This is a genomic window from Pseudomonas sp. LAP_36 (assembly GCF_019456785.1).
Taxonomy (GTDB): domain Bacteria; phylum Pseudomonadota; class Gammaproteobacteria; order Pseudomonadales; family Pseudomonadaceae; genus Aquipseudomonas; species Aquipseudomonas tritici.
In genome coordinates this window covers 56,545-102,253 of sequence record NZ_JAHZMS010000012.1, presented here as the reverse complement: position 1 = coordinate 102,253, position 45,709 = coordinate 56,545, and the positions used below count along the sequence as shown (strand labels likewise).

Below are 45,709 nucleotides of genomic sequence, written 5' to 3'. Positions count from 1 at the left end.
CCGTGGGAGCGTTGCCGCCTCTGGAAAAAATGGCTTGATGAAAACCATCAAGACAGTTGCTCCCACAATGATTGAGCCGTGATTCGAGATTTAACCCGAACCCCCCACACCTTGCGTCTGACCTTGTGAACGGATCATTCATTCACGAGGTTCAGCCCATGTCCCGTCCTCTGCTCTTCCTGCGTCCTGCTGCCCAGGGCTTTGCCGTTACCTTGCTGGTGGCGCTCGCCGGTTGTGGGCTGTCTACATCCAGTGATGTGTCGACGCCTGTCGAGCCCGCACCCGTCGCTGAGCTGCAAAACGCGCCGGCCCAGGGCGCGATGGTCAAGCGCATGGCGATGCCTGCACCCATGCGTATGCAGGAGTCGGCTGTGATGGAGTACCGCAGCGAGCCCCGCGAACAGTACGAAAACCTGCCGGACAACCCGGTGCATCGCGTGGCTGAAACGCCCGTGTCCACCTTCAGCGCTGACGTCGACACCGGCAGCTACGCCAACGTAAGGCGTTTCCTAAACCAAGGCAGCCTGCCGCCCGAAGGCGCTGTGCGACTGGAGGAAATGGTCAATTACTTCCCCTACAGTTATGCGCTGCCCACCGATGGCTCGCCCTTTGGCGTGACCACCGAAGTGGCCGCCACCCCCTGGAACCCGCGCACTCAATTGCTGCGTATCGGCATCAAGGCCTCCGACCGTGCGGTAGCGCAACTGGCGCCGGCTAACCTGGTGTTCCTGGTGGACGTGTCCGGCTCCATGGACCGCCGCGAAGGCTTGCCGCTGGTAAAAAGCACCCTGAAATTGCTGGTGGATCAGTTGCGTGAACAGGACCGTGTTTCGCTGGTGGTCTATGCCGGTGAATCCCGCGTGGTGCTCAAGCCCACCTCGGGTCGCGACAAGGTGAAGATCCGCAATGCAATCGACCAACTGACTGCGGGTGGCTCCACAGCCGGCGCATCCGGCATCGAACTGGCCTACCAGATGGCCCGCGAAGGCTTTATCGACAAGGGCATCAACCGCATCCTGCTGGCCACCGACGGTGACTTCAACGTGGGCATCAGTGACTTCGACAGCCTTAAGCAAATGGCCGTCGAGCAGCGCAAAACTGGCGTGTCCCTGACCACCCTGGGTTTTGGCGTGGATAACTACAACGAACACCTGATGGAGCAACTGGCCGACGCGGGCGACGGTAACTACGCCTACATCGACAACCTGCGCGAAGCCCGCAAGGTGTTGGTCGACCAACTCAGCTCGACCCTGGCCGTGGTCGCGCGGGATGTGAAATTGCAGGTGGAGTTCAACCCCGCGCGTGTCAGCGAATATCGCCTGCTTGGCTATGAAAACCGTGCCCTGAAGCGTGAGGATTTCAACAACGACAAGGTCGACGCCGGTGAAATCGGTGCAGGGCACACGGTAACCGCGTTGTACGAGATTGTGCCGAAGGGCGAGAAGGGTTGGTTGGAGCCGTTACGCTACGCCGCTGCGCCTGCAGGCGAGGGTAAGTCCGGTGAGCTGGCGATGTTGCGTGTGCGCTACAAGCCCGCTGCGGGCGGTGAAAGCCAGTTGATCGAACGTCCTGTCAGCAACGAATCCACCAAGGCCAGCGACGACCTGCGCTTCGCGGCGGCCGTGGCCGCGTTCGCCCAACAGCTCAAGGGCGATGGCCGCTACACTGGCAGCATGAGCCTGCAAGACACCGCCGCGCTGGCCCGCTCGGCCCGAGGCGATGACCCGTTCGGGCTGCGCAGCGAGTTTGTGCAGCTGGTAGAGCTGGCGCAGGGCCTCAAACACTGATCGCGCATGCAACGACGACCCAATGTGGGAGCTGGCTTGCCTGCGATGCAAGCGACTCGGTCCATCAGTTACACCGAGTTGATGCCATCGCAGGCAAGCCAGCTCCCACACTTAGATCGGCTTTGACTTTCAGAAAGGAGTTCGCCACTTACATGGCCGTATCAGATGCTTCACCCAGCGACGAATCGCTGCTGGCCCGCTACCGAACCGGTGACGCTGCCGCGTTCGAAGCGCTGTATGCGCGGCATCGCCAGGGCCTGTACCGCTTCCTCGTGTCCCTGAGCAACAAGACCGAACTGGCCGAGGAAATCTACCAGGAGACCTGGCTCAGCCTGATCCGCAGCGCCACCCAGCCACAAGGCCGGGCGAGTTTTCGCACATGGCTGTTCCAGATAGCCCGCAACCGGCTCATCGACCATTGGCGCAAGCACGGCATCCACAACCCGCTGCACGACAGCTACGACGAGCAACTGCACGCGCAGCCCGACGACAGCGCCGGCCCCGAACAGCAATTGAGCCTGAGCCGCGACCAGGCGCGGCTCGACGCCGCGCTGCAAGCCCTGCCCGAAGACCAGCGCGAAGTCTTCCTGCTGCGCCTGCACGGCGACCTCGAAGTGCCGCAAATCGCCGCCCTCACCGGCGCCCCGCTGGAAACCGTAAAAAGCCGCCTGCGTTACGCCCAGCAGAAACTGCGCCGCCTGCTGGCCGAGGAGATACCCGCATGACCGACTCCCGACACACCCCGGATCCTGACGACGTGCTCATCCAGCACCTGCGTCAACACAGCACCGGCGAACCGCCAGCGTCCCTCGACGCCTTCATCCTCACCACCGCCCGCCACGAAGCCCCGGCGCCGCAGCCGAGCCTGTGGCAGCGTTGGCTGCAAGCCTGCCAACGTCCGCGCTGGCAGATGGCGTTTGCCACCGTGGCCGGTTTAGCGCTCATGATCGGCGTAGTGACGCGCTCCCCCGTGCCGCAACCTGAAATGTCCACGGCAACCTTCTCCGCCCTTCATGAGGAAGCTCCACGCCCGGCCCCGCCCGCGATGTCCGCGCCCGCACCGATGGCCCGAATGGCCGTCGCGCCTCAGGCAGAGCGTGCGCAAGTCATAGGCTCGATGGCGGATGAGTCGAGCGCCAAGCTCAGCAAGCGCGCACCGGTGGCGTTGCCTTCGTTGGAGGAGGGGTTGCGGGAGATTGTGAGGTTGCGTGAGGCTGGGGAAAGTAGAGCGGCGGATGAGAAGTTGCTGGATTTGTACAAGCGATTTCCACAGGAGGATTTGCCTGCACGATTGGAGGCGTTGCAGGCGCCTAAATAGAATATCGCCCGTGAGCCTCCGGATGTCGCGTCAGTGCGAACCGGAGGCCTCACGCAACGCATTGTGAGCGCGATCAGCTATGCAGTCATGGTCGTACAAATACAATTGGCTGGGCTCCCACCTCAAGGCATGCATGCATATAGCCACTTAGCAGCCAAAAAGCTTGCAGAACATGTTGGGATGCTTTTCCGATCAATATCTTTTTCATTTCGTCTTCTAAATAGCGCAATGAGTAGTTTGGGATGACAATTCCAACTTCATACAAGGCGGTTGGGTTAGACGCGGCATCATCAAATATATCGTCCAGCTTATCGGCGTTTAAATTGACGGGGCGGCGTAGCCGGTTTATCTCTCCCTTCGTAGGTAGTACGCAATATTGGGTTAACCATTTATCCCTACGAGGCGCGAATTCATGGTCTTGCTTTGTCACTCGGAGCCTGGATAGGTTTTTGAGTGCTTGGCCGACGACTTCTTGAAGTTTTGAAGCGCTGGAGGTGTCATTGGAACTCATCGGTAATAGTTTTTTAGGGAGGAGTGAAGGCGCCCCTGAATGTGGGCTGCTTTTTGTTGCACTTATTCGTGCTGTTTTATCCTTTTCTAGCTGCTGCACCTTCGCATGCAGCCAACGAATTCGAGTGGGGTTTTCAGAAATCTCAATGTAATCGCACCACTCTCGTGTATCGTCATCACATATTAAAATTGAATCTTTATCAGTTATATCGTGGTCTGTTTCAATTATGTGGAAAGAACTTGTTGTCTCGAAGTGTGTCGCCGTAGGTAGCACTTCGCCTTTCTCAGAAGTGATCGATTCAAGTGCTTTAATAGGTTTGAATATGTGGATTAATTGCGCGACGGCTAGCGTCGTATTCGCGCTGGCATAGGCGCCCTCTGAGCAATAAAGTGCCTGTCCTTTGTCAAAGACTACTCTGAAAGATTTATGTTTGTTGAGCAGGTCCATAACAGATTTTGGTTGCTCGCCTGCTTCGCCTAAGTGTAGAAAGCCAGTGAAAGTTGGTAGCTTTATTTTACATGTTTTGCTTGTTACTCTGAGCTCCAATAGTGCATCTGAGAAGGGGAATACCGGTGTGACAGATTTGAATATCACAATTTCTTCATTGCTACCGCTAGGGATTTTATCCCCGTTTGTTTTGTAAGCCTGGGGGCTCAGTTCAATGGGTTCGCTGAAGTACTCTAATAGTTCCTCAATGTCGGGAATGATATGTCTAGGTTTTGTGGATTTTGGCTGTGACCACGTTGTCCCGTTTAAGTTGTTGTAGTTTTTAATTAGTTCGGCAAGATCGTTTTTTTCAATCCAAACGCTTGAGGGCGTTTTTTTATGAAGGTCCAAGAGGGGTTGAGCCATTTGGGAAAGAAAATCAGATGGTATGATCACTGTGTTTCGAGTTCGCGCGAAACCGGCACTTCGTTCACATGCCCACTGCATTACATCTGAAAATGCCATACGTGATGAGCCTGATCTGACGCTTTGCCTATGCGGCGAAACGGATACTGTCCGGCTTCCGCTTGAAGGGGGAGCGGCAAGAATCATCGGCCCCGCTATCGTTCGGTGGAGGCCTAGGCTTGAAGTTGTTGTGCCTACATTATAAGCATCAATTCTTTTCCTACGAATTTCCCCGCGCGACGAAGCCATCATTTGCATTGTTAATTGCTCAATGCGTGGGGTTTCATTATTTTGAGTCTCTAAGAATTGAGCTAAAAATGCCGGCGTGTCTATGGGGTCAGCGGTAATCCCACATTCAAGAGGGTCTTCAGTTAACTCGCGTTGTATGTATAGATATATGCTTTCTTCCCCTGTGTTTTTATTCGCTACCTTCAGTTGACTAATTAGTAGTACCGCCACTCTGATTTCGGATAGGTCTGGATATGCAAGACTTCTTCTCATTAGTGTTTTGATGAGTATGTTTGTCTTTGCGCTGACGTCAAATTCTTTAATCGTATGGGTGAATACACCCGACCATTCTTCTTCTGAGGATTTGAAGTCGCTTTTTGGAGGGGTTTGTGCTTCAAGGCTTATTTTTATTTTCGCTACACACTGATTAATCTTATTTTGAGCGATGAGTTTGGATAGCCGATAAAATTTTCCAGATTTACTTAGCTTAATGGGGGGTGGTTTGGGGGTTGACGAAGGCTGGCCGACAGAAGGATTTATAGGCATGAGGGATCTTCCGTGATGGTGTTTTGATATCAGGGTTAGCGAGATTGTAGTCAAGTTCTCGCTGTCATGGGAATGCGATATCTGGTTGAGTGTCGGTTTGTTTCCATTCGTGGGGTTCGATGGTTTTTCTATTCAGTTACCCACAAAAAAGCCCCAGGTCTCTCGACCTGAGGCTTTTTCATTTCATATCTGGTGCCCGGCGGGATTCGAACCCACGACCCCTGCCTTCGGAGTCCTAAAAGTCGACATTTAGAATCAATACGTTAGCGCGGATTAGCTGGGAAATCAAAGGGTTGTGTTAGCTGGAGTTAGCGGGTTTTCGCCCCGGTTAGTGGGGTGAGTGTGGCAAATTTGTGGCATTTGGAGGTTGCTACTGTCATTCGGTAGCAGGAGTAGGTGTGAGACTTGAAGTCGACGATGATTATCACATACTGATATATTCGACTATAAACACATCTCGGGACTGAACATGAAGCGGTGCATCGTTGGTATTCATCGACCAGATGGCGCGGATCCTCATCGATCGGGGAGCGAGACGCCGCAGATTTGGTTCAGTTCGTTGGCGTCGCTTGCTGCTGTGCTCTCAGACGACAACCGACGTTTGCTGCGCTTAATCCATGAGAAGCATCCGAAGTCATTAACAGAGCTGGCTGAGCTCAGCGGCCGCAAGGTCCCGAATCTGTCACGTACCTTGCGTCTGATGGCGGATTACGGTCTGGTCTCGTTGCAGCGCAATGTCCGGGATGTCCAACCGACCGTACTGGCGATCGAGTACTTGGTAGTGTTGGATTGATGGGCATGAACATGAAAGGGAGCACGATGGCTAGGATGTGGATGGTACGCGGCGAAGGAGGCAGCCTTTACGAGGCTTTTCGGGAGCGCGGCGTTGCAGCCGTGGGCTGGAATCAACTGGCCGCACATGCCAAGCCTGGAGTCGGACGTAAACAGTTGATCGCTCTGTACCAGTCCATCGAACCCCAGGCAAAACAAGGGACGGTTATCTCGGGCGCATCTCAAGTCTGGCGGTTCGTCAATGACATACAGGATGGCGATTGGGTCGTAACCTATTCGCCCGCTAATCGACTGTACTCAATCGGCAAGGTCACCGGCCCGGCCGAGCACCATCCCGAGTGGGGCGAGCAAGGCATGCCGCTGGTGCGCAAGGTGCAATGGCAAGAGCGGGACTTGCCGCGCGACAACTTGGGCACTAGCACCAAAAACAGCCTGGGTTCGACCCTGACCCTGTTCGAGGTGCCGTCCAACGCTGCAGCCGAAGTGCTGGCCGCGCTGAAGGGTAAATCGGCGCCAGCAGTGGAAGATGAGGCCGAGGAAGTCATCGCCGATCCACTCGCCGATATTGAATCGCAGGCGCTGGAACGTATCAAGGACCGGGTTAATGAACTGGACTGGGACGACATGCAGCAACTGGTCGCTGGCATCCTGCGCGCCATGGGCTACAAGACCCAAGTCTCTCCACCTGGTTCAGACCGTGGCAAGGACATCGTTGCCTCGCCCGACGGCTTTGGTTTCGAGCATCCGCGGATCGTGGTGGAGGTCAAGCACCGTAAGGGGCAGATGGGCAGCCAAGAAGTACGCAGCTTTCTTGGTGGCCGCCACAAGGATGATCGCGGGTTGTACGTCAGTACTGGCGGTTTCACCAAGGACGCTCAATACGAGGCCGACCGCGCCTCCATACCGCTGACGATGTGGACACTGGACCATGTGGTCCGCGCATTGATCGAACACTACGACGCCACCGACGCCGAGACCAAACGAGTCGTTCCGTTGAAGCGGCTGTATTGGCCTGCTTGACGCTATACACATAATTTCTTCTGGCGCGTACTCCAATCTGAGCCAGGCTCTTTGAACTAGGAAAACCGTATGACCAGTGCCCAACAACGTGCCGCCCTGCAACGTCAAATCTGGGCCATCGCCAACGACGTGCGTGGCGCAGTCGACGGCTGGGATTTTAAGCAATACGTGCTCGGCACCTTGTTCTATCGCTTCATCAGCGAGAACTTCGTTGACTACATCACCGGTGGTGATGGCTCGGTCGATTATGCTGCCATGGAAGATGACAACCCGCTGATTGCCGCCGCCAAGGACGACGCAATCAAGACCAAGGGCTATTTCATTGCGCCCGGCCAGTTGTTTAGTAACGTCGCCGCCAAGGCCAGCACCAACGATAGTCTGAACACCGATTTGGCACGCATTTTTGCCGCCATCGAGAGTTCCGCCAATGGTTACGCCTCCGAGCAGGACATCAAAGGCCTGTTCGCTGACTTCGACACTACTAGCAACCGCCTGGGCAATACCGTTGCCGACAAGAACAAGCGTTTGGCGGATGTACTCAAGGGTGTGAGCAAGCTCGAGTTCGGCAGCTTCGATGCCAGTCACATCGACTTGTTCGGCGACGCCTACGAGTTCCTCATCTCCAATTACGCGGCCAATGCTGGCAAATCCGGCGGCGAATTCTTTACCCCGCAGCATGTGTCCAAGCTGATTGCCCAGTTGGCGATGCACAAGCAGACCAGCGTCAACAAAATCTACGACCCGGCGTGCGGTTCCGGCTCGCTGTTGCTGCAGGCGAAAAAGCATTTCGACGCCCATTTCATCGAGGATGGGTTCTTTGGCCAGGAGGTGAATCACACCACCTACAACCTGGCGCGGATGAATATGTTTCTGCACAACATCAACTACGACAAGTTCAACATCCAGTTGGGCGACACGCTGCGTAATCCGCACTTTGCAGATGACAAGCCCTTTGATGCTATCGTGTCCAACCCGCCCTATTCGGTGAGATGGATCGGTAGTGATGACCCCACGCTGATCAACGACGACCGCTTTGCTCCCGCCGGTGTGCTCGCGCCAAAATCCAAGGCGGACTTCGCCTTTGTGTTGCACGCGCTGAGTTACCTCTCCGCCAAGGGCCGCGCCGCCATCGTCTGCTTCCCCGGCATCTTTTACCGCAGTGGAGCCGAACAGAAGATCCGCCAATACCTGGTGGACAACAATTATGTGGAGACGGTGATCTCGCTAGCGCCTAACCTGTTCTTCGGTACCACCATCGCCGTGAATATTCTGGTGCTGTCCAAGCACAAGCTGGACACCACTACCCAGTTCATCGACGCCAGCGCGCTGTTCAAGAAAGGTACCAACAACAACCTGCTGGAAGACACGCATATCGAGCGGATCATGCAGGTTTTCGATAGCAAAGAGAATGTCGATCACTTCGCGCAGTCAGTGCCGTTAGAAAAGGTGGCCGCCAACGGTTACAGCCTGTCGGTTAGTAGTTATGTGGAAGTCAGGGACACTCGCGAAGTGGTGAACATTGCCCAGCTCAATGTAGAGCTGAAAAAGACAGTGGCCCGTATTGCCCAGCTTCATACTGAGATTGATGCAATCGTCGCAGAGATCGAAGGTGAGGAGGTTGAGTCATGAGCAACATTAGTTTCATGGACAGCCTGTTGAATGGGGTGGCAGTGGAGTGGAAGGCGCTTAGTGAACTCGGTGAGTTAGTTCGGGGCAGCGGATTGCAAAAAAAGGATTTTACCGAAACAGGTGTGCCAGCTATTCACTATGGCCAGATCTACACTTATTACGGTTTGTCCACGTCAAAAACAAAATCGTTTGTATCACCTGATTTAGCTAGGCAACTAAGAAAGGTCAATCAGGGAGATGTGGTAATTACCAATACAAGCGAAAACCTTAAGGATGTGGGGAAGGCTCTTGTTTACCTTGGAGGGCAACAGGCTGTAACGGGCGGTCACGCAACCATCCTGAGGCCAGGCAGTTGCTTGCTGGGGAAGTACTTCGCCTATTTCACCCAGACGAGCGAGTTTGCTGGTGAAAAAAGAAAATACGCAAAGGGAGCAAAAGTAATCGACGTATCTGCCACTGACATGGCAAAAATACGGATTCCCATTCCCTGCCCAGACAATCCCAAAAAATCGCTAGAAATGCAGTCCGAAATTGTCCGCATACTGGACATCTTCACCGAGCTTACCGCCGAGCTTACTGCCGAGCTTGCTGCCCGCAAAAAACAATACAACTACTACCGCGACCATTTGTTGAGTTTTGAAGGCGAAAAGGTGGAATGGAAGGCGCTGGGAGATATTGGCGAGTTCATTCGCGGGAGGCGATTTACCAAGGCTGATTACGTCGAAGAAGGCATCCCCGTCATCCACTACGGTGAAATTTATACCCGATATGGTGTGTGGGCGGACCAAGCATTTTCAACGGTTCGAGATGACATGGCTGGTTCGCTACGCTATGCGGAGCCGGGTGATGTTGTCATGGCCGGTGTTGGCGAAACTGTGGAAGATGTAGGCAAGGCTGTTGCATGGCTAGGAACCCAGACTGTGGCCATTCACGACGATAGCTATGCTTTTCGCCACTCAATGAATCCAAAGTACATCTCCTACGCGATGCAAACAGCTTCATTCAATTCCCAGAAGACGAAGCATGTGTCTAGCGGGAAGGTTAAACGCATACTCATCGAGGGTATTAAAAAAGAAGTACGGATCCCTGTTCCATACCCCGAAGACTATGAAAGATCGCTTGCGGAACAGGCTCGCATCGTCGCTATTCTGGACAAGTTTGACACCCTCACCAACTCCATCAGTGGTGGCTTGCCCCGCGAGATCGAACTGCGCCAGAAACAATACGAGTACTATCGCGACCTGCTGCTGGGCTTCCCCAAACCGGAAGAGGTGGCGGCTTAATATGAGCAAGACGCTGACCGAGATCGCCCGGCAACTGAAAGACGCCAACAGGAAGGTGCAACTGATCTATGCCTTCAACGGCACGGGCAAGACGCGCCTGTCGCGCGAGTTCAAACAGTTGGTCTCACCCAAGGGGGAGGGCGAAGAGGCGGCTGATCCACCAGCGTTGTCGCGCAGCAAAATCCTATACTTCAACGCCTTTACCGAAGACTTATTCTATTGGGATAACGACTTGGCGCTGGATGCGCAGCCCAGACTACGGATCCAGCCCAACTCATTCACGGACTGGCTGCTCGCGATACTTCGGGATCTGGGACAGGACGGCAACATCGTCCGCTATTTCCAGCACTACACTAGTGACAAGCTGACCCCGCATTTCAGTGAGGACTTTTCGGAGGTCACTTTTTCGCTTGAACGGGGGAATGACGAAATCTCCGGAAACCTCAAGATCTCCAAGGGCGAAGAGAGCAATTTCATCTGGAGCATCTTTTATACGCTAATTGATCAGGTCATTAGCACGCGCAATGTGCCAGAGCCGGAAGACCGCGAAACGCGGGAGTTCGATCAGTTGGAATATGTATTCATTGATGATCCGGTGAGTTCGCTGGATGAAAACCATCTCATCGAATTGGCGGTCAATCTGTCAGGGCTGATCAAGGCCAGTCCTGCCGATTTGAAGTTCGTCATCACCACCCACAGCCCGCTTTTCTACAACGTGCTGCACAATGAGCTTGACCTCAAGAAAGGTGGCAAGAAAGAGGGCTGCTATTTGCTGGATCGTCTTGAAGACGGCACCTTTGATCTGAGCGTCAAATATGGCGATTCTAACAAGAGCTTTTCTTATCACCTCCATCTGCGGCAGGTCCTTGAGCAAGCGATTGCCTCTGACCTGGTGCAACGCTATCACTTCACCCTGCTGCGCAATCTCTATGAGAAAACCGCCAGTTTTCTGGGGTACCCGCAGTGGTCAGGACTTTTGCCTGACGACAAGCTGGCCTACCTGAACCGCATTATTCAATTCACCAGCCACAGCACGCTGTCCAACGAGAGTGTCACCGAGCCAACCCTGCAGGAGAAGCAGACGGTCAAATTCCTGCTGGATCATCTGGTGGCCAACTACGGCTATTGGCAACAGGAAGAGGCGCCGGGCGCCTGATAGCGTGACGAGATCTGTTGTCGTGACGTTGGAGAGGAACAGCGCATGAGCGAACCACCCACACCTGCGATTACCGACAGGCGCTGATTACCATCAAGCAGCACATTCAAAGCTCGCAGAAGGCCGGTGGGTTCAAGCCGGGTACATCGGAAAGCTCAATTTCTACCTGTCCGCCGTGGACGACCAGTTGCGTGTCGCAGACTATCAGCCGACCATTGGCCTGATCCTGTGCAAAGACAAGGACAACCTGGATGTAAAGTACGCGTTGCGTGATATCCACAAACCCATGGGCGTTAGCTCATTCATCACCAAGGACATTCCACTGGCCGTGCAGTCGCAATTGCCCACAGTGGAGGAAATTGAAAGCGAACTCGCACAGGGACATGGGGAGACCCCAAGCAATGACTGATTACAAGACCATCGCCGAGTCCAATACCTTCATCGTGCTCGACAGGTATGCCAGAGAATGGAAAGTTGCCGAGAGCTACCAGAGCGAAGGCGATCTGGAGCGCGAGTTCATACAGGATCTGGTCAATCAGGGCTATGAGCATTCCACCGGGCTGAAGACGATGCCGGCGCTGCTGGCCAATGTGCGCACGCAGTTGCAGGCGCTGAACGGCGTCGAATTTTCCGACGCCGAGTGGGCGCGCTTCGTGGAAAGCTGGCTGGACAAGCCCAGCGACAGCATCCTCGACAAAACCCGCAAGGTTCACGACGACCATGTACACGACTTCGTGTTCGATGACGGGCGCATCCAGAATATCTACCTGCTGGACAAGAAGAATCTGGCCCGCAACAAGATGCAGGTTATCAAGCAGTTCGAGCAGGCGGGCAGCCACGCCAACCGTTACGACGTGACTATTCTGGTCAATGGCCTGCCGCTGGTGCAGGTGGAGTTGAAAAAGCGTGGCGTGGCGATCCGCGAAGCCTTCAATCAGGTGCACCGCTATAGCAAGGAAAGCTTCAACACCCTGCATTCGTTGTTCAGGTATCTGCAGCTGTTCGTGATCTCCAATGGCACCGATACGCGCTACTTCGCCAACACCACGCGGCGCAACAAGCACAGTTTCGACTTCACCATGAACTGGGCGCAGGCCGACAACACCCCGATCAAGGATCTGGAGGACTTCACCGCGACCTTCTTCCAGAAGCGTACCCTGCTCGATGTACTACTCACCTATTCGGTATTCGACGTCAGTAACACCCTGCTGGTGATGCGCCCGTACCAGATTGCCGCCACCGAGCGCATCCTGTGGAAGATTCGCAGTGCCAGGCAGGCCAAGCGCTGGAACAGCACCGAGGGCGGCGGTTATATCTGGCACACTACCGGCTCGGGCAAGACGCTGACCAGCTTCAAGGCTGCGCGCCTGGCCACCGAGCTGGAATTCATCGACAAGGTATTCTTCGTGGTGGATCGCAAGGATCTGGATTACCAGACCATGAAAGAGTACCAGCGGTTTTCACCCGACAGCGTCAATGGCTCGGAGAGCACCGCAGGCCTCAAGCACAACCTGGACAAGGACGATAACAAGATCATCGTCACCACCATCCAGAAGCTCAACAACCTGATGAAGACCGAAGGCGACCTGCCGGTGTACCTCCAGCAGGTGGTGTTCATATTCGATGAGTGCCACCGCAGCCAGTTTGGCGAGGCGCAGAAAAATCTGAAGAAGAAGTTCAAGCGCTTCTATCAGTTCGGCTTCACCGGCACGCCGATCTTCCCAAAAAATGCGCTGGGCGCTGATACAACCGCCAGCGTGTTTGGCCGCGAGCTGCATTCCTATGTGATCACCGATGCCATCCGTGACGAGAAGGTGCTCAAGTTCAAGGTGGACTACAACGATGTCCGTCCACAGTTCAAAGCTCTGGAAGCCGAGCAGGACGAGAAGAAGCTCAGCGCTGCGGAGAACCGGCATGCTTTGCTCCACCCCACGCGTATCCGTGAAATCTCGCAGTACCTGCTCACGCATTTTCGCCAGAAAACCCATCGTTTGCAGGGAGCAAACAAGGGCTTCAATGCCATGTTCGCGGTGAGCAGCATTGATGCCGCCAAGGCGTACTACGAGACGCTGCAGAAGCTGCAGGAAGGCAGCGACAAGCCGCTGCGCATCGCCACCATCTTCTCCTTCGCCCCCAATGAAGAACAGGACGCCATTGGCGACATTGTCGATGAGAGCTTCGAAGTGTTGGCGATGGATAGCACCGCTAAAGAGTTCCTGAGCGCGGCGATTGCTGACTATAACGCGTTGTTCAAAAGCAGTTTCGGTGTGGACAGCAAGGGCTTCCAGAACTACTACCGCGACCTGGCAAAGCGCGTGAAGGATCAGGACATCGAACTGCTGATCGTGGTAGGCATGTTCCTGACCGGCTTCGATGCGCCAACGCTCAACACGCTTTTCGTCGACAAAAACCTGCGCTATCACGGCCTGATCCAGGCCTATTCACGCACCAACCGCATCTTCGATGCCACCAAGACTTTCGGTAATATCGTCACCTTCCGCGATCTGGAGCAGGCCACGGTCGACGCCATCACGCTGTTCGGCGACAAGAATACGCGCAACGTGGTGCTGGAAAAAAGTTATCAGGAGTACATGGAGGGCTTCACCGACACGATGACCGGTGAGGCGCGGCGTGGCTTCATGGATGTCGTGACGGAGCTGGAGCAGCGTTTTCCCGACCCGGCGAATATCATCAAGGAATCGGAGAAGAAAGCCTTCGCCAAGTTGTTCGGCGATTACCTGCGCGTGGAAAACGTGCTGCAGAACTACGACGAGTTTGCCGCGCTCAAGGCGCTGCAGACGGTCGATATCAGCGATACTCAGGCCGTGGAAGCATTTAAGCTTGAGCACCACCTGGATGACGAGAAGCTAGCCGAGCTACAGACCATCCGCCTGCCTGTCGAGCGCAAGGTCCAGGATTATCGCTCCACCTACAATGACATCCGTGATTGGCTGCGGCGAGAGAAAGCGGGTAACGAAGTAGGCAAGTCCACCATTGACTGGGACGATGTGGTGTTCGAGGTCGACCTGCTCAAGTCCCAGGAAATCAACTTGGATTACATCCTCGAGCTGATCTTCGAGAAGAACAAGAAGATCAAGGGCAAGGCGGCACTGGTCGAGGAGATGCGCCGGGTGATTCGCGCAAGCCTGGGCAATCGCGCTAAAGAAAGCCTGGTGGTGGACTTCATTAACCAGACCGAGCTGGATCAGATTGGTGACAAGGCTAGTGTGATCGACGCTTTTTACTCTTTCGCCCAATCAGAACAGCGGCGCGAAGCGCAAGAGCTGATCAGCGATGAGGAACTGAATGAAGGGGCAGCTAAACGCTACATCGCCACTTCGCTAAAACGGGAATTTGCTAGCGATAATGGAACTGAGCTTAATGCCATCTTGCCAAAAATGAGTCCGCTTAATCCGAAATATCTCCAGAAGAAGCAAGATGCCTTCCAAAAGATCGCCGCTTTTGTTGAAAAATTCAAAGGTGTAGGTGGAAATTTATAATGTAGCAGCAGGGCTAGTATATGGGTCGGCACCAAGTGCCTTCAGACAGTCTTCCCTGCGCTAAGATGCAGCTTGATCGACAATTCGCCCGAGGTGTTGCTCCCTCATTTAGATGCAGGGATGTGCGATTCTTACATGATATCGAGTGAGCCTGTCATGCCTATTTTAAGGAAAACTATAATGCCAGCAAAAAAACAGGAACGGCAATGAATAAAGAAATCGCGGATAAAATCAGACAGAACTCACGTATTTTTCTTAGAAACGCTGTTAAGGAGCTGATTTCTCACGACGACTCAAATGACGATGGACTTTCTCAAGAAGTCGCAGTAGTTGCCTGCGTATTCATACAAATGTCCTTCGAATTAGCCCTTCTCGCCTACTTAGTTGAGCGGGAGGGTATTCGCGCGGTAGTAAAAGTCCAAGATGAAAAGCTGACTGAGGAAAAGCTTTTATCAAAGTTCAAAAACAACAAACTTAGCACCAAGACGTTTAACGAACTGGCGAAATATGCATCAGATAAAAACCTTTATCTTCGAGAAGAAGACTCTGGAACTGTGGAAGGTTTTCAGAGAAAGCGTAACAAACTTGTCCACCTTAACTATGATTTTAACCAAGATGAGCTGTATGAACTAAAGTACGATCTAGTATATTTTTTAGTTTATCTAGTTATACCAATACTTTCCAAGGAAGAAGCAAGGCCGTCGACTGCAATTGCATCTTGCTTAAATAAAAGTGATTTTGCTAAGCTAATTAAATTCCCGCCTTATGCCACTGAAATGCGTGAGCGCGCTAAGAACTTTTCGAAAGATGTGTATAAGTGTTTCGAATGTGGCAATGAGTCTCTCGCGGCAAGCGATTATGGGAATGAGCATTGCTTCTCGTGCAATCAATATTTTTCTCATGTTGGATTTACTGATTGCGCTCGCTGTAAATCAAGAAATTCTATAATATATGACAAGCTTAATATTAAGTATCAGTCAGATAGATCGCTGAAGGGAAAATGCCTAAAATGCGGCGACGATGACCTCATATACTCATGTGAGTCATGCGGTGAAATAGTCGCCCTAGAGGCAACGTCCTATGGGAAATGCACACCTGAACACTGCGAGGAAAAGGAATCTTAAACTGTCAAATACGCGTAGCTTTTCACGGGCTAATTTTTCCTACGCAGTCGCCGTTCTAATATTAATAAAGTCATAATTTTGCAGACGCTACGATAGTTATCGCTATTTTATAATGAGGTGGTTATAAAATACTTGAAATTCTATATTGCGCGTAATTGCACCCCTACACTTTTTATTACGACGAAGGGCAGCAGTCGGCCAATAGCTGCCGGTGGCGACATAAAGCACCTGGCCATAAGCAGAATTTGGCAGACCGAGCTTTAATCACCAGTCGCCTCGGATACGTTATGGTCTTCGAGATAAATATGCTCGCTCTCGGAAAATATGTTACTTCCGCCGACGCGACCGGCTCCAATAGGAACGAACCGTCATACTCGTTAAGCGCCCAATTTGGGGATGGATCGATGTATCTTTCAATTATGAGCCCCGATGCACTGACCCACGTCGCCACGTTGGCAAGAGGGCTTTGGATAGTCGGGTATCTGGACGAACCGATTTTGGTGATCAAGACGGGCAAAGAGATCATTCTCACTGCCCGAGAAAACCGGGAATTCAAAGTCTATCTAGCGCCTTGCGAAGTCGACGGTCAAAGCGGACTGACGCTTCTGTCTGCGTTCTTCGACGACCCCGTAAGCCCGCTTTTGATCACTACGCCTCTCGTGATTGCTGACGCTCTCACTGAAGCTCTCAAGGTCCTTCCCGACAAATTCAAGATCTGTTTTTTTGATGAGCACAACCGTGAATTACTAAGTTGCAAGGCCTATGCAGAACTCGGCCAGTTTCGAACTCAGCTTGCGGTGAGTCCTTTGTTAGGGGAGGAGTACTTTGGCGAAATGCTGGATCAAGGAGATACTTGGTTCACTACGAGTACCGTAGAGGACGACAAGCAAGCAACCTCGGTGATCCTGGGGGAAGACTTGTTCCCTAGCAATTATTTGATCACCGACATGACGCGACAAGGATTTCAAGGTTCGCTTGGTTTCTCAACCACCCAGCTTGAGCGACCGGAGCCTGGAACGCTGCAAGAGGTGGACATTATCTATCTGCTTCAGCGAGCTTACGCCGCTGAACGCATCATTCATGGACCATTAAAGGTTACCGACGGTGAAGAGTTGGTAGACGTGCTGATACTTGGGGATGAGGTCACTGTACTTCTGCAAGCAAAGGACAGCCCAAATACGGCGGCGAATCTTGGCACAAAATTGGAACGGAAACGTCGAAAGGCAACCAGTCAGCTCACAGATGGGCTCTCTCAAATGCGTGGAGCCCTCTCTACGATCCGTCGGGAGGGCAATCCGAAACTCAAATTGGTCACTGGAGAGGAGCTCGATATTGACCTAAGCGCCAAGCCATTAGTGGGTGTTGTCATCGTCAAGGAGCTTTTCAATAATTGCTATTACGAGTACGGCTCTCAGATCTTGGATTTTATGGATAAATATCGAATTCCTGCTTTAGTATTCGATTATTCCCAGCTAGAGGTAATGACTCGCCATTGCCCGTCAGAGCGGGAGCTCTTGTCAGCGTTTTATCAGGTATTCGAGTGCGCTAGGGATCGGCGCATCTATCCGCGCCTCCGGTTTCCAGATCGGCCGCCGTACTAAATCATCCTAAGAATATGGATGGGAACTTGGCGTAGGTCAGCTCTTCATAGTGGCGGTTGCCAATTCCCACAATGGGATGTTGATTAAATCGGTCGATGCAACACACACTGTGTAAGCAGCAGGGAGCTCCCGGACAGCCGTCAACAGCCGCTCATGCTTTCGCATGTGCTTTAACACTCGGCTCTAGGAAATCAACTATGGCCGATTCAAGTCGCTTTATATAGATCTTCTCGAATTCATCCAGTTTTTTATCATCAATTTTTTGCGATACACATAATTTCAGGCGCTCCCAGCGATCTAGTTGCCCTAGGTAGCTTTTAATAATTATACGGTTGAGAAGCCTGTACGCTTTCGCCAAGTCAAAAGAATCCTCCTTTAAAATGAATTTATAATTCAGGTAGGCCTCAGAGTATTTCTCCTCAATTTTAACTACTCTAACCGACGGTGATTCATGAAATTTATTCCATATTTTTTTGCTTTTATCGACAATAAATTCTTTGGAGTTTAGTCCGTGCTTATAACAAGGCGCTAGCCCATTTTGGCCGGCGAGTTGCATCAGCAGCTGATAAATGGTTGGGCCATAGCCGCTAAGTGCAACTACATTATCGACGTGCCAAGCCGTATTCGAATATCTAAATTTTATCGCGGCCAATATTTCGCTACGCGAATTTATCAATGACACCATTGGATAATAGGAGCTGCCCGCTTTTTCAGGATGGAAGCCACTTTTTTTAAAGTAAAGGGCAAGACCGTCAATAGGATGTATGGCCATTTTCGTTAACTTTTTATTAATTTATGAGGTTTTTGAGTCAGAGTCGATTGCAATGCCATATAAAACGAATGACATAACAGGCGCTTTAATTCGGTCGTGAGAATAATGTCTGAGCTCGGTACGTTGTGATTAATTATACGCTATTTGCTGCCTCGCAACACCCGGAAACTCGAAGGACTCGGTGGTGGCAGCTTAACTCCGGCAGGGAGCAATACTTTCAGTCCTCGCGATTTTTTATGGTTTCAACGTGCCGCTGCGGTTACTTCAGCTTCTGTTAGCTTTTCAGTAGCGAGCAGTGCATCTGCAATTCGCTCGACAGCGTCCGCTTTCATATAGTGCTTTGCCTGACCAACAGCATAGTTCATAAACTCAAAATCCAATTCCTTTTGACTTTTATTCAGACACGTGGGGTTATCAGTTCCCCAAAACGCGACGAAATCCAGTGCCACATTTCTATAGGCATATTGTATGAACTCCGACTCTGTCGGTGACGTGCCATCTTCGTTCACAAGCCGACCAGTACTATAAAGAAGGAATTCGGCCGCAAAACCACCCAATGCGATCAGCCGACGCTGCTCGATATGTCGATCTTCAGTTTTTTTGATCTGAGTGCAACCGTAACTGCGAGGCTGCTCTCTGAACAACTCCATCTCTAAAACACGGGCACCGACTCGGAGAGCCACCTCTGCATGTCCTGCTTCGTGAAAGCAGGCGTACTCAGGTGAATTGAGAATTATTTTTGCTGCATTGTTCGAGTAATCCTAGCGCTTAGATATTCTTGATTTTAGCAGTATGTATCGTGTCAGCCCGCTCTCATTTGTATGTTCACGAAAGGCCGCTTCTGGCCCATTCTGTTGAAAAAGCCGACTTCGGTTTTCACGGCAGAAAAGTTCGCGCCCGAGATTGAAATCTGTGTTTTGGGCAGAAAGTTCACGACTCGGATTTCACGTAGCAGCACGCAAAATAAGTGTTTTTACCCATCAGTTTCCGAGCATTTGGACAAACCGACTATTTCAACAGAATTGGCCATAGCTGCCTGCCATGAAGGGCTGCTTCTGACCTATAGCGCTTCTCCGCTCCAAGCTGACTTGTCGCTTTATTCCTGAGTCATACCACGATTCGCTCGCGCCGTAGGGTAACGCTTTGCGGTGTCGAGCGAGTCTTTCGCAGGTGCTCAATTATCTGCGACATGAAGTGCGATAGCTGTGGCTTTTAGATGCATTGGGCGCGACTCCGATATGCTCGCCATTTCTCAGTGCTGGGATCTACAACCGAAGCCAGTCCCGCTGGCGATTTTATGCCTACCACGGATTTCCGAACATAGGCGATTAGCGACAGCCTGACTTCGAACGTCGCTATGCATAGTCAAACCTCAGTCTGTTCCGCCATCTCCAGGGCGATTACTACCTATTGCTTAGGGCCGCAGTCGACTATGCCGAATCTGGTTACTGCCTTGAATAACTAATTTATGAAGCGTAATAGGTGGAATATCTCAACCATCCCTGATGTCGAGCCTTTAATGGTGACAAATCAAAGGTGGCTATTTCTAAGACGCAATTTATCACGCATCCACTGACCGTCCCGCCGCATCTCTTCGCGCAAGCTAGCTATATCCTGCGGGGAAAGTGACAACAAAGACCTGATGGGTGGCTCCGTGCTGGTACGACGACCGTCAACCTTCTCCGGGTCAAACTGCTCTCTATCGAACCTTATACCGATCACCTCAACAAAATCGAAATGTGCAGGACATTCTCTACCCCGACGATCACGCACTATCAGGTCGCCATGTTCATCACGGATGACGTAATAAGCGGCGCGGTCTTGTTGCATCATGATCGGCTTCACACGGTCGAACACTTGTCGCTCATGATCAAATTTCCAGATGTACATGAGTTTTTCCTCGGCTTACTCAGTCGAAATTGTACAAGTTAATGCAATAGATCCGCGTGGGCCGGACTCAGCAGTCGATATCCGGCCTGCTCGCGGTCCCTGTTGCTGCAGAAGGCTAACTACCTGCTCAACCTGCTGCTGATCACCGCGGTGTAGCTGGAGCGCTGCTCATCCGTCGCGCCTACGGATAATTTGATCATCGAGATAGGCCGTCCCATTATGGAGAAGTCGTGAGCGGGCTTAATCTCCCAGGTACCTTTTGCTTATTGGGGAAAACCTCTCAGTTTTTCATCGCTCATATCGAGTCCACTTGAGCATTCCAGCGCTGAATGCAACAGTGGCTCTGCTGCGAGCCATTGATCAATCCTAGGCGAGGGCGCTTTGCTATCCATCAGTACGAGAGGCATCGCAGCGAGCAATAGCGTTTTCATAGTGATTCTTTTTTGGCTCGATGCCCATGTTTTAGCAATTGAAAAGTACGTTGCAGCGGGTACACCAGTCTTGTGCTGAACGCTGGCTCATTGGAAAGCGTAGGGTTGGCTGGGTTGCATCAGCGACCACCAGAACCAGGGCGAAGTCTTTGAAGCGACTCGTGCGCTCGAAGGTCGGAACGCTCATACCTGTTGCATTGACCATGCGAGCACTGCCGCCCATTTCCATCGACTCGGCTTCTCGCCACTCGCAATGCCACTTCATCACCCAAGAGAATTCTCTGACCTGATAGTCGCCGGTGACGCTTTGACATTGAGCGAGTTTCTTATTGACGTGATCAAAGACCATAAATGACGGGCTTGGGTAGCCTAGCAGCTGCGTACCGTCGAGGTTTAAGCCTTCTTGTAGGTTAACAGAGGCGACGAGCAATTTTGCCCGTTTCTGCTGATGCACCAGGTGCCATATAGCGAGGCAAAGAATTGAAAGAGCTATCAGGAAAAATCGAAATACGTCGGCTGTATGGTTTTCGCTCGAAAGCAGCATGCCCAACAATGATCCTATCGTCGCGAGTCCTGATAGACCGGCTGCAGGGATGGCGATAGCACTAGCAAAACTGATCCAGACTCCCCTCAAAGCGCTTTTCATAGTTACCTCCAATGTCACTTATAGGAGACATCCTAGACGATCAATTTCAAATTGTCACTTATAGAGCGTGTACCTATAGGGCGTGGTCCGATAGTGGGCGTACTCATAGCATCCTTTCCTTTAGGGGAGAGAATAATGACGATTGACCCACGTACCGTTTTTGGCTTAAGGCTAATTGAGGTCAGAAAGGCGAAAGGTTGGTCTCAGGAGCGGCTTGCGCTGGAGAGCGGCTTAGCACGCAGCTATCTAGGAGGCGTGGAGCGTGGTCAGCGCAATATCGCGTTGTTGAACATATACAAGCTTGCAGAGGCATTAGCAGTCTCACCAGGGTCATTGCTGGACCCTCCGACGGCAATGTGAGCGAGCGTTTTCAGCGCTAGTCTCCTCTAGTCAGCCAAGGAGAGTAGCCATGACAACCCCATCTCGATCCACGCGCTCGAAGCGCCGTGGTCGTCCCAAAAGCGAAACCCTTTACACGTTCTACCAAATTCAGATCACAGGCTGGGAGTTTGGGTGGTCGTTCAGCCTGGTTCCATCTCAGGATGAATGGAAGAAGGCCGGATATTTTGATGAGTTTTCTACCCTTACCCTCAAGGGTAGGGTGTGCATGCCTGAGCACTTCAAATATCCGGAAGTTACTCTGGATCTGATGTCTGATTATGAGTTGAGGCAATCAGCGAGTCGGCCTAGTGGCATAGGATCGATGTCTGCAAGTGAAGGACAGATACGCGGATTTATATGCATTCCATCGACTGGAATCGCATCATTACTTAGTATCGTAAATTCCCTCGCCAGCATCGAAATAATCGGTACACCGCTGCGCTATCGAAAAGGGCTCATAAGTTCGATCAGCATAGGAACTATCTTGGAGTGATGTTTGACATTGGCCGTTTCGAGGTATCCACTAAAGCTTCAGAGACTGTAGCCAACACCGCTCAGGGCGGCATCCGGCACATGGCTGCAATGGGTTCCAGGTCACCACAGGTTGGACGCACTGGAATCATAAGTTGTCCCCAGGGCCGCTGAGACTCATTTCTATCGAAATGAGTCTCAGCGGCCACATTCTTTGTGCTTGGCTGAGCCAGCACAAAGAATGTGCGAGTTTTGATGGGGACAGGAAATCAAGGGGCTGCGTCCAAGGTAAATCAAGTCTACAGTGTGTAATCATGGTGTCTGAAATGTGGAAGTAGTACTGTCGCTCCATGGCTAAATAGTGTTATAGATTATGGCACGAGTGTGTGAATATTCTGGTCAGATGGTAGCGGGACTATGTAGGTTGTTTTGGCTTATCTCAGCTTTGTTTCGATATGCGGATGCGGGGTCTTGTCCATAACTCTGGAATAGATACAAAGCATAGAGATATAACCTTCTTACAAACTCCAGCATTAAGGGCGATGTTGTCAGCATATATTTAAGCGGACGTAATAGCCCTTAACGTCAGGATGTAAATGCGCTAACGAAGATATTAACCCAAACTGTTCAAAGCCCAATTTGTTCAGGAATGATTACATCCCTGTGCAACCATCTCAAGCGGCGTGCATGACTCACAGCAAACCTGCCGGGTCATCAACCTCTATCACCATAGAGGTTGCCGCCCTGGCTAAGCTCACCAGCATCTCTCGAGCGATTTCGAAGCTATTTGCTATTTCTTCTCGTCTCCAAACCTTTCATTTTTGCTTCATAAACAATGTTTTACGCTTCTTCTGTAACTCGGATACTCTGTTCTGAAGATCTTTAGGTAACTGAGGAATACTTTTATGCCTTGATGTAAGTCTCAATTTTAGGCGTACATATCTTATTGTTGCCAAGGATGTTGACGGCTGCATCGAAGGAGTAATCCAGAGATGTTTCTAAGATTTTCTGAAGAAACGACCCTGTTGTGCGCCCATAAGCTTACAGAGCCGAGCCGCTGAGACGGACGGATTGGAGATCGGATAAACAGAGGAGGATGGGGTGCATTGAAACTTCCCTGTTTTTGCTACCGGTGCTAGCTCCTGGCGTGTCCATTAGCAGCATGGCTATAGACGTATTTTTAGCACAGTGGCACATTGAAGCCACGCCAACGAGCAGAAATAAATTAGGGCCGCTTTAGATGACCTATCTCACATTGCAAAAGCGGCTGGAACGCGGAACGAATTTAGACAGGTCACTCTGCGCTTAGCTGTGTCACTAATGCTTTGTCGATCCGGGCTCGCAGGTAAGCGAAATTAATCTGCTTGCATATTCCAAGGGCGAGGTTTCGACAGCATCCTCCAATTTTGCAACGGCATCACCATCAAGGATGTGGAAATGCAACTCACACGCGTCGCGATACGCAACTTCCGAAATTTCAAAGATCTCGATGTTCCACTCAGCGGTAACATCGTTGTTGTAGGCGAGAACCGTGTGGGGAAAAGCAACCTTCTCTATGCCCTGAGGTTGCTCTTCGATCCTAGTCTTCCGGATAGTGCGCGCCAGTTGGGACAGGGTGACTTCTGGGATGGCTTAGGCGAGCCATTGGACGATGAAAAGATCACTATTCTCGTTGAAATTCAAGCATTTGAAGAGGATATGGATCTGCTCGCGATGCTGACAGACTATCGTCTGGATGATGACCCTGACACGGTTCGACTCACCTACGAGTTGCGGCCCATCCCAAACCTTGGCCGGTTCCCTGCCTCGGATGAGGATTACGAGTTCATCTGCTTTGGCGGCGAGGCTGAAAGAAAGCGCTTCGGTCATGACCTTCGTCGCCGCATCACCATGGATACACTGCCCGCACTACGAGACGCGGAGGGTGATCTGGCAATGTGGCGGCGTTCACCGCTGCGCCCGCTCATTGAGCGAGCTTTTTCGGAGGTCAGTCGCGACGAACTCGGTGAGGTTCAGGAAGCGATCAGGGCAGCGACCAACGATCTTACGCAGTTCGACCCCGTGAGAACGCTGGAAGAAAATCTCGGAGCTATGTACGCATCCATGAGTGGGCCCAATCAGGATATTGAGCCCCGCTTAGGCTTCAGTACCATCGACATCACTCGCCTTTATCGCAACGTGAAACTGTTGATCGATGGTGGTTTGCGAACGATCAGCGAGGCGAGCCTCGGCTCCGCAAACGTCGTGTTTCTGAGTCTGAAAACGCTCGAATTGCAGCAGTTAATGAATGAAAACCGACGAGATCACACGCTCCTTGGTATTGAGGAGCCCGAAGCTCATCTTCATCCCCACCTTCAACGATCCGTTTATCGACACCTATTCGAAGAGTTTGGCGGCGCAGGAGATGAGCGGCTATCAATCCTTCTGACGACACATTCCCCCCACATTGCGAGCGTCGCCCCCTTGCGATCGCTCATGCTGCTGCGTGAAACCCGTCATGAAGGGACGGTAGGACGATCCTCGGCTGAATTGAGGCTGACTGACAAAGACGAAAAAGACCTGGCCCGATATCTGGATGTGACACGCGCGGAAATGCTGTTTGCGCGGGGAATTATTCTCGTAGAAGGCGATGCAGAGAAATTCTTGCTACCCGTTTTCGCGAAGTCGCTTGGCTACGACCTTGATCATCTTGGCATCACGATCTGCTCTGTGTCGGGCACTAACTTTCAACCCTATGTGAAGTTTTTGACTGCTCTGGAAATACCATTCTCAGTGATGACGGACTGGGATCCGCGTGCGGCCGCTCAGCCACTTGGGTTCAATCGTGCATTGGAGTTGGTTCGAACCATCTTGCGTATACGGAGCGGTCGAGAGCCTATAAGGATTATTGCTGCACTCAGGGCTTTGAGCTTCGGCGATTTTGAAACCCAGTGTGATGGGTACGGAGTGTTCACGAATGTGGACACGTTGGAAGTCGACCTCTTTGAGGAAGGTGATTTCATAGCTCCTATTCTCGCCACATTGCGCGATGAAAATTTAAGTGAGGAGCGAACTGCCTGGGTAGATGGCTGGGAGGATGACCCAGATACACTCGATATCGGCAACTACCTCAAGCTCATAGAAACGGTAGGCAAAGGCAGGTTCGCCCAGCGGCTAGCCTCTCGTGTTGCAGGCCTAGAGCCCCCTCGTTATATACAGTCAGCCATTGAGTTCGTGGTGCGAAGTGTCAGATAAAACTTCATACCTTATCGCTGCGCAAAGCCTGCGTGCAAATGCAGGTCAGTGGGCGGCTTACCAGTCTCTTGGGCATTGCGTCGTCCTCGCAGGGCCTGGCAGTGGCAAGACAAAAACCCTCACCATCAAGATGGCGCGATTACTTGCAGAAGATATTGCAGAGCCCCGTGGAGTTGCCTGCATCACATTTAATAACGAGTGCGCTCGGGAATTAGAAAGCCGGTTGAGTGATCTTGGCGTTGAGCCAAGCCGCCGAATATTCATCGGAACGGTCCACTCCTTCTCCCTTACTCAAATAATCCTTCCGTACGCTCGGGTCGCCAGACTCGGTTTACCAGATAACTTCCGTGTCGCGACCAAAAGCGAGCGGGGCCAGGCATTGCTCGCTGCTCTCGGCGACATGGGCGAAAATCTAGAGCCATTGAGGGAGTGGGAGGCACGAATGAACAGCTATAGACGGTCGATTTTGGATCGAAGTCGACCGGAGTGGCTGGACGTTAACCCTGAGCTTGCGCGCTTGGCCGAACTCTATGAAGGGCGGCTCCGGCGTATGAGTTTAATCGACTATGAGGACATGCCCCTGCTGGCTCTGAGGGCGCTTCGTGAGAACGAGTGGCTTCGGAGCGCCCTGTTGGCAAAATTTCCGGTCCTCATTGTTGATGAGTACCAGGACTTAGGCAGCGCTTTACACCGAATGGTCCTTGGCTTGTGCTTCTCCACTGGGATGCGATTATTCGCGGTAGGTGATCCTGATCAATCTATTTATAGCTTCAACGGTGCTCGACCGGATCTATTACGACTACTCTCGGAACGTCCTGGCGTGGAGACGGTACGACTGCGCTTGAATTACCGTTGTGCGACTCGAATTGTGGCAGCGTCTGGGGCGTTACTCGACGAAGCGCGAGACTATGACGCAGTGGCGGGCGCGCCTGCTGGTGAGGTGTTTTTTCATCCCTTGCGAGGGCGATATGAGGGGCAGGCATCTGTACTTATCAATGAGCTCTTGCCTCAGGCTCTTGTTCGCCATCCGGACCTTCGGCTTGGAGATGTCGCGATCTTGTACCCAGCTGCATGGTTGGGCGACACGTTGGTTCCCGCGATCCAGCAAGCTGGCTTGCCATTCATTCGTACTGATACCAACGCTCTGTATTCGCGCTCCAGTAGATTAATGCACTGGCTGGAGCAATGCGCCATATGGTGTTGCGGAGGGTGGCAGACCGGATCCCCACTTTTTTCACGGTTGACCAGTGAAGGGAAACGTTTGTTCTCCAATGCAATTCAATCTGACACCCAAGCAGCTGAGTTCCATCGGGGATTGATCACGAAGCTATGGGCCTCGCGAGAGGGTGCGCTGCCGCTACTGGAATGGCTGACTGATTTCCGCGACCGACTTCTAGATCCCCTCGGCGCAGAATGCTCAGATCTGGCTGATGAGTTGACTATATTGGCTGATTTCATCAAGCGGCTCTCGCCTGAAGGGGACAGTCATGACATGTGTCTCGCGAGCTTAGCTGGTCAAAGTGAGGGCAGAGATAGCTTGAATCTTTCTTCTCTCCATAGCGCAAAGGGCCGAGAGTTTCCCGTAGTATTCATGTTTGGGGCCGACGTCGGAAGGCTACCCCGTGACGGCAGCACTGATCAGGAAGTCGCCGAGGCACGCCGCGTTTTTTACGTAGGGCTTACACGTGCTGAAGTCGAGATCCATATGGTCTACACCCAGGGACGCGCATCACGATTTGTTAGCGAGGTGGAACGCCGCATCGAAAATGGTATTTAGCCTCGTCGCTCGTATTACTATCCTCCTCTATGTACCTCACCATAGTTCAATTGACATAGGGGCTGACTGAGCCCGAGGATCCGCCGCAAATTGTCGAACCGGGTTCGTCGCTACAACCTCCAAAGGTGTTAAGCCATCTGCGCTGCCTTGGGCGGCTGTCCCATAAGTACGCCGAGTCTTAGCTGACACATGACCTAACCCACGGCTAACGCTATCTCCATCGCTGAAAGCCTTCATATCAGCCGCCCACTGATGCCGAAAACAGTACGCAGTGATGGGCTGCTTGTGATTTGGCCATAGGTATTTGGCTAGGCGTCGTACCTCAACGGTAAAATTTACTGCACTGTCAATTTTGACTTCTTGCATAGGCACCTCTTCGCTGGAGTATGCGAAATTGCATATTTCTCGGATGAGGGGGTGAGGATCGTCCACGCTATATTTAATGATGCGCTCCGGCTGTCCTTGCCCGGCTTTTACCTTGGCACCCCTAATACAAAACGCAATAAATTCTTCACCGGTCATTGGATCAGCCTCTCTGCATACGGCTATTCCGTGAGCTAACTCCGCAGGGCGGCAGCCTGTCAAAGCGGCTACTAGTATTGGTAAGGCATATTTGCCATGGTTGGCACGCTGATATAGGTCATGTCGCCAATAGGATGGTAATCCCCGGAGAGCCTGGCGTTTACTGCTGCGTTTGCGCCTCGGACAGATGAAGCCATTTTCCCGTGATTCGCGTAACTGCTCCAATTGCCTCAAATGCAATGTCAATTGGTGCATCAAAAGCTCGGATTGGGTCGTAACAGCTGTCTCAGCCAGACGGGTCATCAGCATTTCATGATGTTGGAGTAGGGCGTATTGAACCGCCGCTAGCCGCTTGTAGAAGGTGCTACGAGACTCCGTTGCTTGTAGTGCCTCGGACAATCCGCCGGGGGCCTTGAACGACCGTCTTATCAAGGTCGCGGCCAGGCTCAGGTACTCGTCAGTTGTCCTTTTTTGAGGTTCTTCGCGTGTCTCTGATCCTTTACGCAGGCCTGTTGCAACTGTCCTACACCGGTTGGCCAATTGATACAGTGTTACCGGTGGGCTGAATATCATTGCTTCGCTCCTTCCAGTTGGCAATTCTCTAGCTGGGCATTTGTTACGCTTAGGCATAACCGTCAACTGGTGGGGCTGAGTTTTTGACAGCGAGGTCGCATGCCGATGGTACGAGCACGAGCTACCGACATCTCGTTTCCCGGCGTGCCGTGCCTTATGGTTTTTTCTCTTCTTGTATGGGTGACCCTGTGTCACCTCAAACCGTGTTTTACGTGCCACACAGTCAGCCAAAACGATGCCTTGCATGCCACCCCGTCAGGTGACTGTCAGTCCTGTGTATAACTCACTCTTTCATTCGGTTGCGCTCATGTATTGCGCTTCGGATGGATAGCAACTTGTTGTAGATATCTGGATTACTCTCAGCCAAATGGTCCAGATCGGCTTGGTTGATTTGGAAGCCTATATTGGTCTGGTTCTCGATGATTTGTAGGTGTTCGATATGAATGCTGTGGCCTTGAGTTTCCTTGCTGAGCAGCATGCGCTTTAGCTCTTCCACTGCGCTTTTGATCTGTGTGGGTCGATACTCCCATTGCGCGTGACCACGATGCCTGCCCTGGGAGTCGCTAATCACAATTTTTTCCGTCAGGTGATACTGGTTGTACTTTCGAGAGCGTGACTTGCAGATATAGCCTTGGTCCTCAAGCGATTTGATCTTACGCATTACCTGACGCTCACTGATTCCCGCTTTCCTCGCGATGGTCTGGACTGAGGGAATTGATAAACCTGTTCTGAGATCACAGTGGGATTTGATGACGCAGTAGACTGCAAAGGCATCTGGCCCAAGCTTTGCGAGCTCGTGATCCACCATGGCCTGGAAAATGTGGAACCAATGGGTATTAGACTTCAGTTGATCCTCTGGGCCTGATCGATTACTGGTATCAACCGATATCTCAAGATTGCTCATTTTCGCCCCTCCACCTGAGCCTTTTTGGTCGGGCGTCCGACAGTGCGCCGATCGGTTACTTGGGGTGGAGGCGAACCTCGTGTAGATGGGGCCACCGCCCCATGACGCATCCACTGCCTCAAGTCACCCAGCCTCCATCTCAAGCGAGAGAGACCAGGAACGGGCTCAAGCCCTGGCAGTTTTCGCTGGCGTACTGTCAGCAAGCTGAACCCGGTTAGCGCTGCTACCTCCGCGACACCAATGAGAACGTCATCTCCAAGTTTCTGGATTTTCAGGATTGTTTCGTAATCTACTGTCATCTTGGTTCCGCTCGATTACTCTGGAATGACTCCAGTTTTCGCTAATCAAGCTCGCAGTCACTAGGACAGCTTTTTGGTAAAGGGGGCATTCGTTTGATGATACCGAGGCCCCAGCGTCAGCTACTTCTACCCGACCTCCCACAAGACGATGCCTTGGATCTTATAGCCGCTGAATTGGACAGGCATCGGCAGTCGGGCCGTAAGAGCTTCTTGGTTCGGGCGTCAGTGGATCAGATCGATTATTTTTTCAGGGCGGTACTTCGTGCGTCGGGCCTGACGAAGGTGGGGCTTGAGCAGAAGCTGACTGATTGGCAGATTTATGGCTTCAACGACGCTGATGGGAGAACAGTACGGCGTTACATCAGCGGTCAGACACAAATGGCGTGGTCGACCTATCAGAGAATGCTTCTGTGGGCTTTCAACGAAGGTTGGCTTCGAGCACACATCTTCGAGTTTCTAACTTTGCAGTCATTTTACAGAGAGGCGGCCCAGCTTGCAGTGCGGGCGATAGCAGAGAAAACTAGAAGACAAAAAATAGCTATTACCCTTACGCAGGAAGATTTGCATCGCGCTTTTGACGAGGCTTTTAGGTCCCAGGAAGGTGAGAGGCTTGCCGCGGCGGTGAAGCGCGCGGCATCAGATAGTAAGTTTAAAGGAGATGCTATCGAACTGGGTTTTGAGTTCGATTAATCATGCTAGCTTGGCCGCTAGCTCCTCAGCTGTGATGTTGTAATAACGCTTCAGCATGTTCACCTCCCGATGCCCCGTCACGCTAGCAAGCTCGATCAAATTCGGCAGCTTGGTCGCAAGCCGACAGGTCGCTTCGTGTCGCAGGTCGTGGAAGCGCAGATTGATCAGGAAGTCTTCCTGAGGAATTACCTGCGCCACTTCGCAATCTCCCAAGTATTTCAGCCTGGCTCGCTCCATGCCTCTCACAAAGGCTTTCTTGAGCGCATCAGCGGTGGTGGGGAAGACTCGTCCGCACAGCGAGCGCGGCAAATCCTTCAGTAACTGAATAGCCTTCGGTGAAAGGGGGACGGTTCTGGGCAGACCGTTCTTGGTCGCGGGAAGATGGGCGGTTCTACGATCCAGATTTACATGCTTCCAGCGCAGCTCAAAAATTTCGCCACGCCGCATAGCTGTCTCAATCGCCAGTTGAACGATGGGCCCTATCCAAGGATTGTGCGAGGCGTCGGCATACGTGCCATCAGCACGGCGCTCACGAAGCTCTAGGGCACTGAGGATGTATTGCTCTTCAATTGGGTCGAGCCGTCGCGACCGTTCGTCGTTGTAGCTGGGACGGCTGACCATCCTGACTGGGTTCTCGGCAAGATGAATTCCCCACTCGCGGCGAGCAACCTCGATCACACACTGAAACAATGCGAGTTCGCGCTTAACCGTGTTGCCCTTGCGGATTTTCAGGCGCTCATCACGGTAGCGGGCAAAATCGGAGGAGGTGAGGGTGGCGACGATGCGTGTCGCCAACGGGTGCCGCTTGAGCGCTTCCAGGCGTTTGATCTCCGAATAGGCGCCTTTGTGCTTCGGAGCGATCTCGGAGATGTAGCGATCAATAAGTTGATGAAAGGCAGTGCGTTCAGCCTCGACGCGAGAGACAAAAATCCCCCGGTCGATTTCGCTTTCGATCATGCGTGCCCAGGCCTGGGCATCGGATTTGGTTTCGAAGGTTTTGCGCTGGGCTGGGTAGCCCTTACGGCGGATTTGCGCTTCCCACTGATACTCGCCGCGATTCCTGATTGTTGCCATTTCGACCATTCCCGCCACTTTTGAGTGTGGCAAATTTGTGGCAAAAACGACTTTCAGGACTAGGACAGGTTTCTGTCAGGAGCGCTATCCCCTTGTAATACAAGGGAAAGAAGATGGTGCACCCGGCGGGATTCGAACCCACGACCCCTGCCTTCGGAGGGCAGTACTCTATCCAGCTGAGCTACGGATGCTTGTGCGGGCGACATCATACCCATGTCGACCTTGGGCGTCCATGCTGGTCTTTGTGCGTTCACGTGTAGGAATTAGCCGTACAGAGGCCTTAGGCCGGGCACCGCTGATCAGGGCGGGGAACTACGCTGATCAGATAAATCCGGCAAATGCGCCGTTTTCGTTCTTTTTTTCGAACATCCTATTGCCCTGCACCCCCATTGATCCTAGGATTCGTTTGAGATTTCAAACGCTCTGTCTCCCGTGCGCTCTTTCACTTCTTCCGCGCGCTGGGGCTGATTTCCCTGACGGCAGCCCACAAGGCGCCTTTCAACAACTCTAATTCGCTCCGCGTGCGCGCGGTGCTGTTAAGGAAAGCCGACATGCAGCTTAAAGATACCCAGTTGTTCCGCCAGCAAGCCTTTATCGATGGCGCTTGGGTCGATGCGGACAACGGTCAAACCATCAAGGTCAACAACCCTGCCACGGGCGAGATTCTCGGTACCGTGCCAAAGATGGGCGCCGCTGAAACCCGCCGCGCCATCGAAGCCGCCGACAAGGCGCTGCCGGCCTGGCGTGCTCTCACCGCCAAGGACCGCGCGAACAAGCTGCGTCGCTGGTTCGAACTGATCATCGAGAACCAGGACGACCTGGCCCGCTTGATGACCCTGGAGCAAGGCAAGCCACTGGCCGAAGCCAAGGGCGAAATCGTCTACGCCGCCTCGTTTATCGAGTGGTTCGCCGAAGAAGCCAAGCGCGTCTACGGTGACGTGATTCCTGGCCACCAGCCCGATAAGCGCCTGATCGTTATCAAGCAGCCGATCGGCGTGACCGCCGCCATCACTCCGTGGAACTTCCCGGCCGCGATGATCACCCGCAAAGCCGGCCCGGCGCTGGCCGCCGGTTGCACAATGGTCCTCAAGCCGGCGTCGCAAACCCCGTTTTCCGCATTCGCCCTGGCTGAGCTGGCGCAGCGTGCCGGTATCCCAAAGGGTGTTTTCAGCGTGGTGTCGGGCAGTGCGGGTGACATCGGCAGCGAGCTGACCAGCAACCCGATCGTGCGTAAATTGTCCTTCACCGGCTCGACCGAAATCGGTCGCCAGTTGATGGCCGAATGCGCCAAGGACATCAAGAAAGTCTCCCTGGAATTGGGCGGCAACGCGCCGTTCATCGTATTCGACGATGCGGACCTGGATAAGGCCGTCGAAGGCGCGATCATCTCCAAGTACCGCAACAACGGCCAGACCTGCGTTTGTGCCAACCGCCTGTACATTCAGGATTCGGTGTACGACGCGTTCGCGGAAAAACTCAAAGTGGCCGTGGCCAAGTTGAAGATCGGCAACGGTCTGGAAGAAGGCACGACCACCGGTCCGCTGATCGACGAAAAGGCCGTGGCCAAGGTTCAGGAACACATTGCGGATGCCTTGAGCAAAGGCGCGACATTGATGGCTGGCGGCAAGGTCATGGAAGGCAACTTCTTCGAGCCGACTATCCTTACCAATGTGCCGAAAAACGCTGCGGTCGCGAAGGAAGAAACCTTCGGCCCACTGGCGCCGCTGTTCCGTTTCAAAGACGAAGCCGAAGTGATCGCGATGTCCAACGACACCGAGTTCGGCCTGGCTTCCTACTTCTATGCCCGTGACCTGGGCCGTGTGTTCCGTGTGGCTGAAGCCCTGGAATATGGCATGGTCGGCGTCAACACTGGGTTGATCTCCAACGAAGTGGCGCCGTTCGGCGGCATCAAGGCTTCGGGCCTGGGCCGTGAAGGTTCCAAGTACGGGATCGAGGATTACCTGGAAATCAAATACCTCTGCCTGGGCATCTAACCGGCAAGAGATTGCAGTAAACGCAAAGGGCACGAGAGCGCTGACCCTTTGCGTGTTTCACACCGTACTTCGTAGTGGTCGGGAAAGCTGTGGCAGTCGATCATCGCATGCTGCCGTAGTTGCCTCCCCGCCACGTATTCCTTGGACCACGCCACCCGATGAGTGGCGAATGAGGACTTTATGAGCAAGACCAACGCATCCCTGATGAAACGCCGCGAAGCCGCTGTACCCCGCGGTGTTGGCCAGATTCACCCGATCTTCGCCGAATCCGCGAAGAATGCCACCGTGACCGACGTTGAAGGTCGCGAGTTCATCGACTTCGCCGGCGGCATCGCCGTACTGAACACCGGCCACGTGCACCCGAAAATCATCGCCGCCGTGACCGCGCAACTGAACAAGCTGACGCACACTTGCTTCCAGGTGCTGGCCTACGAGCCTTACGTGGAACTGTGCGAAAAAATCAACGCCAAGGTCCCAGGTGATTTCGCCAAGAAAACCCTGCTGGTCACCACCGGTTCGGAAGCTGTCGAAAACGCCGTGAAAATCGCCCGTGCCGCCACTGGCCGTGCTGGCGTGATTGCTTTCACCGGCGCTTACCACGGTCGCACCATGATGACCCTGGGCCTCACCGGTAAAGTCGTGCCTTACTCGGCCGGCATGGGCCTGATGCCTGGCGGCGTGTTCCGTGCGCTGTTCCCGAATGAACTGCACGGTGTGAGCGACGACGATTCGATCGCCAGTATCGAACGCATTTTCAAGAACGATGCCGAGCCGCGTGATATCGCTGCCATCATCATCGAGCCGGTGCAGGGCGAAGGCGGTTTCTACGTCGCGCCAAAATCCTTCATGAAGCGCCTGCGCGAACTGTGCGACAAGCACGGCATCCTGTTGATCGCCGACGAAGTGCAGACCGGCGCCGGTCGTACCGGTACGTTCTTCGCCATGGAACAGATGGGCGTTGCTGCCGACCTGACCACCTTCGCCAAATCCATCGCCGGCGGCTTCCCGCTGGCGGGTGTGTGCGGCAAGGCCGAGTACATGGACGCCATCGCGCCAGGCGGCCTGGGCGGTACTTATGCCGGTAGCCCGATCGCGTGCGCGGCTGCGCTGGCGGTGATGGAAGTGTTTGAAGAAGAGCACCTGCTGGACCGCTGCAAAGCGGTTGGCGAGCGCTTGGTCACGGGCCTCAAGACCATCCAGGCCAAGTACCCGGTGATCGGTGAAGTGCGGGCCTTGGGCGCGATGATCGCGGTCGAGCTGTTTGAAGGTGGCGATAGCCACAAGCCAAACGCCGCTGCCGTTGCTTCCGTGGTAGCCAAGGCGCGTGACAAGGGCCTGATCCTGCTGTCTTGCGGCACCTATGGCAACGTGTTGCGCGTGCTGGTCCCGCTGACCTCGCCGGACGAGCAGTTGGACAAAGGCCTGGCGATCATTGAAGAGTGCTTCAGCGAGCTGTAAGCGGACGTTGGCCTGATCGATACAAGAAGCCCGCCTCGGCGGGTTTTTTGTGCTCTTGGGGGCGCTCAGCCCGCGATTACGCGGTTCTTGCCCAGGCGCTTGGCCTCGTACATGGCGGCATCGGCGCGGGCAAACAGGCTGTCCAGGGTGGAATCCTGTTCGGTGAGGCTGGCCAGGCCCTGGCTGATGGTCACCTTGAACGCCTGGCCTTCATAGCTGAAACTCAGCGCTTGAATCTCCTTGCCCAGGCGTTCAGCCACTTGCAGCGCCATCTCCGGCGCACAGCCCGGCAGCACGGCGGCGAACTCTTCACCACCAATGCGTCCGAACAGATCGCCACGGCGCAACACCCCTCGACCGCTCTCAGCGATGCGCCGCAGTACCTGGTCGCCCTCCAGATGCCCGTAGGTGTCGTTGACGTCCTTGAAGTCATCGATGTCCAGCAGCAGGAACGCCAGCGGCGCGCCTTGCGCGCAGGCACTGTCGAAGGCTTGATTGGCGCATTCGAAGAAGTGCCGACGGTTGCTGCTTTGAGTCAGCACGTCGGTGGTGGCGAGACGGTGCAGCTCCAGCGCCATCTGTTTCTTTTCGGTGATGTCTTCGGCTATGCCTACCACGATCAAGGGTTCACCAGGTTCGATCTGCTGGTTGATGTAACACTTGTCGCTCAACCAGCGGATTTGCCCGTCGGCGGTGATGATGCGGTACTCGCGTTCTTCCACGGCGCCTTGTTCCAGCACGCGGGCCAGGCTGTGTTCGGCGTAGTCGAGGTCTTCGGGGTGAATGCTGTTGCGCCACTCCCGATGGTCGGCCAGCAGCAGGCCGGCGGAGCGCCCGAACACCCGCTCATAGGCCGGGCTCACATACAGTACGCGGCGCGTTTCCCAGTCGATGGCCCACAGCACGGCGTTCACGCTCACCAGCATTGAGCTGAGCAACTGCTCGCGCTCACTCAGCCGCTCGACTTCACCCTGGGCGTGCACCAGTGCCAACAGGGTCGCCGCCGCCGCCGGACGCGGATGTTCAGCGGTGGGCGGATCGGACAAGTAGGGTTTTTCGTGAACCATCGGCACAACTCTCTCTGGGCGCGCCGCACATTGAAACAGCGGTCACTACAAGGGGCCACCATGATGGCGAAGTGTTCATTGAGAGAGGCGAATTGCAGTGAAGTTCCGTCAACAGGACCGATTGCCGGTGACCGAGAAATGACGCCAAAAAGCCGATGGGTGGGAGGGCAAGCCCTCCCACCGTGCGGTCAGACCGCCGCAGGACGCAGCGAATAGGTCTTCAATTGGTGGGCGAAATCCCGCAGGGACTGGATGCCGCTGGCCTCGGCTTCATGCACCCATTCCTTGATGGCTGCCAGCATATCGTGGCCATTTGAACTGGTCTTCAGCCAGATCTGCTGCAGTGCCAGGCGCTTTTCGTAGATCACTTTAAGTGCCTGGCTGTGTTCCAGCATGCTCTGGATACGCAGGTGGTGGCGATCATCCAGCAAGCTGGTTTCTCGCGACAGCAGGCGCTTGGCGCGGTGGAATTGGTGGCGAACCGAGTGATCGACTTTTTCCAGCTCCTGCTTGACGAGCGGGGCGATCACCAACTTGCGGTACTGGGCCATGATCTGGAAACGGTTGTTGAGGATCGCCATGGCGGTGTCCATGTCCAGGTGGCCCTTGCCTTCGACGCGGTGGGCGATGGGCGCAACGCGTTGCACCTTCGCCAGGCGCAGGAAACTGAACACTTTGATCCAGGCCCAGCCCATGTCGAATTCCCACTTCTTCACCGACAACTTGGCGGAATTGGGGTAGGTGTGGTGGTTGTTATGCAGCTCTTCACCACCGACGATGATGCCCCACGGCACCAGGTTGGTCGCCGCGTCACGGCATTCGAAATTGCGATAGCCCACGGCATGGCCCAGGCCGTTGATCACGCCGGCGGCCCAGAACGGGATCCACATCATCTGGATCGCCCAGATGGTGATACCGATCGTGCCAAACAACAGCAGGTCGATCACGCCCATGATCGCCACGCCCAACAATGGGTAGGGGGTGTAGACCTTGCGTTCGATCCAGTCGTCCGGGCAGTTCTTGCCGTAGATGCGCAGGGTCTCAGGGTTTTCGGCCTCGGCGCGGTACAGCTCGGCGCCTTTGCGCATAACGGTGGACAAACCCTTGATGACCGGGCTGTGCGGGTCATCGACGGTTTCGCACTTGGCGTGGTGCTTGCGGTGGATGGCTGTCCACTCGCGGGTGTTCTGCGCCGTGGTGAGCCACAGCCAGAAGCGGAAGAAGTGTTTCAGGCCGGCATTGAGCTCCAGGGAGCGATGGGCTGAATAGCGATGCAGATAGACCGTGACCCCAACGATGGTCACGTGGGTCATCAACAGGGTGACTGCAACCAGTTGCCAGGCTGACAAGTCAAGAAAACCGTTGTACCACATAGGCTGTATGGCCCTCAGATAAAGAAAAGAACAGCTCACGCATTATCACTAAGCCTACACAGAAAACCAGCCGCTCTTTCAGATAGGAGTGACTGGATGTTTCTTATTCTATAATCCCCAGCCTTTGTAGGACGATTCTGTTTTTTTGGGTAAGGATTACTGAGCATATGCTGTTTTCATGCCGAGGTGCCCTGCGTGCGGGGCTGGTATACCTGCTGGTTTCCATTCTGTGGATAGGCCTTACTCGGCAGGTATTGATCGAGTTTCTCGATGACCCCAGCGAGCTGAACCACTGGTTGCAAGTGCGTGGCTATGTGTGGGTGGCCCTCAGCGCCTTGGTGATTTACCTGATGTACGCCCGGTTTGCCCGTGCCCACCAGTTGCAACAACCCCTGAAGGAAAACCGCGAGCGCCTGCGCCAGGCGGCCGCCGTGTTCGATTGTACCCGTGAAGGCGTGCTGGTCACCGACGCCCATGGGCTGATCGTCCACGTCAATCGCGCCTTTATGGCGATTACCGGTTATCAAGGCGAGGACGTCATGGGCCAGCTTCCCAGCCTGTTCAAGTCCGGTCGCCACTCGTCGAATTTCTATCGGCAGATGTTCCAGAGCCTGCAGAGCACCGGCGAATGGAGCGGAGAAATCTGGAACCGGCGCAAGAGCGGTGAAATTTATCCACAGTGGCAAACCATTCGTGTGATTCACGATGACCAGGGCCACGTCAGCCATTACGTCGCAGTGTTCTCCGATATCAGTGCCATCAAGGACTCCGAGCACGAACTGGCCCACCTCGCGCACCACGACCCCCTGACCGACCTGCCCAACCGCTTGCTGTTCACCGACCGCGCCGAGCAGGCGCTGGCCTCGGCGCAAGTCCACAAGCGCGGTTGCGCCCTGCTGTTGCTGGACCTGGACCACTTCAAAATCATCAACGACAGCTTGGGACATAATGTGGGAGACCAGTTGCTCAAGCTGGTGGGCGAACGCCTCAAGGCGCTGTTCGGGCCCGGTGTGACCCTGGCCCGCCTGGGGGGCGATGAGTTCGCCGTGCTCGCGGAAAGTTGTCCACAGGTGGCTCAGGCTGCCGGCTTGGCGGAGCGCATGCTGGAGGCGATGAAACAACCGTTCAGCTTCGACAGCCACCAGCTGTTTATCAGCGCCAGTATCGGTATCAGCCTCTTTCCCAGCGACGCCCTGAGTGCTGAACAGTTGCTGCGCAATGCGGACTCCGCACTGTTCAAGGCCAAGAGCGCCGGCCGTGAAGGCTACGCGTTGTACACCGAAGAACTCACCGCCCATGCGCAGAACCGCGTGGAAATTGCCAACGAGCTGCGCCGTGCCCTTGAGCTGCAAGAGCTGCGCGTTTATTACCAACCGGTGCATGAGCTGCACGGCAGTCGCCTGATTGGCGTCGAAGCGCTGGTGCGCTGGCAGCACCCGGAGCGTGGCCTGGTGCCGCCGGGAGAATTTATCCCGATTGCCGAGCGCACGGGGTTGATTGCCGATATCGACGCTTGGGTCATGGATCAGGCTTGCCGGCAGATGTGCCAATGGCTGGCCGATGGGGTGCCGTTGAGCTTTATGGCCGTCAACGTGTCCAGCCGTTTGTTTGCGCGGCGCGAATTGTACGAGCAGGTCGCCCAAGTGCTGCACGACACGGGCCTCGACCCCGGCTTCCTTGAACTTGAAGTGACCGAGAGCGCGGTGATGGACGACCCCGAAGTCGCCCTGGAGCAACTGCACCGCCTGCGCGAACTGGGCTTGCGCCTGGCCATCGATGATTTTGGGACCGGTTACTCGTCGCTTCTACGGCTCAAGCGCCTGCCTGTGCAGAAACTCAAGATCGACCAAGGGTTTGTTGCTGGGTTGCCGTGGGATGAGGACGATGCCGCGATTGTGCGGGTGGTGATTGCGCTGGCGAAAAGCATGGGCATGCAGGTGCAGGCCGAAGGGATCGAGCAGGTGGAGCAGGCGCGGTTTTTGTTGGAACAGGAATGCGATCTGGGGCAGGGGTATTGGTTTGGCAGGCCGATGCCGGCGCAGGAGATTGATTGGTCGAGAGCACCCGCCATCCGAAATTGAAATGCTTTAAAAATGTGGGAGCCAGCTCCCACATTTGAATCTGCTCAAGGCTTTATTTTGGCGCTCGGGCACATAAACCGCGCGCAACCCCACGCCCCACCAGAAAATTCTTTCTGGTTATATAAACATTCTTAAATAGTATTTTTAAGAATATCCGCGCTTATCTACTATCGCCCTCACGCCGCAAGCAGTGCCGCCACTGCGAGGCACTATTCATTTCAGGAGCGAGACCATGAGCGCATCTCTACGTAGCGTCGACGGCCAGGACGAAGCAGCCATTTTGCGTGAGATCCAGAGCGCCCTGCGCGATCTGCGGTTTGGCGCGGTGGAAATCACGGTGCACAACGCGCAAGTGGTACAGATCGAACGCAAAGAAAAATTCCGTCTGCAGAACCCGGGTAACAAACCGAGCTAAGCAAGAACGGCGATAGACCCGCAATTATAAGAAAAAGCCAACACCCCAGAATTTCAGGAGCTTCTATGTCGTCGATTCGCCGTTACGCCCTGGCCGCCCTGGCCAGCGCCGTGTTTGCAGGTTCCGCGGTTGCCAAGGACTACGAGTTGCTCAACGTCTCGTACGACCCTACCCGTGAGCTGTACCAGGACTACAACGCTGAGTTCACCAGTTTCTGGAAACAGTCCCACCCCGGCGACAACGTCAAGATCCAGCAATCCCACGGTGGTTCGGGCAAACAAGGCCGCGCCGTGATCGACGGCCTGCGCGCCGACGTAGTGACCCTGGCCCTGGCCGGTGACATCGACGAAATCGCAAAACTGGGCAAGACCCTCCCGGAAAACTGGCAGACCCGCCTGCCGGACGCCAGCACCCCGTACACCTCGACCATCGTGTTCCTGGTGCGCAAGGGCAACCCTAAAGGCATCAAGGATTGGGGCGACCTGATCAAGAAAGATGTGTCCGTGATCACCCCAAACCCGAAAACCTCCGGCGGCGCACGCTGGAACTTCCTCGCCGCCTGGGCCTACGGCCTCAAAACCGGCGGCAGCGAAGCCAAGGCCCAGGAGTACGTGAAAGAGCTGTTCAAACACGTGCCTGTGCTGGACACCGGCGCGCGTGGTTCGACCATCACCTTCGTCAACAACGGTCAGGGTGACGTGTTGCTGGCCTGGGAAAACGAGGCGTTCCTGGCCCTGAAAGAAGACGGCGGCGCTGACAAGTTCGATATCGTCGTGCCTTCGCTGTCGATTCTCGCGGAGCCGCCAGTGGCCGTGGTCGACAAGAACGCCGAGAAAAAAGGCAACACCGAAATCGCCACTGAATACCTGAAACACCTGTACAGCCCGGCTGGCCAGGAGATTGCGGCCAAGAACTTCTACCGCCCACGCGATGCAAAAGTGGCCGCGAAATACGCCCAGCAGTTCCCGAAACTGGACCTGGTGACTATCGACAAAGACTTCGGCGGCTGGAAAACTGCCCAACCGAAATTCTTTAACGACGGTGGCGTGTTCGACCAGATCTACACGGCGCAGTAAACCAAAATACCTGTAGGAGCCTCGCTTTTCTGTGGGAGCTGGCTTGTGTGGGAGCCGGGCTTGCCCGCGATAGCCTCACCGCGGTGTGTCAGTCACATCGCGGTGGGGCTATCGCAGGCAAGCCAGCTCCCACAGAAAGCGCGCTCCTACAGTGGCATTTACCCCTTTAACCAAGGACTCTTATGTCGCGTCGTATCTCCCCCGTCATACCCGGCTTCGGGCTGACGCTGGGCTACACCGTGGTGTACCTCAGCCTGATCGTACTCATCCCCCTCGCGGCGATGTTTGTACACGCCGCACAACTCACCTGGGATCAGTTCTGGGCCATCATCTCCGCACCGCGCGTGCTGGCGGCGTTGCAGCTGAGCTTCAGTACCGCGCTCTACGCGGCGCTGATCAATGGCGTGATCGGCACGCTGCTGGCCTGGGTGCTGGTGCGCTACACCTTCCCGGGCCGCAAGATCATCGATGCGATGATCGACCTGCCGTTCGCCTTGCCCACCGCTGTAGCCGGTATCGCGTTGACCGCGTTGTACACGCCGAACGGCTTCGTTGGGCAGTTCGCGGCTGACTTGGGCTTCAAGATCGCCTACACCCCCTTGGGCATCACCCTGGCGCTGACCTTCGTCACGTTGCCGTTCGTGGTGCGCACGGTGCAGCCAGTACTGGCCGATATCCCCCGGGAAGTCGAAGAGGCCGCCGCCTGCCTGGGCGCCAAGCCGTTGCAGGTGTTCCGCCACATCCTGGTGCCGGCGTTGCTGCCGGCCTGGTTGACCGGTTTCGCCCTGGCGTTCGCGCGTGGCGTCGGTGAGTACGGTTCGGTGATTTTCATCGCCGGCAACATGCCGATGAAAACCGAGATCCTGCCGCTGCTGATCATGGTCAAGCTCGACCAATACGACTACCGCGGCGCCACGTCCATCGGCGTGCTGATGCTGGTGGTTTCCTTTGTACTGCTGCTGCTGATCAACTTGTTGCAGCGGCGCATCGAACGTCCATAAGGAGGCGCGGAACATGTCCCAATCGTCTATTTCCGCCGCGTCCTCGGCCAATGCGGCCCGCCGTGGCAGTGCAACGTCGCGACGTATCCTGATCGGCCTTGGCTGGCTGGTGTTCGTGTTGTTCCTGCTGTTGCCGCTGTTGATCGTGGTGACCCAGGGCTTGAAGAACGGCCTCGGTGCGTTTTTCACCGCGATCCTTGAGCCCGACGCACTGTCGGCACTGAAGCTCACGGTGATCGCCGTGGCGATTTCGGTGCCGCTCAACCTGGTGTTCGGCGTCAGCGCCGCGTGGTGCGTGAGCAAATACTCGTTCCGTGGCAAGAGCATCCTGGTCACGCTGATCGACCTGCCGTTCTCGGTGTCGCCGGTGATCGCGGGTCTGGTCTATGTGCTGATGTTCGGCGCGCAGGGCTTCTTTGGTCCGTGGCTGCAAGAGCATGACATCCAGATCGTGTTCGCCTTGCCCGGCATCGTGCTGGCGACCATCTTCGTCACCGTGCCCTTCGTGGCCCGTGAATTGATCCCGCTGATGCAGGAACAGGGCACCCAGGAAGAAGAGGCCGCGCGCCTGCTGGGCGCCAATGGCTGGCAGATGTTCTGGCACGTGACCGTGCCGAATATCAAATGGGGCCTGATCTACGGCGTGGTGCTGTGTACCGCACGGGCCATGGGTGAGTTCGGCGCGGTGTCGGTGGTGTCCGGCCACATTCGCGGCGTGACCAACACCCTGCCGCTGCATGTCGAGATCCTCTACAACGAATACAACCATGTCGCCGCGTTTGCGGTGGCCAGCCTGTTGCTGATCCTGGCGCTCTTCATCCTGCTGCTCAAGCAGTGGAGCGAGAACCGTATCAACCGCCTGCGCAACAGCGCCGGTGAGGAATAAGTCATGTCGATCGAAGTCCGTAATGTCAGCAAGAATTTCAACGCCTTCAAGGCCCTGAACAGCATCAATCTGGACATCCAGAGTGGCGAGCTGGTGGCGTTGCTTGGCCCGTCCGGCTGCGGCAAGACCACCTTGCTGCGCATCATCGCAGGGCTCGAAACCCCGGATGACGGCAGCATCGTGTTCCACGGTGAAGACGTGTCCGGTCACGACGTACGCGATCGCAACGTCGGCTTTGTGTTCCAGCACTATGCGCTGTTCCGCCACATGACGGTGTTCGACAACGTGGCGTTCGGCCTGCGCATGAAGCCAAAGAACCAGCGCCCGAATGAAAGCCAGATCGCGGTCAAGGTGCATGAACTGCTGAACATGGTGCAGCTGGATTGGCTATCGGATCGCTACCCGGAACAGCTCTCCGGCGGCCAACGCCAGCGTATCGCCCTGGCCCGCGCCCTGGCGGTAGAACCCAAAGTGCTGTTGCTCGACGAACCCTTCGGCGCCCTCGACGCCAAAGTGCGTAAAGAGCTGCGCCGCTGGCTGGCGCGCCTGCACGAAGACATCAACTTGACCTCGGTGTTTGTGACCCACGACCAGGAAGAGGCCATGGAAGTCGCCGACCGCATCGTGGTGATGAACAAGGGCGTGATCGAGCAGATCGGTTCACCGGGTGAAGTCTACGAAAACCCGGCCAGCGATTTCGTCTATCACTTCCTAGGGGACTCGAACCGCCTGCACCTGGGTGAAGACCAGCACGTGCTGTTCCGCCCTCACGAAGTGTCGCTGTCGCGGCATGAGTTGGAAGATCATCATGCGGCTGAAGTGCGCGACATTCGTCCATTGGGCGCCACCACGCGGGTCACCCTGAAGGTCGAAGGCCAGAGCGAACTGATCGAGGCCGAAGTGGTGAAAGACCACGACAGCCTGACCGGGCTGGCGCGGGGTGAGACGCTGTTCTTCAAACCCAAGGTCTGGCAAAAAGCCTAAAGCCGGTGCAAAACCCAATGTGGGAGCGGGCTTGCTCGCGAATGCGGAGTGTCAGTCAATGCATTCATCAGCTGACAGACCGGATTCGCGAGCAAGCCCGCTCCCACATTTAGACCTCTCTCGGCTTCAGACCGTGGCGCGTTTTTCTCTGACGGCCACCGGCCCCGAGCGCTGCTCTATCTGCTGCTTGAGCCCCTGCCGCAACCCCAGCAAAAACGCCAACTCCGCCACCACAAACAACGGCCCCACGATCAGCCCCGACACATCATCCACAAACGCCGGCTTCTTGCCTTCGTAGTAATGCCCGACGAACTGAATCACCCAGCCCACCACAAACATCCCAATGCCGCCGCTGAGCCACACCATCGTGCTCTGTGCCGCCAGCACATGCCCGGCCCACACCGACAAGCCCATCAGCAGCGTCATCAACACACCCAGCGCCAGTTCCAAGCGCAGGTAAAACCCCGCCGACAGCAGTGCGACGATCACCGCCGGTGAAATCCACACCCCGCCTATCGCCCATTCCGGGCGTGACAGCAGCACGGCCACCGCGACAACAATCAGTGGAATGCCGACAAAGTGGCTGGCGATATTGCGCGGGTCGCGGTGGTAGGCAGCGTATTGACTGAGGTGGTCGACGAGGCTTTTCATTGTTATTCCTCCTGTAGGATGTTTGATCATCTCCCGTCAGCCAGTGACTGACTGTCAACTGGGCGACAATCTCTGGAGTTCTCATGATTGCGGCAACATGGCATGCCCGATTGGCCACCGGTCAGTGGTTCAGCCACCTGCCTGTACAGCTACAGGATAGTTTGCTGGCGGCGGCTCGGCTGCGTCAGCTGACGGCGGGGCAATACCTGTTCAGGCGCGGTGATCCGCCCTGTGGGGTGTATGCGGTATTGGAGGGGGCCATGCGTGTCAGTGCGGTCAATGCGCAGGGCAAGGAAGCGGTGTTGAGCCTGGTTGAAACACCGTTCTGGTTCGGCGAGATCTGCCTGTTCGACGGTTTGCCGCGTACCCACGACGCCTTGTCGGTTGGGCCGTGCACGCTGTTGCAGGTGCCGCAATCGGCGATGCTCGAGATTCTTGACCAAAACCCGGCGTATTGGCGTGACGTGGCGTTGTTGATGAGCCAGAAGTTGCGCCTGTCGCTGATCAATATCGAACAGATGAGCCTGATGCCGGCGTCGACGCGTATCGCCCACCGACTGCTGATGATTGCCGGCGGGTACGGCGAGATAGAGCACTCCCGTCGCGTCTTGCACCTGCCCCAGGAAGATTTGGCCGCGATGCTGAGCCTGTCGCGCCAGACCACCAACAGTTTGCTCAAGGCGTTAGAGCAGCAGGCGATCATCAAGCTGAGTTACGGCGCGATTGAAGTGCTCGACTTGCCGCGCTTGCGGCAGGCCGCGGGGGCCGGCTAGGAACCGCGATACGTCGAAAAGCCGTAAGGGCTCAGCAGCAGCGGGATGTGGTAGTGCTGGTCGGCCTGCTTGACCTCGAATATCACCGGGACTTCCGGGAAGAACGTCTCGCGATGGGCTTTCTTGTAGTAGTCGCCGGTCTTGAATACCACGCGATACTCGCCCGGTTTCATGGCTTGGTTGGCCGGGAACAGTTCGGCGATGCGTCCCTGCTGGTTGGTGACACCTTCGGACAGCGATTGCCAGTGATCGCCTACGTGCTGCTCCAGGGTGACGCTGACACCGGCAGACGGCAGGCCGTTTTCCAGGTTCAGGACGTGCACGCTCAGGGGGTTGCCGGCCGCCAGGGCCAGGCCGCTCAGGCCGCTCAGGCCGCTAAGGCTGAGGGCGGCGAGGGTCTTGGTCAGGGTTTTCATCGAGGTTTCCTCAAGGGGTGATTGTCAGGCCAAGTTGATTGGCTGCCTTTACCGCGCACGCTTCGTCCTGCTCGGCACCGCCGGCACCGGCAATGCCCAGCGCGCCCACCAGTTCAGCGTCGGCAAACAGCGGGATGCCGCCCCCGAGCAACAGCAATTCGGGCAAGCTGTTAAGGTTGGCGGCCTCGGGGTTGTTGCGCGCGCGTTCGGCAAACAGCCGGGTAGGGGTTTTTGTCGACAACGCCGTGTACGCTTTGCGTTGGCTGGCGATGCTGTTGTGCGGACCTACGCCGTCGGCCCGCAGGCTCAGCAATAGATTGCCGCCCCGGTCGAGTACGGTAAGTGCCGCCGTGCATTGCGCCAGGCCGGCGTCTGCCAGTTGGCGTGCGGTGTGCAAATCGAGGTCGGCGTGGCGCGGCAGCGTGGGTGCCGCCAGGACGCTGGCGCTGATGGCGAAGCTCAAGAACAAGGCATTGCGGTACAT

The 45,709-nt window shown here is 54.8% G+C and carries 38 protein-coding genes and 1 tRNA gene; 26 read left to right on the top strand and 13 right to left on the bottom strand.

The genetic code is table 11. From position 1 onward, the window contains the following. Positions 1-158 precede the first annotated feature (158 nt). The 3 genes from JBO08_RS26315 (at position 159) to JBO08_RS26305 (ending at position 3,105) form a co-directional block, all read left to right on the top strand. The gene (locus tag JBO08_RS26315) at positions 159-1,787 is read left to right on the top strand and encodes a VWA domain-containing protein (RefSeq protein WP_220075166.1); all 1,629 of its coding nucleotides are present in this window, start codon (positions 159-161) and stop codon (positions 1,785-1,787) included. A gap of 152 nt (positions 1,788-1,939) precedes the next feature. Next, positions 1,940-2,512 carry an RNA polymerase sigma factor gene (locus JBO08_RS26310; protein WP_220075167.1) on the top strand — a complete coding sequence of 191 codons (573 nt, stop codon included), beginning with the start codon at positions 1,940-1,942 and terminating at the stop codon, positions 2,510-2,512. Then, positions 2,509-3,105 (top strand): hypothetical protein, encoded by a 597-nt coding sequence (locus JBO08_RS26305; protein ID WP_220075168.1) that lies wholly within the window; start codon positions 2,509-2,511, stop codon positions 3,103-3,105. The genes JBO08_RS26310 and JBO08_RS26305 overlap by 4 nt, the downstream gene beginning before the upstream one ends. 85 nt (positions 3,106-3,190) lie before the next feature. Here the strand turns inward: JBO08_RS26305 and JBO08_RS26300 are convergent, their stop codons facing one another. Next, the gene (locus tag JBO08_RS26300) at positions 3,191-5,281 is read right to left on the bottom strand and encodes a hypothetical protein (protein WP_220075169.1); all 2,091 of its coding nucleotides are present in this window, start codon (positions 5,279-5,281) and stop codon (positions 3,191-3,193) included. 469 nt (positions 5,282-5,750) lie between these two features. On the opposite strand from JBO08_RS26300, the gene JBO08_RS26295 reads away from it, so the two are divergent. From JBO08_RS26295 to JBO08_RS28245, 9 genes are all read left to right on the top strand, one after another. Then, the gene (locus JBO08_RS26295) at positions 5,751-6,074 is read left to right on the top strand and encodes a helix-turn-helix domain-containing protein (RefSeq protein WP_220075170.1); all 324 of its coding nucleotides are present in this window, start codon (positions 5,751-5,753) and stop codon (positions 6,072-6,074) included. Positions 6,075-6,100: 26 nt separating this feature from the next. After that, on the top strand, positions 6,101-7,093 hold the full coding sequence (locus JBO08_RS26290; protein ID WP_220075199.1) for a restriction endonuclease: 993 nt from the start codon (positions 6,101-6,103) through the stop codon (positions 7,091-7,093). A gap of 69 nt (positions 7,094-7,162) precedes the next feature. Then, positions 7,163-8,722, top strand: coding sequence for a type I restriction-modification system subunit M (locus tag JBO08_RS26285; RefSeq protein ID WP_220075171.1), 1,560 nt, complete (start codon positions 7,163-7,165; stop codon positions 8,720-8,722). Then, a complete protein-coding gene (locus JBO08_RS26280; protein ID WP_220075172.1) occupies positions 8,719-10,005 on the top strand; it encodes a restriction endonuclease subunit S in 1,287 nt (428 codons plus the stop codon). The genes JBO08_RS26285 and JBO08_RS26280 overlap by 4 nt, the downstream gene beginning before the upstream one ends. A gap of 1 nt (position 10,006) precedes the next feature. Then, positions 10,007-11,161 carry an AAA family ATPase gene (locus JBO08_RS26275; protein WP_220075173.1) on the top strand — a complete coding sequence of 385 codons (1,155 nt, stop codon included), beginning with the start codon at positions 10,007-10,009 and terminating at the stop codon, positions 11,159-11,161. A gap of 64 nt (positions 11,162-11,225) precedes the next feature. Next, positions 11,226-11,570: a PDDEXK nuclease domain-containing protein gene (locus JBO08_RS26270; RefSeq protein WP_220075200.1), complete on the top strand. Its 345-nt coding sequence runs from the start codon at positions 11,226-11,228 to the stop codon at positions 11,568-11,570. Then, positions 11,563-14,661: a type I restriction endonuclease subunit R gene (locus tag JBO08_RS26265; RefSeq protein WP_220075174.1), complete on the top strand. Its 3,099-nt coding sequence runs from the start codon at positions 11,563-11,565 to the stop codon at positions 14,659-14,661. Before JBO08_RS26270 ends, JBO08_RS26265 begins: the two co-directional genes overlap by 8 nt. Positions 14,662-14,867: 206 nt before the next feature. After that, positions 14,868-15,785, top strand: a complete 918-nt coding sequence (locus JBO08_RS26260) for a hypothetical protein (RefSeq protein ID WP_220075175.1) — start codon at positions 14,868-14,870, stop codon at positions 15,783-15,785. A gap of 404 nt (positions 15,786-16,189) precedes the next feature. Then, positions 16,190-17,386 (top strand): hypothetical protein, encoded by a 1,197-nt coding sequence (locus JBO08_RS28245; RefSeq protein WP_258407187.1) that lies wholly within the window; start codon positions 16,190-16,192, stop codon positions 17,384-17,386. 151 nt (positions 17,387-17,537) lie between these two features. Here JBO08_RS28245 and JBO08_RS26250 read toward each other — a convergent pair whose 3' ends face one another. From JBO08_RS26250 to JBO08_RS26235, 4 genes are all read right to left on the bottom strand, one after another. Then, positions 17,538-18,158: a hypothetical protein gene (locus JBO08_RS26250; RefSeq protein WP_220075176.1), complete on the bottom strand. Its 621-nt coding sequence runs from the start codon at positions 18,156-18,158 to the stop codon at positions 17,538-17,540. A 242-nt stretch (positions 18,159-18,400) separates the two neighbouring features. After that, the gene (locus JBO08_RS26245; protein WP_220075177.1) at positions 18,401-18,841 is read right to left on the bottom strand and encodes a hypothetical protein; all 441 of its coding nucleotides are present in this window, start codon (positions 18,839-18,841) and stop codon (positions 18,401-18,403) included. A gap of 847 nt (positions 18,842-19,688) precedes the next feature. Then, the gene (locus JBO08_RS26240; RefSeq protein ID WP_220075178.1) at positions 19,689-20,048 is read right to left on the bottom strand and encodes a hypothetical protein; all 360 of its coding nucleotides are present in this window, start codon (positions 20,046-20,048) and stop codon (positions 19,689-19,691) included. Between the two features lie 462 nt (positions 20,049-20,510). Next, on the bottom strand, positions 20,511-21,125 hold the full coding sequence (locus tag JBO08_RS26235) for a hypothetical protein (RefSeq protein ID WP_220075179.1): 615 nt from the start codon (positions 21,123-21,125) through the stop codon (positions 20,511-20,513). A gap of 135 nt (positions 21,126-21,260) precedes the next feature. On the opposite strand from JBO08_RS26235, the gene JBO08_RS26230 reads away from it, so the two are divergent. From JBO08_RS26230 to JBO08_RS26215, 4 genes are all read left to right on the top strand, one after another. Next, positions 21,261-21,485 carry a helix-turn-helix domain-containing protein gene (locus JBO08_RS26230; RefSeq protein ID WP_220075180.1) on the top strand — a complete coding sequence of 75 codons (225 nt, stop codon included), beginning with the start codon at positions 21,261-21,263 and terminating at the stop codon, positions 21,483-21,485. Between the two features lie 49 nt (positions 21,486-21,534). Then, positions 21,535-21,999 carry a hypothetical protein gene (locus JBO08_RS26225; RefSeq protein ID WP_220075181.1) on the top strand — a complete coding sequence of 155 codons (465 nt, stop codon included), beginning with the start codon at positions 21,535-21,537 and terminating at the stop codon, positions 21,997-21,999. A 1,415-nt stretch (positions 22,000-23,414) separates the two neighbouring features. Next, positions 23,415-25,211 carry an ATP-dependent endonuclease gene (locus JBO08_RS26220; protein WP_220075182.1) on the top strand — a complete coding sequence of 599 codons (1,797 nt, stop codon included), beginning with the start codon at positions 23,415-23,417 and terminating at the stop codon, positions 25,209-25,211. Beyond that, positions 25,201-26,988 carry an ATP-dependent helicase gene (locus JBO08_RS26215; protein WP_309304244.1) on the top strand — a complete coding sequence of 596 codons (1,788 nt, stop codon included), beginning with the start codon at positions 25,201-25,203 and terminating at the stop codon, positions 26,986-26,988. The genes JBO08_RS26220 and JBO08_RS26215 overlap by 11 nt, the downstream gene beginning before the upstream one ends. 1,378 nt (positions 26,989-28,366) lie before the next feature. Here JBO08_RS26215 and JBO08_RS26210 read toward each other — a convergent pair. After that, positions 28,367-28,987, bottom strand: coding sequence for a helix-turn-helix domain-containing protein (locus JBO08_RS26210; RefSeq protein WP_220075183.1), 621 nt, complete (start codon positions 28,985-28,987; stop codon positions 28,367-28,369). 524 nt (positions 28,988-29,511) lie between these two features. Here JBO08_RS26210 and JBO08_RS26205 point away from each other — a divergent pair. Next, positions 29,512-29,976: a hypothetical protein gene (locus JBO08_RS26205; protein ID WP_220075184.1), complete on the top strand. Its 465-nt coding sequence runs from the start codon at positions 29,512-29,514 to the stop codon at positions 29,974-29,976. On the opposite strand, the gene JBO08_RS26200 is transcribed toward JBO08_RS26205, so the two are convergent. Both JBO08_RS26200 and JBO08_RS26195 read right to left on the bottom strand, forming a co-directional pair. Beyond that, the gene (locus JBO08_RS26200) at positions 29,977-31,059 is read right to left on the bottom strand and encodes a site-specific integrase (RefSeq protein WP_258407188.1); all 1,083 of its coding nucleotides are present in this window, start codon (positions 31,057-31,059) and stop codon (positions 29,977-29,979) included. Between the two features lie 105 nt (positions 31,060-31,164). Continuing rightward, positions 31,165-31,241 (bottom strand) — tRNA-Arg (locus JBO08_RS26195). 360 nt (positions 31,242-31,601) lie between these two features. On the opposite strand from JBO08_RS26195, the gene gabD reads away from it, so the two are divergent. Both gabD and gabT read left to right on the top strand, forming a co-directional pair. Further along, positions 31,602-33,044 (top strand): NADP-dependent succinate-semialdehyde dehydrogenase, encoded by a 1,443-nt coding sequence (gene gabD / locus JBO08_RS26190; RefSeq protein ID WP_065910753.1) that lies wholly within the window; start codon positions 31,602-31,604, stop codon positions 33,042-33,044. 180 nt (positions 33,045-33,224) lie between these two features. After that, positions 33,225-34,502 carry a 4-aminobutyrate--2-oxoglutarate transaminase gene (gabT, locus tag JBO08_RS26185; protein WP_220075185.1) on the top strand — a complete coding sequence of 426 codons (1,278 nt, stop codon included), beginning with the start codon at positions 33,225-33,227 and terminating at the stop codon, positions 34,500-34,502. A 65-nt stretch (positions 34,503-34,567) separates the two neighbouring features. Here gabT and JBO08_RS26180 read toward each other — a convergent pair whose 3' ends face one another. Then, positions 34,568-35,569, bottom strand: a complete 1,002-nt coding sequence (locus JBO08_RS26180) for a sensor domain-containing diguanylate cyclase (RefSeq protein WP_065872790.1) — start codon at positions 35,567-35,569, stop codon at positions 34,568-34,570. Between the two features lie 188 nt (positions 35,570-35,757). Next, entirely contained in the window at positions 35,758-36,942 is a 1,185-nt protein-coding gene (gene desA / locus JBO08_RS26175) for a delta-9 fatty acid desaturase DesA (protein ID WP_065872791.1), read from the bottom strand. Positions 36,943-37,109: 167 nt separating this feature from the next. Between desA and dibA the strand changes: the two genes are divergently transcribed. The 6 genes from dibA to JBO08_RS26145 all read left to right on the top strand — a co-directional run bounded on the left by dibA (position 37,110) and on the right by JBO08_RS26145 (position 43,385). Next, entirely contained in the window at positions 37,110-39,023 is a 1,914-nt protein-coding gene (gene dibA / locus JBO08_RS26170) for a phosphodiesterase DibA (RefSeq protein ID WP_220075186.1), read from the top strand. A 232-nt stretch (positions 39,024-39,255) separates the two neighbouring features. Further along, a complete protein-coding gene (gene oscA / locus JBO08_RS26165; protein ID WP_003170956.1) occupies positions 39,256-39,438 on the top strand; it encodes a sulfur starvation response protein OscA in 183 nt (60 codons plus the stop codon). A 65-nt stretch (positions 39,439-39,503) separates the two neighbouring features. Next, positions 39,504-40,514, top strand: a complete 1,011-nt coding sequence (locus JBO08_RS26160; protein WP_012721624.1) for a sulfate ABC transporter substrate-binding protein — start codon at positions 39,504-39,506, stop codon at positions 40,512-40,514. A gap of 182 nt (positions 40,515-40,696) precedes the next feature. Further along, a complete protein-coding gene (gene cysT / locus JBO08_RS26155; protein ID WP_065879716.1) occupies positions 40,697-41,515 on the top strand; it encodes a sulfate ABC transporter permease subunit CysT in 819 nt (272 codons plus the stop codon). Between the two features lie 13 nt (positions 41,516-41,528). Next, entirely contained in the window at positions 41,529-42,401 is an 873-nt protein-coding gene (gene cysW, locus JBO08_RS26150; protein WP_049710637.1) for a sulfate ABC transporter permease subunit CysW, read from the top strand. Positions 42,402-42,404: 3 nt separating this feature from the next. Continuing rightward, positions 42,405-43,385, top strand: coding sequence for a sulfate/molybdate ABC transporter ATP-binding protein (locus JBO08_RS26145; RefSeq protein WP_065872795.1), 981 nt, complete (start codon positions 42,405-42,407; stop codon positions 43,383-43,385). 126 nt (positions 43,386-43,511) lie between these two features. Here JBO08_RS26145 and JBO08_RS26140 read toward each other — a convergent pair whose 3' ends face one another. Next, complete coding sequence (locus tag JBO08_RS26140; RefSeq protein ID WP_220075187.1) at positions 43,512-44,036, bottom strand: DUF962 domain-containing protein; 525 nt, start codon at positions 44,034-44,036, stop codon at positions 43,512-43,514. Between the two features lie 83 nt (positions 44,037-44,119). Between JBO08_RS26140 and JBO08_RS26135 the strand changes: the two genes are divergently transcribed. Continuing rightward, on the top strand, positions 44,120-44,809 hold the full coding sequence (locus JBO08_RS26135; RefSeq protein WP_065890207.1) for a Crp/Fnr family transcriptional regulator: 690 nt from the start codon (positions 44,120-44,122) through the stop codon (positions 44,807-44,809). On the opposite strand, the gene uraH is transcribed toward JBO08_RS26135, so the two are convergent. Next, positions 44,806-45,225 carry a hydroxyisourate hydrolase gene (gene uraH, locus JBO08_RS26130; RefSeq protein ID WP_220075188.1) on the bottom strand — a complete coding sequence of 140 codons (420 nt, stop codon included), beginning with the start codon at positions 45,223-45,225 and terminating at the stop codon, positions 44,806-44,808. The two genes, JBO08_RS26135 and uraH, sit on opposite strands and share 4 nt — an antisense overlap. A 10-nt stretch (positions 45,226-45,235) precedes the next feature. Beyond that, positions 45,236-45,709, bottom strand: a complete 474-nt coding sequence (locus JBO08_RS26125; RefSeq protein WP_220075189.1) for a heme-binding protein — start codon at positions 45,707-45,709, stop codon at positions 45,236-45,238.

What these genes read in the sequence shown, in the direction of transcription:
- JBO08_RS26315 (WP_220075166.1), top strand. Translation starts at nt 159, where the DNA reads ATGTCCCGTCCTCTGCTCTTCCTGCGTCCTGCTGCCCAGGGCTTTGCC.
- JBO08_RS26310 (WP_220075167.1), top strand. Translation starts at nt 1,940, where the DNA reads ATGGCCGTATCAGATGCTTCACCCAGCGACGAATCGCTGCTGGCCCGC.
- JBO08_RS26305 (WP_220075168.1), top strand. Translation starts at nt 2,509, where the DNA reads ATGACCGACTCCCGACACACCCCGGATCCTGACGACGTGCTCATCCAG.
- JBO08_RS26300 (WP_220075169.1), bottom strand. Translation starts at nt 5,281, where the DNA reads ATGCCTATAAATCCTTCTGTCGGCCAGCCTTCGTCAACCCCCAAACCA.
- JBO08_RS26295 (WP_220075170.1), top strand. Translation starts at nt 5,751, where the DNA reads ATGAAGCGGTGCATCGTTGGTATTCATCGACCAGATGGCGCGGATCCT.
- JBO08_RS26290 (WP_220075199.1), top strand. Translation starts at nt 6,101, where the DNA reads ATGGCTAGGATGTGGATGGTACGCGGCGAAGGAGGCAGCCTTTACGAG.
- JBO08_RS26285 (WP_220075171.1), top strand. Translation starts at nt 7,163, where the DNA reads ATGACCAGTGCCCAACAACGTGCCGCCCTGCAACGTCAAATCTGGGCC.
- JBO08_RS26280 (WP_220075172.1), top strand. Translation starts at nt 8,719, where the DNA reads ATGAGCAACATTAGTTTCATGGACAGCCTGTTGAATGGGGTGGCAGTG.
- JBO08_RS26275 (WP_220075173.1), top strand. Translation starts at nt 10,007, where the DNA reads ATGAGCAAGACGCTGACCGAGATCGCCCGGCAACTGAAAGACGCCAAC.
- JBO08_RS26265 (WP_220075174.1), top strand. Translation starts at nt 11,563, where the DNA reads ATGACTGATTACAAGACCATCGCCGAGTCCAATACCTTCATCGTGCTC.
- JBO08_RS26260 (WP_220075175.1), top strand. Translation starts at nt 14,868, where the DNA reads ATGAATAAAGAAATCGCGGATAAAATCAGACAGAACTCACGTATTTTT.
- JBO08_RS28245 (WP_258407187.1), top strand. Translation starts at nt 16,190, where the DNA reads ATGTATCTTTCAATTATGAGCCCCGATGCACTGACCCACGTCGCCACG.
- JBO08_RS26250 (WP_220075176.1), bottom strand. Translation starts at nt 18,158, where the DNA reads ATGGCCATACATCCTATTGACGGTCTTGCCCTTTACTTTAAAAAAAGT.
- JBO08_RS26240 (WP_220075178.1), bottom strand. Translation starts at nt 20,048, where the DNA reads ATGTACATCTGGAAATTTGATCATGAGCGACAAGTGTTCGACCGTGTG.
- JBO08_RS26235 (WP_220075179.1), bottom strand. Translation starts at nt 21,125, where the DNA reads ATGAAAAGCGCTTTGAGGGGAGTCTGGATCAGTTTTGCTAGTGCTATC.
- JBO08_RS26230 (WP_220075180.1), top strand. Translation starts at nt 21,261, where the DNA reads ATGACGATTGACCCACGTACCGTTTTTGGCTTAAGGCTAATTGAGGTC.
- JBO08_RS26225 (WP_220075181.1), top strand. Translation starts at nt 21,535, where the DNA reads ATGACAACCCCATCTCGATCCACGCGCTCGAAGCGCCGTGGTCGTCCC.
- JBO08_RS26220 (WP_220075182.1), top strand. Translation starts at nt 23,415, where the DNA reads ATGCAACTCACACGCGTCGCGATACGCAACTTCCGAAATTTCAAAGAT.
- JBO08_RS26210 (WP_220075183.1), bottom strand. Translation starts at nt 28,987, where the DNA reads ATGAGCAATCTTGAGATATCGGTTGATACCAGTAATCGATCAGGCCCA.
- JBO08_RS26200 (WP_258407188.1), bottom strand. Translation starts at nt 31,059, where the DNA reads ATGGTCGAAATGGCAACAATCAGGAATCGCGGCGAGTATCAGTGGGAA.
- gabD (WP_065910753.1), top strand. Translation starts at nt 31,602, where the DNA reads ATGCAGCTTAAAGATACCCAGTTGTTCCGCCAGCAAGCCTTTATCGAT.
- gabT (WP_220075185.1), top strand. Translation starts at nt 33,225, where the DNA reads ATGAGCAAGACCAACGCATCCCTGATGAAACGCCGCGAAGCCGCTGTA.
- JBO08_RS26180 (WP_065872790.1), bottom strand. Translation starts at nt 35,569, where the DNA reads ATGGTTCACGAAAAACCCTACTTGTCCGATCCGCCCACCGCTGAACAT.
- desA (WP_065872791.1), bottom strand. Translation starts at nt 36,942, where the DNA reads ATGTGGTACAACGGTTTTCTTGACTTGTCAGCCTGGCAACTGGTTGCA.
- dibA (WP_220075186.1), top strand. Translation starts at nt 37,110, where the DNA reads ATGCTGTTTTCATGCCGAGGTGCCCTGCGTGCGGGGCTGGTATACCTG.
- oscA (WP_003170956.1), top strand. Translation starts at nt 39,256, where the DNA reads ATGAGCGCATCTCTACGTAGCGTCGACGGCCAGGACGAAGCAGCCATT.
- JBO08_RS26160 (WP_012721624.1), top strand. Translation starts at nt 39,504, where the DNA reads ATGTCGTCGATTCGCCGTTACGCCCTGGCCGCCCTGGCCAGCGCCGTG.
- cysT (WP_065879716.1), top strand. Translation starts at nt 40,697, where the DNA reads ATGTCGCGTCGTATCTCCCCCGTCATACCCGGCTTCGGGCTGACGCTG.
- cysW (WP_049710637.1), top strand. Translation starts at nt 41,529, where the DNA reads ATGTCCCAATCGTCTATTTCCGCCGCGTCCTCGGCCAATGCGGCCCGC.
- JBO08_RS26145 (WP_065872795.1), top strand. Translation starts at nt 42,405, where the DNA reads ATGTCGATCGAAGTCCGTAATGTCAGCAAGAATTTCAACGCCTTCAAG.
- JBO08_RS26140 (WP_220075187.1), bottom strand. Translation starts at nt 44,036, where the DNA reads ATGAAAAGCCTCGTCGACCACCTCAGTCAATACGCTGCCTACCACCGC.
- JBO08_RS26135 (WP_065890207.1), top strand. Translation starts at nt 44,120, where the DNA reads ATGATTGCGGCAACATGGCATGCCCGATTGGCCACCGGTCAGTGGTTC.
- uraH (WP_220075188.1), bottom strand. Translation starts at nt 45,225, where the DNA reads ATGAAAACCCTGACCAAGACCCTCGCCGCCCTCAGCCTTAGCGGCCTG.
- JBO08_RS26125 (WP_220075189.1), bottom strand. Translation starts at nt 45,709, where the DNA reads ATGTACCGCAATGCCTTGTTCTTGAGCTTCGCCATCAGCGCCAGCGTC.